Here is a 55,755-nt window from a genome sequence, read left to right as displayed (position 1 = left end):
GTTCGGCGGCGATGGCGCGAGCTTCGCAGTCTCGCCGGACGATCTCGATCGCGCCCGCGGGGCATTGGCGGCAACGGCCACCTGGGTGAAGCACGATCTCGATCTCGCGATGCGCGTGGCCCTGGTGCCGATCAAAGACATCCGCGCGCAGGGGCTGGATGTGCGCGTGGCGCGCTTTGGTCCATCGAAGAATGTGTCCTATGCGATGTTTTCCGGTGGCGGATTGGGCTGGGCAGAGGCCGCGATGAAGCGCGGCGAATTCGCGGTGACGCCGGCACCTGTCGGAACCTATCCCGATCTCTCCGGGCTCTCATGTCGCTTCGAGGAAATTCCATCGGCACATGGTTTGATTCTGTCGGTGTTGGTGACGGCTGCAGCGGGAGCCGACCCATCCGCATTTCGTCGCGTTATCGAAGACATCATCGCACTGGTCGAACGCAGTCCTAATGCGGGCCGTCCCGTGCCTGCCGGCGGCCCAGCGCTGAGGTGGCCGCCTGCGGGTCTCGGCTACGAAATCCGAGCTGGCCGCGGCGCGAAATCGCTGTCGCGCTTTCGTATCTGGGTGACGACGCGAACGCTGTTCGTTTTTGTGTTGATGCGTTTTGGCATTAGCGTCGGCGGCTTCGTGCCGAAGACCTATGTGCAGCAGTTGGTCGAGAACTCGGATTTCCGCAAATATGACGACAGCCTGCGCATGATTCTGGATTGCACGCCCGATCTCGAACGCGCGCTGGAGCAGCGTCTTGTTGCGGCGGGCTCGGAAGGAACGGTGCGCTATGGTCTGCACCGCCAGGATGCTGCGATGATGACGTGTTTCACACCGTCAGCCATCCGCAGCGATCACGTACATTTCATTGACGGCGCGCGCGGTGGCTATGCCTCGGCGGCCACCGCATTGAAGGCTATGTCAGTTTGAAAGAGATCGCCTGATCAGCGGCCGACGCGGGTCCAGTTTTCGCCGCCGCAGAATGCGCCGACGCAGCCTTCGACCTTCAGCGTGTTAGGGCCGACCAGCGCCACGTTGCTGGTATAGATCTTCCCGTCATCGGCATTGTAGATCCGGCCCGACCACGTGTTCGCTCCGGTTGGGCGCATATCGTAGAACAAGTGAATGCCGATCATCGAGCGCTTGGCTAGCGAGGGATCGGGATTCTTGTCGTCGATCGGCGGCTTGCCGGTCTGCGGATCGATCTTGTCGCGCAGCGAGACGACGGTGCCGCACAGGATGGTGCCGCATTTGCTGACCCGCACCTGCGCATCGCCGGCCTGGGTCTGCCAGACACCCGTTGCTTCGCCGCCCGATTGGGCTTGCGCAGCGGAGCCTGCGAACACTGCACCCAGCAATGCGATCATAACAGTGAATCTGGCGGCCATGCGTGTCTCCTCGGATCAGGCGGTCTGCATAACAAGAAATGGGATTTGTGCAATGCCGCGGCGATGCGTTTGAGACTACTCAGCGTCTCAAATGATCATGATCGATTCGATTTGACGCAGCTTGCTCAGGTCAACCGGTGGCGGTCACCACGGCAGCCCGCACAGGTCCATCTCGCCTTCATGCGGCGCTCGCTTCAGGTAGGACACCAGCGGGGTCATGACATCGAAGCGTACCCGCTCGCCGTGCTGTTCGGCATAGACCTCGCCGATGAACGGCTTCCAGTTGCGGCGGGTGTAGAAATCCAGATTGTGCGGTTCGCAGAACAGCAGCGCAAAATCGGTGGCGCGTTCGTCTTTCAGCGTATGGAGTGCGGCGGTGAGCGCCAGACTGGCCAGACCGCGACGACGATAGTCGGGATGCGTCACAACGCCGCCGATGCCGCCAATCCGCGTCTTGCGATCCTTCCATATGCCTTCGCGCCGATACAGGCCGACATGGCAGACCGGCTGTCCGTCGTCCTCCACGATGACCCGCAATTCGGGATAGGCGAAGACCACGTGTCCCCAGGGCAGTTTCTCGACCGCCTCGCGCGGCCAAACCAGGTCGAACAGCGGTTTGACACTCGGCCATGAGGCATCGCCGGTCACAATCTCGATTTCGATGCTCATTTCGGTCGCCACCTCTGCGCTTTGTGCAGCCCTTATAGGTCGGTCCGAGGGTAGTAAACCTGTCGAATCCAGTGCTTATCTGAGAATAATATTCTAGGTATCAAGGAAACGTTGGAATGACTGAGGCGGAGCTCTCCAAATACCAGCGCTGGGCGATTTTGGCCGGCGCGGCGACGCTGCTCAGCCTGGCCATGGGCATGCGCCAGAGCTTCGGCCTGTTTCAACCCTCGATTCTGCGCGACACCGCCATCACCACGGCTGATTTCTCCCTGGCCACCGCTTTGCAGAACGTGATCTGGGGCATCTCGCAGCCCTTCATCGGTGCTATCGCCGATCGTTTCGGCACCCGTCACGTCATGATCACCGGCGTTTTGATTTATGCCGCCGGTCTCGTCCTGATGATGGTCGCGACCACGCCGTTGGTGTTCACGCTTGGCGCCGGCCTTTGCGTCGGCCTCGCGCTGTCCTGCACGGCATCGAGCATGACCATGACGGTAGCTTCGCGCAGCGTCTCCGCCGCCAAGCGCAGCGTCACCATGGGCGCGGTGTCGGCTGCAGGTTCGCTCGGTCTCGTCATCGCGTCGCCGCTGGCGCAGACGCTGATCTCGACGGCGGGCTGGCAAGTGGCGCTGATCGGCTTTCTCGGCCTCGCTGCGGTGATGCTCCCCGCTGCGCTGTTTGCTGGCCAGTCTGACAAGATCGAACGCGCACCGGCGGATGAGCTGCAGCAATCTTTGGGAGAAGTGGTGCAGTCCGCACTCGGTCATTCCGGTTATATCGTGCTGGCGTTGTCGTTCTTTGTCTGCGGCCTGCAGCTAGTATTCATCACCACGCATCTGCCGAATTATCTGGCGATCTGCGGCCTCGACGCGTCGCTTGGCGCCACCGCGCTGGCAATAGTCGGTCTGTTCAATGTGTTTGGCTCCTATGCCTTTGGCTGGCTTGGCGGCCGTTATCCGAAGCAGATTTTGCTCGGCGGAATTTACATCGTTCGCTCGTTGGCGCTCGCCACTTATTTCTATTTTCCGGCGACGCCGACCACGACCATGGTCTTCGCAGCCGTGCTGGGGTCGCTCTGGCTCGGCGTGGTCCCGCTGGTGAACGGCCTCGTCGCGCAGCTGTTCGGGTTGCGCTTCATGGCGACACTCACGGGCATCGCCTTCCTCAGCCATCAGGCAGGATCTTTCCTGGGCGCCTGGGGCGGCGGCATGATCTTCTCTCATCTCGGCAATTACGATCGTGCCTGGCAATTCGCCGTCGTGATCGGGATGATCGCCGGATGCTTCCAGATGCTGATGAATGTGAAGCCGCCAGTGCGGCGCGATGCCGTCTCCGCCGCAATGCCGAGCGCGGCCTGATCGCGAAGCGATCGGGGATCGCAAAGATGGGAGTGTCGGAGCCGGGCGGAACCTTCTATAAGGGTTCCCGTTAAGCCAACTCTCCCATTATTGCGGATCTTGACCCATGACCTTCACGCTTCCCAATCTGCCTTACGCCTATGACGCGCTCGCGCCGCATATGTCGAAGGAAACGCTGGAATTCCATCACGATAAGCACCATCAGGCTTACGTGACCAACGGCAATAACCTGCTGAAGGGCACCGAATTCGAAGGCAAATCGCTTGAAGAAATCGTGAAGGGCTCGTTCGGCAAGAATGCCGCGCTCTTCAACAATGCCGGCCAGCACTACAACCATCTCCACTTCTGGAACTGGATGAAGCCGAACGGCGGTGGCGACAAGCTACCCGGCCGTCTGGAGAAGAAGATCACCGAGGATCTCGGCGGTCTCGAGAAGTTCAAGACCGACTTCGCCGCTGCAGGCGTTGGCCAGTTCGGCTCCGGCTGGGCCTGGCTCTCGGTCAAGAACGGCAAGCTGGAAATCTCCAAGACCGCGAACGGCGAAAGCCCGTTGGTCCATGGCGCGACCCCGATCCTCGGCGTCGACGTCTGGGAGCACTCCTACTACATCGACTATCGCAACCGTCGTCCCGACTATCTCAAGGCGTTCGTCGATCATCTCGTGAACTGGGAATATGTCGACGAGCAGTTCGGCAAGGCGGTCTGATCGCTTTCGATCTGCGTTTAATGACGCGCGGGAAGGGCGGTGGCGCAAGCTGCCGCCTTTTTTCGTTGTCGTGACGTTTTCGTGTCTTGGTTGACCTGCTGCGACTTGCCGCCGCAGGCACGCTGCGGCAAAACGGAATGACGTGAGCCACTAAGCGCAGCGGGTATTAGATGAATTATGTTTTGGTTTTTGTCGGCGGCGGCCTTGGCGCCACCTTGCGCCATGTCATCAACATGACCTGCGCTCGCTGCATGGGAGCGGCGTTCCCGTGGGGCACCTTCATCATCAACATCACTGGCTCCACGGTGATGGGCCTGATCGCCGGCTATCTCGCTTACAAGGGTGAGGCCTCGCAGCCCTGGCGCCTGTTCCTGATGACCGGCATCCTCGGCGGCTACACGACCTTTTCGGCCTTTTCACTGGATACGGCAGTGCTCTATGAGCGCGGCGAATTGGGCCTTGCCCTGGCCTATGTGCTGGGCTCAGTGGTGCTGTCGATTGCCGGGCTCTTTGCCGGCCTGGCGCTGGTCCGCCATTTCGCCTGATCCGCTCCGGGCTTGCGGTATGTTATAATATAACATAAATGACAGTGAGGCGTTTTGGCGCCGGGTTTCCACTGGCTCAGGCCCTATTTCATGGCGCATTCCCATTCCCACGGTCATGACCACTCCCATGGTCACGCGCACGGCCACGGTCATGCCCACAGCCATGGCCCGGCAAGCCCGCATCCGGCCCAGCCCGCGCCCTGGTCGATCCTGCGCATGACGTTGCCCGCACGGCTGGGGGCTGCGCTGGCGGTCTCCGCAGCGCTCTGGGCGGTGGTTCTGCTGGCGATGAGGCCATCATGACGGCACAGCTCGCTTTCCAGAACGTCACACTGGGCTATGACCGGCATCCGGCGGTGCATCACCTCAATGGCGAGATCGCCGCTGGCAGTTTGCTCGCGGTGGTCGGGCCGAACGGCGCCGGCAAATCCACGCTGTTTCGCGGCATCGTCGGCATCCTGAAGCCGCTGACGGGCGCGATCACACTTGGCGGCCTGAAGGCGCGCGACATCGCTTACCTGCCGCAGAGCGTCGATATCGACCGCACATTCCCTATTTCGGTGTTCGACTTCGTCGGCACAGGGCTTTGGCGCGCGACCGGGATATTCGGCGGCCTTGGCAAGACCGCGCGTGCGCAAATAGGACAGGCGCTCGCCTCTGTCGGCCTCAATGGTTTCGAGAATCGCAATATCGGCACGCTGTCGGGCGGCCAGATGCAGCGGATGCTGTTTGCGCGGGTGTTGTTGCAGGACGCACGCGTTATCGTGCTCGACGAGCCGTTCAATGCGATCGATACCAAGACGTCGGCGGACCTGATTGCGCTGGTGCGTCACTGGCATGCCGAGAAGCGCACGGTGCTGGCGGCGCTGCACGATATGGAGATGGTGCGCGCGCATTTCCCGGAGACGCTGCTGCTGGCGCGCGGCTCCGTGGCCTGGGGATCGACCCAGCAGGTGCTGACGGCGGATAACCTGCTGGAGGCGCGGCGCATGTGCGAAGCCTTCGACGATGGCGCCGGCACCTGTGTTGTCGACGCCGCACACTCGTGGGCGGCCTGATCGACATGCTCTACGATGCGCTGATCGCGCCTTTCCTCGAATTCGAATTCATGCGCCGCGCGCTGGCCGGCGTGGTTGCGCTCGCGCTCGGCGGCGCGCCGATCGGCGTGTTCCTGATGCTGCGGCGGATGAGCCTTGTGGGCGATGCCATGGCGCATGCGATTCTGCCGGGGGCGGCGATCGGCTTCCTGTTCTCGGGGCTAAATCTGTTTGCGATGACGTTTGGCGGCCTGATTGCAGGCTTTTCCGTCGCTTTGCTGGCAGGGCTGGTGTCGCGCGTGACCGTTATCAAGGAAGACGCATCGCTTGCCGCGTTCTATCTCGTATCACTCGCAGTCGGCGTCACCATCGTTTCGATGCGCGGCACCAATATCGATCTGCTGCATGTGCTGTTTGGCAATATTCTCGCACTCGACGATCAGACGCTGCTGGTGATCGCGTTCAACGCGACGATCACGTTGGTTGTGATGGCGGTGATCTATCGGCCACTGGTGATCGAATGCGTCGATCCGGTGTTTCTGCGCACCGTCTCGCGCGCCGGTGCACCCGCGCATCTGGCGTTTCTCGCGCTGGTCGTCGTTAATCTCGTCAACGGCTTTCACGCGCTCGGTACGCTGCTCGCGGTGGGGCTGATGATCCTGCCGGCGGGCATCGCGCGGTTCTGGTCGCGCGATATCACGGGGATGATGATGATCTCCGTCGCGAGCGCGATGGTCTCCGGTTACTTCGGTCTGGTGCTGTCGTTCCAGACCAAGGTGCCGTCCGGTCCCGCGATCATTCTGGTCGCCGCGGTGCTCTACGTATTTTCGGTTTTGTTCGGCAATGTCAGTGGCTTGGTGAGGCAGTTATTCCCCGGCCGGCATCTTGAGGCGTAGGTGTGTCAGTCATGCGGAAATCCAGCATATTCGTGCTTTCTGCTATCATGTCGCTCGTCGCTGCGATCGTCCCGGCGCGTGCGCAGGACAAGATCGATGTCGTCGCGAGTTTCTCCATCCTGGGTGACTTCGTGCGCAATGTCGGTGGCGAGCGAGTCGCTGTCACGACCCTGGTCGGCCCGAATGGCGATGCGCATGTCTACACACCGACGCCGCGTGACGCGAAAAAGATCGCCGATGCGAAGCTCGTGGTGGTCAACGGCCTCGGCTTCGAGGGCTGGTTGCCGCGGCTGGTGAAATCATCCGGCGGCAAGGCTGTCATCGTCACCGCGACACAGGGCATCGCACCGCGCAAGCTCGACTCGCACGAGGATCCGCACGCCTGGCAATCGGTGGCCAATGCCAGGATCTATGTCGCAAACATTCGCGATGCGCTGGCCAAGGCCGATCCTGCCGGTGCCGACACCTACAAGGCGAACGCCGAGGCCTATCTCGCGAAGCTGACGGCCCTCGACAGTGATGTGAAGGCAGCCATCGCTACCATTCCCACGGTACACCGCAAGGTGATCTCGACCCATGACGCCTTCGGCTATTTCGCGGCGGCCTATGGCATCGAATTTATTGCGCCGCAGGGCGTTTCGACGGATTCGGAGCCCAGCGCCAAGGATATCGCGGTCATCATCACCCAGCTCAAGATCTCGAAAATTCCGGCGGTTTTTCTGGAAAACATCGCCGATCCCCGGCTGATGCGCCGGATCGCCGCCGAGACCGGGGCAAAAATCGGCGGAACGCTGTATTCGGACAGTCTGACGGCCGAAAACGGCGATGCACCCACTTACATTGATATGGTCAGGCACAATATAAAGGCGCTGACGAGCGCGCTGACCAGTTAGCGCAGGGGCACCCCTGCTGCCGGCGCTGCACAAGACCCCGCCGGAGAGATCATGTCTGAAGCGACTGCCAACAAAATTCCCGTGACCGTGCTGACCGGCTATCTCGGCGCCGGCAAGACCACGCTGTTGAACCGCATCCTGTCGGAAAACCACGGCAAGAAATACGCTGTGATCGTCAACGAGTTCGGCGAGATCGGTATCGACAACGATCTCATCATCGGCGCGGATGAAGAAGTTTTCGAGATGAACAACGGCTGCGTCTGCTGCACTGTCCGCGGCGACCTCGTGCGTATTCTCGACGGCCTGATGAAGCGCAAGGGCAAATTCGACGCCATCATCGTCGAGACCACGGGTCTCGCGGATCCGGCCCCGGTCGCGCAGACCTTCTTCGTCGACGAGGACGTGCAGGCCCATGCGCGGCTCGATGCCGTCGTGACCGTGGCCGATGCCAAGTGGCTGAGCGATCGCCTCAAGGACGCGCCGGAAGCCAAGAACCAGATCGCTTTCGCCGATGTCATCGTGCTCAACAAGATCGATCTCGTGTCGAAGCCTGAGCTCGCCGAAGTCGAGGCGCGCATTCGCGCCATCAACCCCTACGCCAAGCTGCACAAGACCGAACGCGCGCAGGTGAAGCTGTCCGATGTGCTGGAGCGTGGCGCCTTCGATCTCGATCGCATTCTGGAGATCGAGCCGGAATTCCTCAATGCGGACGACGGTCACGATCATCATGACCACGATCACGGCCATCATCACCATCATGATCATGGCCACGGTGGTTTGAAGCACTATCACGACGAGGACATGCACTCGATGTCGCTGCGCACCGACAAGGCGCTCGATGCGTCGACCTTCATGCCCTGGCTGCAGGACCTGATGGCCAAGGAGGGCGGCAAGATTTTGCGCTCCAAGGGCATCCTGTCGTTCTCCGGCGATGACGAGCGCTATGTCTTCCAGGGCGTGCACATGATGCTCGAAGGCGATCATCAGCGGCCGTGGAAGGACGGCGAGAAGCGCGAAAGCCGTCTTGTCTTTATCGGTCGCGATCTGCCCGAGCAGCTGATCCGCGACGGCTTCGAACGCTGCATCCCCGCCTGATGATGTCCGATTTCAATCCGCTGCAGGAGCAGGAATCCATCGTTTCGGTCACCGACCGTGTGTTGCCGGTGGCCATCGGTGCGTCGGTCACATCAGTGCATTTTCTCGGCGACAAGGCAGCCTTTGTCGGCGCCGAAGAGAAAGTCACGCTGGTCGATCCGGCAGGCGCGATGTCGCCGGTCGAGGTCGCGTTCGGTGGCATCCTGTGCTCGACCTCCGACGGCAAGCGCATCGTGATGGGCTGCGACGACGGCAAGGTCGTCGTGCTCGACCGCGACGGCACAGTCTCGACCTTTGCGACCGACGCCAAGAGGCGCTGGATCGACAGTGTAGCTTTGCATCCCGACGGCGCTGTTGCGTGGTCGGCGGGCAAGACGGCCTTCGTGCAGGCGCCGAAGGGCGAAGTGAAATTCTTCGAGGTGCCATCGACCGTCGGCGGCCTTGCATTCGCGCCCAAAGGGCTGCGGCTCGCGATAGCCCACTACAACGGCGTGACGCTGTGGTTTCCCAACATGGCCGGCAATGCCGAAGTGCTGGAATGGGCCGGTTCGCATCTCGGCGTGACCTTCAGCCCGGACAACAAGTTTCTGGTCACCGCGATGCATGAGCCGGCGCTGCATGGCTGGCGTCTCGTGGACGGCAAGCACATGCGCATGACCGGCTATCCCGCACGCGTGCGCTCGATTTCCTGGAGCGCCGGCGGCAAGGGTCTCGCGACCTCGGGCGCCGATACGGTCATCATCTGGCCGTTTGCCAGCAAGGACGGCCCGATGGGCAAGGAGCCGGCGATGCTGGCGCCGCTCAAGGCCAAGGTCACCATGGTGGCCTGTCATCCCAAGCAGGACATCCTGGCCGCCGGTTACAGTGACGGCACCATCCTGATGGTCCGCATGACCGACGGCGCGGAAATTCTGGTACGCGCCAACAAGGGGCAGCCCGTCAGCGCGCTGGCCTGGAATGCCAAGGGTACGCTGCTGGCCTTCGCCGATCAGGACGGCGACGCGGGATTGCTGGAGCTGTAGTTCTTTCACCTCCCCTGTGGGGAGAGAGAGTCACGACGGTCGGTGCGAGGCGGCATTGTCATCCGCCCGTCACTTCCTGTACGCATGCAGACATCATGCGATTTTTGGCAACATTCCAGACCTACGACTTCCTCGACACGCTGCTCAGCCTGGCCACGGCCTTTGTGCTGGGCACGCTGATCGGTGCTGAGCGACAATATCGCCAGCGCACCGCGGGCCTGCGCACCAATGTGCTGGTGGCGCTCGGGGCGGCCGCTTTCGTCGATCTGGCAATGCAGCTGCACGGTGCCGATGGCGCGGTGCGCGTGATCGCCTATGTCGTCTCCGGCATCGGCTTTCTCGGCGCGGGCGTCATCATGAAGGAAGGCACCAATGTGCGCGGCCTCAATACGGCGGCGACGCTATGGAGTTCGGCCGCGGTGGGCTCCTGCGCCGGCGCGGACATGATCGCACAGGCTATCGCGCTTACATTTTTCGTGCTGGCCGGCAATACGTTGCTGCGGCCGCTGGTCAATGCGATCAACCGGGCGCCGCTGGACGCGAAGTCGTCGGAAGTGACCTATTACGTGCGGCTCACGGTCTCGCCCGAGGTGGTACCGGAGATGCGCGAGCGCCTGCAGGAGGCGCTGGAAGCCGCAAAATATCCGGTCGGCGATGTCGATGTGATCGAGCAGAGCGACACCCAGCAGGAGATCGTCGCCACGCTGGTCTCGACGGCCGTCGATCCCAAGGAGCTGGATGCCGTGGCCGCCCGGCTCGAGGCGTATGCCGGCGTGCGCAACGCCACATGGGACGTCAGCACCAAGGACTAGTCGTCCAAAAGAAGTCCAGTCCAGGGCGCCATCGGCGATCTGCGACTTTCCGGCTCGGGAACTTTGGCGGCCGGCTCCCGTTGTCACCGCACATTAACTGCGGTGGATGCCATGATCTCGACGACCCAGACGCGCGTGTTCCGGACTAATTTGGCGATCGCGATCTTGGCGACGGCTGCAGGATTGGGCGCATCGACGTCGGCAATGGCACGGCTCACGCTGACGCCACCATCCGCTCGATTTGCCCAGGCGACGCCGCCACTGCAGTCAACGCCGGGTGCCGAAAACAAGCCGTCGGCCCCCGCAGAACCCGCGACCACTGGCCAGCGCCCGCAGGAAACGCCGCCGCAGCCGGCGCGTCCGGATGCAGAAGCACGCGATGCCGGCGCCAAGCCGGCGCTGCCACCAGCGCCGGCTGAGAAGACCGCGCCGCCGATCACCACGAAATAGCGGAGCTTTCGAGGTCGCTGTCAAAGTCCCTCATGGTGAGGAGGCGCGTTTGCGCCGTCTCGAACCATGAGGCCGGGTTCTCCCAGTGTGCCGCCATCCTTCGAGACGCGCGCGAAGAGCGCGCTCCTCAGGATGAGGACGGTGTTTGTTGACGCTGCCCGCACAATAGTCTCGCCAGTTTCATCGACCGCCTTCATACTCCCTGCCAACAGTTTCATAGGGGGCACCATGAAGATCGAAGATATCAGGCGTAACGCCTATTCGATGCCGCTGACCAATCCGTCATTCCCGCGCGGGCCCTACAAATTCTACGACCGCGAATATTTCATCATCAGCTATCGCACCGACATGGACGCGCTGCAGGCTGTGGTGCCGGAGCCGCTGGAGATCGTCGACAACATCGTCAAATACGAATTCATCCGCATGCCCGATTCCACCGGCTTCGGCGACTATACCGAGACCGGGCAGGCGATTCCGGTCCGCCTCAACGGCGTCGAGGGCGTCTATATCCATTCGATGTATCTCGACGACGATGCGCCGATTGCCGGTGGCCGCGAGCTCTGGGGCTTCCCGAAGAAGCGCGCGACCCCGAAGATCGTGGTGGAGAGCGACGTGCTGGTCGGCACGCTGCATTACGGCTCCGTGCTCTGCGCTTCAGGCACTATGGGCTACAAGCACCGGCCGGTGGATCATGACACGGTGATGCATGCGCTGACGGTGCCGAACTTTATTCTGAAGATCATCCCGCAGGTCGATGGCACGCCGCGCATCTGCGAGCTGGTGCGCTATCACCTGGAAGAGATCAATCTCAAGGAAGCCTGGACCGGGCCTGCGGCACTCGGACTGTTCCCGCATGCGCTGGCGGATGTGGCGCGTTTGCCGGTGAAGGAGGTCGTGTCGGCATTGCACTTCAAGTGCGACCTGACGCTGGGATTGGGCGAAGTGGCGTTTGATTATCTGGCGAAATAGGAAGCGGGCGCCTCTGCCCGACCCTCATGGTGAGGAGGCGTTCTTGCGCCGTCTCGAACCATGAGGCCGAGGTGTCGAAGTGTGCGGCCATCCTTCGAGACGGCGCTGAAGAAGCGCCTCCTCAGGATGAGGGCTGAGCATGTGGTGGTTTCCGTAAGTGAGGTAACTTGCGTCGAGCAAGTTGCTTCAATATCGCGAAGTCGCCACGGATTAGCGCTTCCTTCTTCGCCCTGCTCCAGCGCTTGAGTTTACGCTCATTCTCGATCGCGTCGGTGATGCGCTCAAACCATTGCGAATACAACAGTTCGACAGGTCTGCGTGTAGACGTATAGCCGGGAAAGGTACCGGCGTTGTGCTGGGCTATTCTGATGTCGAGCGAGGTGCGTGTGATGCCGATGTAATAACTACCGTCGGCACACCTCACGATATAGAGAAACGCACCGTCCAGCATGGATCGGCTCCATTCTCTGAGAAATTGAAAGTTCCAATCTCAAGAATGGAGCAGTCGTTCGCACTGTCAAGTTGCTCTGCAGCCCAACCCTCATGGTGAGGAGGCGCTTCTTCAGCGCCGTCTCGAACCATGAGGGCACGGAGCCGAAGCCCGCGGCCATCCTTCGAGACGCAAATGGCGGCTGCGAGATGCAGCCGCCATTTGCTCCTCAGGATGAGGGCGGAGTGTTCGCTACCGCACCAGCACGTTTTTGAACTGCCACGGGTCGCTCGTGTCGATATCTTCCGGGAACAGGCCCGGACGGCCTTCGAGCGGCGTCCAGTCGGTGTAGTAGCCTTTCACCGGGCCGAGATAGGGTGTCTGGATCTCCAGCAGACGCTCGAAGTCGATCTCGTCGGCTTCGACGATGCCTTCGGTCGGGTGCTCCAGCGCCCACACCATGCCGCCGAGCACGGCCGAGGTTACCTGCAGGCCGGTGGCGTTCTGATAGGGCGCGAGTTCACGCGTCTCCTCGATGGAGAGCTGCGAGCCGAACCAGTAGGCATTGTTGTCGTGGCCGTAGAGCAGCACACCGAGTTCGTCGATACCGTCGACGATTTCGTTTTCGTCGAGGATGTGGTGCTTCGTCTGCATCTTGCCGGAGCCGAACATCTCGTGCAGCGACAGCACCGCATCGTCCGCCGGGTGATAGGCATAGTGGCAGGTCGGCCGGAACACCGCGGTGCCCGACGCGTCACGCACCGTGAAATAATCGGAGATCGAGATCGACTCGTTGTGGGTGACGAGGAAGCCGTATTGCGCGCCGCGCGTCGGGCACCAGGTGCGCACGCGCGTATTGGCGCCGGGCTGCATCAGGTAGATCGCAGCGCCGCAGCCGGCCTCATGGGTGTGTGCATTCTCCGGCATCCACTTTTCATGGGTGCCCCAGCCGAGTTCGGACGGCTGCACGCCTTCCGAGAGGAAGCCTTCGACCGACCAGGTGTTGACGAACACCTCCGGCGGCTTCGGCGACTTGGAGCGTTGCGTGTCGCGCTCGGCGATGTGGACGCCCTTGATACCGGCCTGCCGCATCAGGTCCGCCCATTCGGCCTTGGTCTTCGGCTGGGGGGCATTGAGCTTCAGGTCGGAAGCGACATTCAGCAGCGCCTGCTTGACGAAGAAGGAGACCATGCCGGGATTTGCGCCGCAGCAGGAGACCGCCGTGGTCGAGCCGGGCTTGCGGGCCTTCTTGGCGGCCAGCGTCGTTTCGCGCAAAGCGTAGTTGGAGCGCGCTTCGGCGCCCTTCGAGGCGTCGAAATAGAAGCCGAGCCAAGGCTCGTTGACCGTGTCGATGTAGAGCGCGCCGAGCTCGTTGCAGAGCTCCATGATATCGACCGAGCCGGTATCGACCGACAGGTTGACGCAAAAACCCTGGCCGCCGCCCTCAGTGAGGAGCGGCGTCAGCAGTTCGCGATAATTCTCCCTGGTCAGCCCCTGCTGGATGAAGCGCAGACCATGCTTGTCGCACAGCGCCTTGCGGCCCTCATCCTTGGGGTCGAGCACGGTGATGCGCGACTTGTCGTAGTCGAGATGCCGCTCGATCATCGGCACCATGCCCTTGCCGATCGAGCCGAAGCCGACGATCACGATGGGGCCGGTGATCTTCGCGTAGATCGGCGAGGCGGGGGATGAGGACATCAGCTTCTAACTCCAGACAGGATCAAGATGAACGCGCTGCGTCGTGCGCGGTTGGGAAAGGACAGTGACGATGTGACATCAGAATGAAATTTCGGGAATGAAATCTCGATGCCGGTATTAAATGCAGCTCAGCGGCGTATGCCGACCGAGAGAACGGTCAGCGAACGTGGTTCCCCCGAGGGCGTCTCGAATGTAATGGACTGCCCCGCAGAAAGGCCGATAAGCGCGGCTCCGATCGGGGTCAATACCGAAATTCGCCCGGCGTCCACGTCGGCGGAGGTCGGATAGACCAGTGTGACGTGCTTTTCCTGTCCGCTGATATCGTCGCGGAACGTCACATCGGACTCCATGCCGACGATTCCGGGCAATGGATGAGTGTCGGGCACGATCGTCGCGCGCTCAACTTCGTCGGCCAGAAAGTCGGCGGTCACGGGGTGCTTCTCTGCAGCGGCCTCGGCCAGTACGCTGAGACGCTCACCGTCGCTGCGGCGGAGTGTGATGGGCGGCAGCTCAGTGCGAAGGGAATGGATCATGGGTTTCACAGCCAAATGACGCCCGGCGCGCAAAGCGCCCGAGCATGCCAAGAATGATGAGGATGTTGAAATCGAACAAGCCCGGACGGCACGCGCGCGTGCGCCCGGGTCACATTCCTGCTTGAAGGTGACCGGCGCGGAGCAGTAAGCGGTTGCGGGGCAGGTTCGTCATGATGGCCGAAACCTATGTATCCTGCAGTGAAAGTCAACCGGCGATGGCGCCGTTGCTAGCAGCGACGTCAAACGGGTGTGTCTGACGCGCGGTTGACGATCAGCTGCGCCGCTTGGCGGTGACTTCGATTTCGACTTTCATCTCGGGCTTGTAGAGCCCGGAGACCACGAGGAGCGTGGCAGCGGGCCTGATCTCGCCGAGATGGGCACCGGTCACCGCAAACACCTTGTCGGCGTCGCTGGCGTCCGTGATGTAGTAGATCGCACGCACGATATCGGCCATGGCAAAGCCGGCCTCCTTCAGCGCGGCTTCAATGGTCTTGAAGCAGTTCTGTGTCTGTGCCGTGATATCTGCCGGCAAGATCATGGTGGTGTAATCGTAGCCGGTGGTTCCGGACACGAAGCAGAAATCGCCGTCGACCACGGCGCGGCTATAGCCAGCGGTCTTTTCGAACGGCGATCCGGTGGAAATCAGTTTGCGCGTCATACCGGGCTCTCCTGCGGAGGTGAGCTCCGCAATGCCGTGTCTTGGTGGTCAAATCAAGCCGCGTGGGCCAGATCGGCAGGCTCAGCAGCCTTGCGGACCCATTTACCGCTTCCGAAGATGATGCCGCGGGCGCCATCCAGCGCTCCGGGCTTCAGTTCAAGGCCGAGCAGGCGATCGCGCTCGAACGGCCCGGGCAGCGCCAGATCGGTCATTTTCCGGGGCATGAAGCCGAAGCGGGCGTAATAAGGTGCATCGCCGAGCAGCACGATGGCGCCATGGCCGCGCGCCGAGGCCTCGGCGATCGCGTGATTCATCAACGCGGCGCCAAGGCCAAGGTCGCGGGCACCCGGATCGACCGCCAGGGGGCCGAGCATCAACGCAGCTCGGCCCCCGGCGTCGACATGCCAAAGCCTGATCGTGCCGACCAGCCTGCCTTGCACCACCGCCGAGAAGGCCAGGCCTTCGGCGGGCAGTCGTCCGTCACGCAGTCGCTGGCAGGTGCGGGCATGGCGCGAAGCGCCGAAGCACACATCCAGCAGAGATTCACGGGCGGCGACGTCGGAGCCACGTTCCGCACGGATCTCGTACGAAGGGGCTGCGATGGGCAAAGCAACAGTGTTGTTGGTGGCGGTCTCGTGCAGATCGGTCATGGCATGTCGGTCCCCACTCCGTTTTTCACACGGAGTGTTGTCATCCAGAATTGGAAGGTGACGGGATGAGAGCCGGCGGGCCGGCTCTCCGATTAGTCATATCCGGGGTGGACGCCGGATATAGTGAGCGAACTTAAATTTGCAACGCTCAGATATGGAAGGTGCGCAGCGGCGGGAAGCCGTTGAACGCCACTGCCGAGTAGGTCGACGTATAGGCGCCGGTGCCTTCGATCAGCAGCTTGTCGCCGATCTCGAGAGTCACGGGCAGCGGATACGGCAGCTTCTCATACATCACGTCGGCCGAATCGCAGGTCGGGCCGGCGAGCACGCAGGGCGTCATCTCGGCGCCGTCATGCGGCGTCTTGATGGCGTAGCGGATCGACTCGTCCATGGTCTCGGCGAGACCGCCGAACTTGCCAATGTCCAGGTACACCCAGCGCACGTCGTCCTCGTCGCTCTTCTTCGAGATCAGAACGACTTCGGCTTCGATGATACCGGCATTGCCGACCATGCCGCGCCCCGGCTCGATGATGGTCTCCGGAATCGCGTTGCCGAAGTGCTTGCGCAGCGCACGGAAGATCGAACGGCCGTACTGCACGACCGCCGGGACTTCCTTGAGGTACTTGGTCGGGAAGCCACCGCCCATATTGACCATGGACAGGTTGATCCCGCGCTCGGCGCAGTCACGGAACACCGACGAGGCCATCGCCAGCGCACGGTCCCATGCCTTCACCTTGCGCTGCTGCGAGCCGACATGGAACGAGATGCCATAGGGCTCCAGGCCAAGACGCTTGGCGAGGTCCAGCACGTCGACAGCCATTTCCGGATCGCAGCCGAACTTGCGCGACAGCGGCCACTCGGCGCCGGCGCAATCGTAGAGAATGCGGCAGAACACGCGGGCGCCAGGAGCTGCACGCGCGATCTTCTCGACCTCAGCGGCGCAGTCGACCGAGAACAGGCCGATGCCGAGCGCGTGAGCGCGCGCGATATCGCGTTCCTTCTTGATGGTGTTGCCGAAGGAGATGCGGTCCGGCGTGGCGCCAGCGTCGAGCGCCATCTGGATTTCCTGCACCGACGCACAGTCGAAGCACGAGCCCATCGAGGCCAGCAGCGACAGCACTTCCGGCGCCGGATTTGCCTTCACCGCGTAGAACACGCGGCTATCAGGCAAAGCCTTCGCAAAGCTCTGGAAGTTGTCGCGCACGACTTCGAGGTCGACGACGAGGCACGGCTCGACATCGGTGCCCTCGTTGCGGCGGGCGCGGAGGAATTCCTGAATACGTTCGGTCATAGCACTCTCCCAAACGGCCCCGCGAAAGGGTCACGTTCAAAAAATGATGACGGTTCAGCGCTTTCGGACCCAGGCACGCGATGGAGGCGTGACAAAGCCAAAAGTACAGACCGTAAGTGCTGCCGTGGATTGGTTGGGGGTGACCCTACCGCACACCTGGCAATGAAGGACAAGCCTCTTCGGTATTCGCGCTGGCTGTTGGAAAGCCAGCAGAGACCAAAAAAGCCCGCTCCGTCGTTGCTTTAAGTCGCGTCCCCCGTTGAGAACGAGGTGCGCCGGTTCGCCTCCGGCTGCCAGTCACGGTTGCAAAGAACAAAGTCACCTTCAACGGCATCTCTGGAGAGAGATGCTGGCCTTTCGCAAAACTCCGCGAACGACCCTCGGCTTCTTCATCCCTTGGCGGCTGTCCGGCCTCTTGTCCGGATACCTACCGACTGACACACGACCACAGGCACGTGCGAAATTGGGCAAGACCGGAAATAGGTTCTTTGACCCTGCTACGCAACAATTTTTTTGGGCTGTGGGGCATTTTATTCAACGCCATCGCGCAGCGTTGCAAACGAGACGCACTCAGCGCGCTCAACATGAACGGATGTTAAGTTCGGTTAAGGAATTGGAGTGGTGTGAGGCTGGTGTGGAGTGCTGAACTACACCAGCGTCATGGTTCTGTAGTCGTCCTCTCGTGCGGCTGTCATCTCGCTCTCGGTTGTTGTTCTCCGCGAAAGCGGAGAATCCCATAAACGCTGTAATCAGCGACGAATCGCGAACCGCGCCGGTTACTGGGGCGCCCAATTCAAGCGCGCAATTGCGCGCCTGGCTGGGCGATGACAGTCGAGTGTGAGAAGCCGGAGAGTGGAGTTGCGCGGGCGCAGAGCGATCAGCCGCGGCGGGTGAACGGCTCGATCCGTGCGGCGGTGCGCAGGAAGGCGACCATGATGGCGACGCCGCACAGGAACAGGCAAACCTGGAGGATGTGTTCGCCGGTGGTGGAGAGGCCGAACAGGATCGACAGCGCCCAGCCGCCCGCGAAGGCGGCGCCGAACACTTCCGCGCCGATCAGGATCGCCGCCGAGATGACGGTGATGACGCTGGGCCAGTAGATGCGGCGAGGGGCGGTGGAGGTGGTCATAATCTCAAGGTCCTGTTTCGGGCCGCAATCTCTCCGAAAAAGCCTGCTGCGGCAAGCACTAAAGGGCCCAAAAAAGCCCCATCGCGTGGTATAGATCGACGCATTCTATGGGCTTCAAAGCAGGATTTCTTATGTCAGAAACGTCGGTCTCGCCGGTTGCGTCGAAAGGTCTCGAAAATCCGCTTCTGAAAGCCTGGCAGACCCCGTTCGAGACCCCGCCGTTCGACGAGATCAAGCCCGAGCACTTCATGCCGGCCTTCGAACAGGCGTTTTTCGACCATTCGGCCGAGATTGCCGCGATCGTGAACGATCCGGCCGCGCCTGACTTCGCCAATACGATCACGGCGCTGGAGCGCTCCGGCAAGTTGCTCAGCCGTGTGGCATCGGTGTTCTACGATCTGGTGTCGGCGCATTCCAATCCGGCGATCCTGGAGATCGACAAGGACGTGTCGTCGCGGATGGCGCGGCACTGGAATCCGATCATGATGAATGCCGTGTTGTTCGGCCGCATCGTGGCGCTGCATGACAAACGCGCCGAGCTCGGCCTCACCACCGAACAGATGCGTCTCCTGGAGCGGACCTATACCCGCTTCCACCGCTCCGGCGCCGGCCTCGACGAGACCGCCAAGGCGCGGATGGCCGAGATCAACGAGCGCCTGGCGCATCTCGGCACCAGTTTCAGCCATCATCTGCTCGGCGACGAGCAGGAGTGGTTCATGGAGCTGGGCGAGGGCGACCTCGATGGGCTCGCCGAGAGCTTCGTCGCCTCTGCCAGGGCCTCGGCTGATGAGCGCGGCATGACTGGCAAGGCGATCATCACCACGTCGCGGTCCTCGATGGAGCCGTTCCTGAAAAGCGCGGCGCGGCGCGACCTGCGCGAGAAGGCCTACAAGGCCTTCATCCAGCGCGGCAACAATGGCAACGCCAATGACAATAACGAGACGATCGTCGAAATCCTGAAGCTGCGCGAGGAGACCGCGAAAATCCTGGGCTTCCCGACCTTCGCGGCCTACCGGCTGGAGGATTCCATGGCCAAGACGCCGGAGGCCGTGCGCGGTCTGCTGGAGCGCGTCTGGAAGCCAGCCCGCGCCCGCGCGCTGGCCGATCGCGATGCGCTGCAGGAGCTGATTGCGGAGGAGGGTGGCAACTTTAAGCTCGCTGCCTGGGATTGGCGCTATTACGCCGAGAAGCTGCGCCAGCGCCGCGCCAATTTCGATGATGCGGCGATCAAGCCTTATCTGACCCTCGACAATATGATCGCGGCGCAATTCGACACCGCGACGCGCTTGTTCGGCATCACCTTCGCCGAGCGCAAGGACGTGCCGGTCTGGCATCCCGACGTCCGCGTCTGGGAGGTCAAGGATGCCAAGGGGGCGCTCAAGGCGATCTTCTATGGCGACTACTTCGCCCGCCCGTCGAAGCGCTCCGGCGCCTGGATGACCTCGCTGCGCGACCAGCAGAAGCTCGACGGCGACGTGGCGCCGCTGGTGCTGAACATCTGCAATTTCGCCAAGGGCACCGACGGCCAGCCATCGCTGCTGTCGCCGGACGATGCGCGCACGCTGTTCCACGAATTCGGCCACGGCCTGCACGGGATGCTGTCCAACGTCACCTATCCCTCGCTGTCGGGGACGTCGGTGTTCACCGACTTCGTCGAACTACCGTCGCAACTCTATGAACACTGGCAGGAGCAGCCGCAGGTGCTGCAGACTTTTGCCAAGCACTACCAGACCGGCGAGCCGCTGCCCGACGATCTGCTGAAGCGGTTCATCGCTGCCCGCAAGTTCAACCAGGGCTTTGCCACGGTAGAATTCGTATCCTCGGCGCTGATCGATCTCGAATTCCACACCCAGCCGGCCTCGGCCTCCGCCGATGTCGCGGCCTTCGAGAAGAAGGAGCTGGAGAAGATCGGCATGCCCGAGGAAATCGCGCTGCGACACCGGCCGACGCAATTCGGGCACATCTTCTCCGGCGATCACTATGCGTCTGGCTACTACAGCTACATGTGGTCCGAAGTGATGGATGCGGACGCCTTCGGCGCCTTCGAGGAAGCCGGCAACATCTTCGATCCCGCAGTGGCCAAGCGGCTGCATGACGACATCTATTCGTCGGGCGGTTCGGTCGATCCCGAAGCAGCCTATATCGCGTTCCGCGGCCGTGCCCCCGCGCCGGATGCGCTGCTGCGGCGGCGCGGGTTGTTGGAAGAGCCTGAGGCGGCGTGAGGTGATACTTCTGATGAACCGCTTTTTGGGTCTGATCGCGATCGTTGTTGCGCTGGCTGGCGGCATCACCGCCGCCTCGGCCCACCCGCATGTCTTCGTCACGGCATCCAGCGAACTGATCTACGCGCCGGACGGCACCATCACCGGCGTGCGCCATGCCTGGGTATTCGACGACATGTTCTCGACCTATGCGCTGCAGGGCATCGAGAGCAAGACCAAGGGCGTCTATACCCGCGAGGAGCTGGCGCCGCTGGCACAGACCAATGTGGAGTCGCTGAAGGAATTCGCCTTCTTCACCTTCGCCAAGGTGGAGGGCAAGAAGCAGCGCTTCAACGATCCCGTCGACTATTATCTGGAGAAGCGTGACGCCGCGCTGGTGCTGCACTTCACGCTGCCGTTCAAGACGCCGTTCAAGGCCAAGAAGATGGAACTCGAAATCTTCGATCCGAGCTTCTTCGTCGATTTCGGTCTGGAGAAGAAAGACCCCATCAAGCTGGCCGGCGCGCCGGCCTCCTGCACGATGGCGATCCAGCGCCCGTCGGACGGCGCCGCCAAGGCGCAGACCATGAACGAAGACACTTTCATGAATGGCGAGAACAGCAATTACGGCGCCATGTTCGCTAACAAGATCACGGTCGATTGCCCATGAGTGTAACTTCATCGACAGGTCTCTCCCCGCGTCATGCCCGGGCTTGTCCCGGGCATCCACGCCTAGACACCGGCATCCGGAAGACGTGGATGGCCGGAACAAGCCCGGCCATGACGAGCGGATGGAGTGTCGTTCTTGTTTGTGCGGTAGTGCTGGTCGTCGCCGCCATGACCGACGCTTCGCTGCATCACGCTCTCGCGCAGAATCCGTTCGGTGCGCCGAAGGGCGTGCCGGACTCGCAGGTCGGCGGCATCATCGGCTGGTTGCTCACCAAGCAGTCCGAATTCTACCGGGCGATGTCGGCGACCATCCGTGCCGCAAAGTCCGACGGCAGCGCCGTGTGGACGCTGCTGGCGATTTCCTTTGCTTACGGCATCTTCCACGCCGCCGGCCCAGGGCACGGCAAAGCGGTGATCTCGTCCTATCTGGTCGCCAATGAAGAGACCGCCAAGCGCGGTATCATATTGTCCTTCGTCTCGGCGCTGATGCAGGCGCTGGTGGCGGTGTTGATCGTGGGCATTGGCGCATGGCTGCTGAATGTCACGGCGAAGACCATGTGCAGCACCGAGCGCTGGGTGGAAATTGCGAGCTACGGCCTAATCGCGGCATTCGGCGCGCGGCTGGTCTGGAGCAAGGGGCGCGGCTTTGTCCGCGCCTTGCGACCGTCGCTGCCGGCCGCCGGCCCGCAGCTCGCGATGGCGCATGCTAGTGCGTCCGCGCATTCCCACGATCATGGCCATGACCACCATCACCACGAGCACGCTCACGGCCACGCGCATGCTCATGCGCACGCGCATTCGGCTCATGCCGAGGCGACGGCTTCAGCACATGCGCATCATGACGACAGTCATCATGATCACGTTCATGACGAGCATTGCGGCCATTCCCACGGTCCGACGCCTGATCAGCTCGCAGGCCCCGGTGGCTGGGCGCGCGGACTGTCGGCGGTGTTCACGGTGGGCATCCGGCCGTGTTCCGGCGCGATCCTCGTGCTGGTCTTCGCGCTGGCGCAGGGCATGTTCTGGGCCGGCATCGCTGCGACTTTCGTGATGGGCCTGGGAACCGCGATCACCGTGGCAACCATTGCCGTCATCGCCGTTTCCGCCAAGGGCCTCGCCCGCCGTCTGGCTGGTGGGCGCGACGGCAGCGGCGCGCTGGTGATGCGGGGGATCGAGTTCGGCGCGGCGGCGCTGGTGATGCTGTTCGGCGTTGGCCTGCTGCTGGGCTATGTCGCGGCCGAACGCGTCACCTGTTTCTGATCGCTGTCCTGCCCTGATGGACAGTCCGTCGTCTTGACAAGGTCCAGCCAAAGCGCGAAGCCACCGGCATCATGACAAATGTCGTTTCCCTCGAGCAGCCACTGGCCTCCACCCTGGAGATACCGGAACGCGTCGGCGTCTTGCTGGTCAATCTCGGAACTCCCGACACGGCGGATACCCGCGGCGTGCGCGTCTATCTCAGAGAGTTCCTGTCCGATCCGCGCGTGATCGAGAACCAGGGCCTGCTGTGGAAGCTGATCCTCAATGGCATCATCCTGACCACGCGGCCGCGCCGCAAGGCCAAGGACTATCTGAAGATCTGGAACACGGAGAAGAACGAGTCTCCGCTGAAGACGATCACGCGTGCGCAGTCCGACAAGCTCGCAGCCTCGCTCGATAGTCATACACATCTCGTGGTGGACTGGGCGATGCGCTACGGCAATCCCTCCATCCGCTCCCGCATTGCCGAGCTGACTGCAAAGGGCTGCGACCGCATTCTGGTGGTGCCGCTCTATCCGCAATATTCGGCGGCGACCTCCGCGACCGTTTGCGACGAAGTGTTCCGCGTGCTCGGCACCATGCGGGCGCAGCCGACGCTGCGGGTCACACCGCCTTATTATGATGAGCCGGATTATATCGGCGCGCTGGCGACCTCGATCGAGAAGCATCTGGCGACGCTGTCATTCGTGCCGGAAATGATCGTGGCGTCGTTCCACGGCATGCCGCAGAAATACATCGACAAGGGCGACCCTTATCAGGCGCAATGCGTGGCCACGACCGAAGCGCTGCGCAAACGGCTTGGGCCGGATGCGCCGAAGCTGCTGCTGACCTTCCAGTCCCGTTTCGGCTTCGATGCCTGGCTTCAGCCCTATACGGACAAGACCATCGAGCAGCTCGCTAAGGACGGCGTGCGTCGCATTGCCGTCGTAATGCCTGGCTTCTCGGCCGACTGCCTGGAGACGCTGGAAGAAATCGCGCAGGAGAATTGCGAGATCTTCATGCACAATGGCGGCGAGCAATTCTCTGCGATCCCCTGCCTCAACGACAGCGACGAGGGCATGGACACGATCCGCCAGCTTGTGCTGCGCGAGCTGCAGGGCTGGATCTAAGGGCGCTCCAACCCATCCACGTCATTGCGAGCGCAGCGAAGCAATCCAGAAGCCACAAGCGAAGACTGGATTGCTTCGTCGCAAGGGCTCCTCGCAATGACGGCTGAGAGGTCCGTGGCTCGTGATCACGTCGGCGCTCTCGCTTTTCCCGATTTCGAACCTTAAAATCCTCCACGCCGACAAAACAACGAGGCGCCATATGTTGCGCGTCCATTTTGCCGCAGGGAGACTTTGATGTCCGGTTACGACATTTTCGCCATCGCCGTTGTACTGCTGATCATCTTCACGCTGTTTGCCGGCGTGAAGACCGTGCCGCAGGGCTATGACTGGACCATCGAACGCTTCGGCAAATTCACCCGCACGCTGTCGCCAGGCCTCAACCTCATCATCCCTTATTTCGACCGCGTCGGTCGCAAGATGAACATGATGGAGCAGGTGATCAGCATCCCCGAGCAGGAAGTGATCACCAAGGACAACGCCACCGTCACCGTGGACGGCGTCGCGTTCTTCCAGGTGTTCGACGCGGCCAAGGCAAGCTACGAAGTGTCCGACCTCAATCAGGCGATCATCGTGCTGACCATGACCAACATCCGTTCGGTAATGGGCTCGATGGATCTCGATCAGGTGCTGTCGCATCGTGACGAGATCAATGAGCGGCTGCTGCGCGTCGTCGATGCCGCGGTGTCGCCATGGGGCCTCAAGGTCAACCGCATCGAGATCAAGGACATCGTGCCGCCGGCCGATCTGGTCGAGGCTATGGGCCGGCAGATGAAGGCCGAGCGTGTCAAGCGCGCCGATATTCTGCAGGCTGAGGGTCAGCGCCAGTCGGAAATTCTCCGTGCCGAAGGTGCCAAGCAGGGCCAGATCCTGCAGGCCGAAGGTCGCCGCGAGGCTGCGTTCCGTGACGCCGAGGCACGCGAGCGTTCCGCAGAGGCCGAAGCCAACGCAACGCGGGTGGTGTCGGAGGCGATTTCGAAGGGTGACGTTGCGGCGCTGAACTACTTCATCGCCGACAAATACATCAAGGCGTTCGGCCAGCTTGCGGAATCGCCGAACCAGAAGGTCATCATGCTGCCGGTGGAAGCCATGAGCATGCTGGGCTCGCTGGCCGGTATCGGCGAGATCGCCAAGGCGACCTTCGGCGAGAACTCGACCTCGGCCCAGGCTGCCGCGCGCCGCAGCGGATCAGTGCCGCCGGCGGGTACAACGCCGCCGCGCAGCTAGGGATTTCGCAATGGCCGAAATGTTCGTCACTTTGGGCAGCTGGAACTGGCTGATCTTTGGCGTGCTGCTGATGGCGCTGGAGCTGCTGGCGCCCGGCGTCTTCATGTTCTGGCTCGGGCTGTCCGCATTCCTCGTCGGCGTGCTGTCCTTCATCGTCACGCCGTCCTGGCAAGTGCAGATCCTGCTGTTCGGATTGTTCGCGCTGGCAGCCGTCCCGCTGTGGCGACGGATTGCGCGCCAGAAGCCCGGCGCCAATCCGAATCCGTTCCTCAACAAGCGCTCCGATGCGCTGGTCGGGCGTGTCTGCACGCTGGATCGACCGATCATCGACGGCGAGGGCATCGTGCGCATTGACGACACGGTCTGGCGCGTCAGTGGCCCGGATACGCCGGCAGGCACCAAGGTGAAGATTGTGAAGGCGGACGGAGCGAGCCTGACGGTGGATGTGGCTTGATCAGTCGGCGGCAAGCGATTTGCTCCACCGCTCCGCAAAATGATGCAGTGGCAGGAAGGTGTCCTGCAACTCCCGGCCCGTATCCGTCAGCCCATAGCCGTCGGGCCGCAGCGCGATCAGACCCGCGTCTCTGAGATCGCTCAGGCGTGCCTGCAGAACGGTAGGGGACGCGTCGTCGCAAGCCTCGCGCAGCGCTCGTGAGGTCAGGGAGTGCTCACGCAACTCCCAAAGAATGCGCAGCGTCCAGCGCCGGCCTAGCAGGTCGAGCAGCGCCATGATCGGTCGGCCGGTCGTCGAGCCGCGCACGGCGCGTCTGGGCTGCTTGGAAACGGACTTTGCCATCACATTCTCTCTTGCAGGTCGCTACAGAATATGTAGCATATCGCTACGATTATAGTAGCGCAGGAGTTGGGCATGTCACGCATCGCGCCGCTGCAGCCGCCTTATGCTTCCGATATTCAGACGCAATTCGATGCGATCATGCGCGGGGCGCCGCCGCTGATGCTGTTTCGCGTGATCGCCGGTCATCCGAGGGCATGGAGCAAATTTCGCGCAGCTGGCCTGCTTGATCGCGGACCGCTGTCGCTGCGGGAGCGCGAGATTGTCATAGATCGCACCTGCGCACTGACCGGATGCGAATATGAATGGGGCGTCCATGTCGCGACCTTTGCAGACGCGGCGAAACTGACGGAAGCTGAGGTGAAGGCGACCGTTGACGGTGACTCACAGGCGACATGCTGGTCGTCAGCGGAACAAGCTCTGATCGCGGCAGTCGATGCGCTGCATCACCGCGCCACGCTCAGCGATGAGGAGTTCAAGACGCTGGCCGCTCACTACGATGACGCGAAAATCTTCGAGATCATCCTGCTGTGTGGATTCTATCGTACGGTGTCGTACATCGCGAACGGCTTGGCATTGCCACTCGAAGCGAATGCGGCAAGGTTCCTGCGAACTGCCAGCTAACGTGGCTTACGCCACGCCCGCCCGTAGCAGATCGTGCAGATGCACGATGCCGACGGGCTTTCTGGCGTCCGTCACCAGCAGCGCGGTGATCTTCGACGAGTTGAGGATTTCCAGCGCCTCGCCGGCGAGCAGGTCGCGGCTGATGGTCTTGGGATTCTTGGTCATGACTTCATCGACCGAGACCGTCATCAGGTCGGCGCGCATGTGACGGCGGAGATCGCCGTCGGTGACGATGCCGACCACATGGCCGTTGCCATCGGTGATGCCGACGCAGCCAAATCCCTTCGAGGACATTTCCACCAGCGCATCGGACATCTTGGTGCCGAGCGGCTTGAGCGGCACGGCGTCGCCTGAATGCATGAGGTCGCGGGTGTATTTCAGCATTGCGCCGAGCTTGCCTCCGGGGTGCAGCACGCTGAAATCCACCGACGTAAAGCCACGGCCTTCCAGCAGCGCGATCGCCAGCGCATCGCCCATCGCCAGCATCATCAGCGACGATGTCGTGGGCGCGAGATTATGCGGGCAGGCCTCGCGCGCCTTCGGCAGCGTCAGCGCGACATCGGCGGCCTCGGCCAGCGTCGAGGTGGCTTCGGAGGTGATCGCGATCACGCCGATCCTGAAACGCTTGGCATAGGTGATGAGGTTCTTCATTTCCGGCTGCTCGCCGGACCACGACAGCGCCATGATGACGTCGTCGGGCGTGATCATGCCGAGATCGCCATGGCTGGCTTCGGCGGCATGGACGAAGAAGGCAGGTGTTCCGGTCGAGGCGAAGGTCGCGGCGATCTTGCGGCCAATATGGCCGGACTTGCCGAGGCCGGTGATGATCAGGCGGCCCTTCGCCTTGAGGATCAGGTCGGCGGCGGCGACGAAGGCCGGGCCAAGGTCGGATTGCAGCGCGGTGGCCAGCGCGGTGACGCCGCTGGCTTCGGCCTCCAGCGTACGCAGCGCAGAGGCAATCGCTTCAATGGCCTGATCGCTCATCGCTGCCGTCGTTTTCGTCGGAAGGCCGGGTGTCTTGGAGAGGGGCATCAATCGCATCCTGGGGCCGTAAATTGTCCGGCTGTGTCGCCGTCCTCTTAGCACGGCTGGGCCTGCCTGGCGAAACCCCGCCGATGCGATCTCAACGGGCCATTAACCATAAGCGTTTTAACTCCCTTAACCATGAGTTGTCGCGCGCGCCTCCGGCGTCGCTCTTGGTGGATTTTGTAAGATTTTGATAGTGTTGGAGTTTTTCTGATCGTGAGGATGGGTCGAGTACGCGACCGCCGCAACCGCGCCTGGGCCAACGGCGCGGTTTCGGCATGTCTGTGCCTGAGCCTCCTCATGCCATCTCCGGCATTCTCGCAAGCATTGACGTCAGACCTGCTGGCGCCGGTCCCGGGCGGCTTCGTGTCACCGCAGAACCTGCCGACACGCCGGACGACGGATGCGCCGCTCCAGCCAAATGGAACGCTGCAGACCAGCCAGCTATCGCCGGATCGCATCCCGCAGTCGATCATCACGCCGCCGATGCCCGCCGCATCGGGCGCCGCCGGCACCGGATTCGATGCGCTCAACCGCAAGCGCAAGCAGATCAAATATTATCCGGGCGCGAAGAAGCCGAAGCCGCCAGTGGGGCCTGGCAGCCCGCCGCCGCCGCTGGTGCCCGAAACGCGGCCGTCACCGCCATCGGCCAAGGCCGCCAAGCCTCCCGTCGCCCCATCGGTTGCCGGCACGGTGGTAGGTCAGCCGCCGCGCCGGCGATTGCCGATTGATCCCGATCCTTATGCCCCGACCGGCGTGCGCGTCGGCAGCTTTCTCGTGAAGTCAGCCGTGGAAATCTATGGCGGTTTCGACAACAATCCGGCGCGTTTCGTGCAGCCGAAGGGGTCGTCGTTCTACAAGGTCGCGCCGGAGCTGCTGGCCGCAACCGACTGGACGCGGCACTCGATCATCGTGGATCTGCGCGGATCCTTCACCGGCTATGAGAAACAGTTTCCCGCAGCGCCATTCCAGACTTCGCCGGCACCCGAAAATGTCGATCGCGCCGAATTCAACGGCAAGATCGCCGGTCGTCTCGATGTCGCCCGCGACCTGCGCGTTAACAGCGAAATGCGTATGCGGGTCGGCGCGGATAATCCGGGCAGCCCGAACATTCAGGCCGGCTTGAAGGAGTTCCCGCTGTTCACGACGACTGGTGGGTCGCTCGGGGTCGAGAAGGACTTCAACCGCCTTCAGATCAAGGTCGATGGTCTCGTCGATCGCACCGTCTATCAGGATTCGAAACTGACCGACGGCACCCAGACCAACAACAATGACCGTAATTTCAATCAGTATGGCGGCGTCGGCCGCGCCACCTATGAAGTGCTGCCGGGTCTGAAGCCGTTCGCCGAAGTCCAGGGCGATGTCCGTGTGCACGACGATCGGGCGGATCGCTTCGGCTATCTCCGCGATTCCAGCGGCGGCTATATCAAGGCCGGCACGACGTTTGAATTCACGCGTCTGCTGACGGGCGAAGCCTCAATCGGTTATGCAGCGCGCAGCTATACGGATACGCGGCTGGAGGTTCTCAAGGGCCTGCTGACGTCAGCGTCGCTGATCTGGACGGCCACACCGCTGACGACCGCGAAATTCGTTTCGACCACGTCGATCGACGAGACCACCGTTCCCGGCGTTCCCGGCATTCTCACGCGCACCTATACGGTCGAGGTCAATCACGACTTCCGGCGCTGGCTGACGGCCACGGGCAAGTTCACTTACGTGACGCAGGATTATCAGGAAAACTTCCGCTTCGATAAGATCTACTCGCTGCAGGGTGATCTCGTTTACAAGCTGAACCGTGAAATCCAGCTCAAGGCTCAGGTGCGCCGCGATATCCTGGATTCAAACATCCTTGGCGCGAGCACGGCCTCGACCGTGGTGATGCTGGGCGTGAGACTGCAGCGATAGCGGTCAAAAATCGCTGGGCGCCACGTCGCTCGTCCTAATTCCACTTCCGCATGAACTTGGCCGTCTTCCGGCGAAATTTTACACCGGAGCCATCGGGCAATCGGATGGCGATGAAGCCGGCTGCGATACAGGCCTCGCGCTGCGGCATGTGCTCATCGGGCGCGCGCTCGGTCTCCCACCACGAGGCCCGGTGCGACGCGCGCGGCAGCGCGTCGTCGATGATCTCCTCGATCGCATCCATGCTCAGCACGAATTCGTCCTTGGTCTGGCTGGCCAGGTAGGCGCGGAGCAGGTCGTAGTCAGGCACGGAATTGTCCTCGGTATAATCTCGCAAACGTCATACGCGCCCGCGCGATCAGGCGCTACAGCGCGATTTCGGTAAATCGACATCGGAAGTGCGTCATCCGAGCATTTTCCGCAACCGTTCGTTAACGCCGTGTGGAACCCAAAGCCGGTACTTAAGCGCTCGGCAAGCATTCGCGTGCGATCCGTGGGGTACGGAGCACATGATGAAGTCGGGGAATGCAAGCACGGGAATTCGACGCTGGCCGTTATCGGCCAAGCTGTTGATTCTGTCGTCGCTGGTCACGATCATTGGCTTTTCGGCCGTTTGCGGCACTGTGATGCTCGATATGCGCCGCGGCGAGGAAGCGCTCGCGCGACAGACTGCCGAGAACCTCGCCACCTCCATCGATTCTGATATAGGTCGAACTGTTGAACAATACGATCTGTCGTTGCGCGCTGTCATTTCCGGCATCAATACGCCCGAGATCGACAAGCTGAGCAAGGAAATGCGCCAGCTGATCCTGTTCGACAATGCGGCATCAGCGCGCCAGTTCGCATCCATCCAGGTGTTCGATGCGCATGGCGATCTTATCATCGATGCGGCATCGCTCGATCCTGCCAAGCAGAGCAGTGCCGACGAAGAGTTCTTCAAGGTACACAAGTTCGACGGCGAGCGCGGGCTCTATGTCAGCAAACCGATGCTGCACCGGGGCGCGTATTCCGTCGTGCTGAGCCGCCGCATCACCGACGTCGATGGCAATTTTGCCGGCGTCGTCGCGGGTGCCATCCGGTTCGCCTACTTTCATGATCTGTTCGGCCGCTTGCGGCTGAACAAGGACGACAACATCACAGTGATCCGCCGCGACGGCGTCGTCATCATGCGTACGCCGTTCGATCTCGACGTGGTCGGCAGGGATCTGAGCAAGACCCCCGGCGTGATGCGGGCGCTGAGCCGGTCCAACGGGTCGTATTCGGGCGTCGGTGTCGTTGACCAGATCGAGCGCCTCTATGTGTGGCGCGACAGCGGTCGGCCGTTGCTCGTGATCGTCGGCCGGCCGTGGGCCGGCATCTACAGTCTGTGGTATCAGCAGGCGATCAAGATCGGCGGCATCATGCTGGCGCTGATTATCTTCATCACCGCGGTGACACTGTTCCTGGCGCGCGAAATAGGCCGCCGCGCGCACGCAGAGCACAAGCTTGAAGAACTGGCCACGACCGATGGCCTCACTGGGCTGCGCAATCGCCGCAAATTCGATGCGGCGATGGAGCTGGAATGGCGTCGCGCCATCAGGCATTCACGGCCGATGGCACTGCTGTTGATCGACGCCGACCATTTCAAGGTTTTCAACGACAGCTTCGGTCATCAATCCGGAGACACTGCCCTGATCGCGATCGCGAATTGCATCGCAGGAGCGGCGAAGCGGGCCGGCGACTGTGCCGCGCGCTATGGCGGGGAAGAGTTCGCCGTGCTGCTGCCCGGTGCGACCGTGCAGGATGCCTATGAGGTTGCCGAAACCATTCGACGTCGCGTCGAACAGGTGCCGGCCGATCCTGCGATGCTCACGGTCAGCATCGGCGTCGCCAGCGTGAAGCCGCTGGTGACGATGGAGTGGACGGGACTGGTCGAAGCTGCCGACAAGGCGCTCTATGCGGCGAAGGCCGCAGGCCGCAACCAGTGTGTCATCGCAGGCGATGCGCACCAGGCGATTGCAGCCTAGCGCTTACTCTCCGAGGTAACGCAGCATTTCGGCGCGCAGACCTTCGCGCAGATCGGGGCGTTGCAGGCCGAACGCGATATTGGCGCGCAGGAAGCCGGACTTCGAACCGCAATCGTGCCGCTCGCCTTCGAATTCCACGCCGTAGAACGACTGGCTCTTGGCGAGGCCGATCATCGCATCGGTGAGCTGGATTTCGCCACCTGCGCCGCGCTCCTGGGTCTCCAAAATTTTGAATATCTCCGGCTGCAGGATGTAGCGGCCGGTAATCGAAAGGTTGGACGGCGCGGTGCCCTTCGGGGGTTTCTCGACCATGCCGTCGATGGTGAAAGCGGCTTCGTGAGTTGGGTGGCGCTCGCCGACACCGCAGATGCCGTATTGATGCGTCATGTCCATCGGGACTTCCTCGACGGCAACGAGGTTGGACTTTTCGCCAAGCGCTCCCGCGATATCGACCATCTGCTTCAGGCAGCCCGGGGAATTCAGCACCAGTTCGTCCGGCAGCACCACGGCGAAGGGCTCATTGCCGACGATATCGCGGGCACACCACACAGCATGGCCAAGCCCGAGCGGCGCCTGCTGGCGCGTGAAGCTCATGGCGCCGGCGGCAGGCTGGGACAGCGCCAGCTGTTCGATCTCGGCAGACTTGTTGCGGCTCTTGAGTGTCTCGTCGAGCTCGAACATGCGGTCGAAGTGATCTTCGATGATGCCCTTGTTGCGGCCGGTAACGAAGATGAAATGCTCGATGCCGGCCTCGCGGGCTTCGTCGACCACATATTGGATCAACGGCCGATCGACGATGGTCAGCATTTCCTTCGGCATCGCCTTGGTGGCGGGAAGGACGCGGGTGCCGAGGCCGGCGACCGGAAAAACGGCTTTGCGAATTTTCATCAGGGGACTTTGCAATGACCTTGGAGGGGAACGACGCAGGCAGGCCAACGAAGATTGCGCCTGCTGGTTCCGTTTGCAACCGGGAACAAAGGCGGATGTGTGGTGCCGGGCTACATGTCTGCAATTATCCTTTCTGCCGCGCGGCACGTTCGCCCAGCCAGGCAAAACTGGAATAGTGTTAAGCTGATGGAAACCCTCGCCGGGCCTCCTGTCATGCCACAGTCATGACCAAATTCCGGTCAGATTCCCGAGATGGATAGTGATGAAATCTGCGACGAAGATGGCGCGTAGCCTGACATGCGGTGTAGCTGCGCTCGGCGCAGTTTTGCTTACGGCAGCCCTGCCCGTGGCGGCGCAGGCGCAGAGCAAGAGCGGCCCTTTCAGCCTGTTCGACAATATCTTTAGCGGATCGTCGCAGACCCAGGACCCGCCGCCACAGGCGGCACTGCCCGGCGCGCCCGGAGCGCAGCCCTGGAGCGGCGAGAACGGCGCATCCGGCCATCCGCTGATGACTGCACAGGCAATCCGCGAGGCCGCTGGTAATTTCGACAACTGCATTGCCGGACTGTGGCCTGATGCCGCACGCCGCGGCATCTCGCAGGACAGCTATCAGCGTTTCACCGCCGGGCTGACGCCGGATCTGCGAATCATGGACCTGATGGATTCGCAGCCGGAATTCACCAAGGCGATCTGGGACTATCTCGACATCCTGGTGAACGACAACCGGATGGCCAAGGGCCGTGAGGTGCTGGCGCAGTACAAGACGATCTTCGATGCGGCCGAGAAGGCTTACGGCGTCGATCGCTACATCGTCGCGTCGATCTGGGGCATCGAGTCGAACTACTCGACGATGATCGGCGATCGCAGTGTGCTGCGCTCGACGGCGACGCTAGCCTGCGTCGGCCGCCGCCAGGCCTATTTCAAGGACGAGTTTCTGGTTGCTCTGGAAATCCTGCATCGCGGCGATCTGAGGCCTGAACAGATGCGCGGCTCTTGGGCCGGCGCATTCGGCCCGACCCAGTTCATGCCGACCGCGTTCAAACGCTTTGCGGTGGACGGCGACGGCGATGGTCGCCGTGACGTGGTGGACAACCCGACCGATCTGATTTTCTCGACCGCCAACAACCTGAAAAAGGATGGCTGGCAGAGCGGTCAGACCTGGGGCTACGAAGTCGTGGTTCCACAGGGCTTCAACTACATGCTGGCCGACAAGGCCAAGGCGATGACGCTGCCGCAATGGGAGCAGCTTGGCCTCAAGCGGGCGAACAACCAGCCGTTCCCGCGCATGACAGAAAAGGCCTATCTACTCGCGCCCGCCGGTTCGCAGGGGCCGGGCTTCCTGATGCTGACGAATTTCCGCGTCATCATGAAATACAATCCGGCCGAGGCCTATGCGATGGCCATCGGCCATTTTGCCGATCGGTTGCGCGGCGGTCCGCCTTTCGTGCAGCCATGGCCGCGTCAGGAGCGCGTGCTATCCCGCGCAGAACGGCTTGAGCTGCAGCAGCTGCTGACGCAGCGCGGCTTCTACAAGGGCACGCCGGACGGCCAGTTCGGCGGCCAGACCCGTGAAGCCTTGCGCAATTTCCAGGCCTCCGTCGGCGCGCCTGCTGATGGGTTTGCATCATCGGAGATGCTGGATCGGCTCCGGGTGAGATAAGCGCCCTGCGCAGAGGGCCATAGCGCATAACATTATACCGCAGTGCAGCATGCGTGTTAGGCTGCTCCCCTTGATGCATTCTTGGGGACTATCGATGTTGAACAGGCGCACGCTGCTGGCCGGGTTGTCGGCAAGCCTTCTTCCATTTCAGGCTAAAGCGGCGTGGCCGGAACGGTCCATCACCCTGCTGCACGGTTTCGCGCCGGGCGGCGGCACCGACGCAACCTCGCGTGTGCTCGCCGAAGGTCTGTCGAAAATTCTCGGCCAGACCGTGGTGGTCGAAACCAAGCCCGGCGCCGGCACGACGCTCGCCGGGGCGCAGCTCGCCCGCTCGGCGCCCGACGGCTACACGATCTCGCTGATCACCGCGACCTATGGCGCGTCGTCGGCCTTCTACAAGAGCCTGCCTTACAAGCCGGTCGATGACCTCAAGGGTATCTGCCAGGTCTCCGAAGCGCCCTACATGTTCTCGTGTAATGCGGACGCGCCCTTCAAGAATCTCGCCGAGTTGATCGCTTCTGCAAAGAAGCAGCCGGACAAGCCGCTCACTTACGGCACGCCCGGTGTCGGCTCGGGCCCGCATCTGATCGTCGAGCAGATCGGGCAGTTGGCCGGCGTGAAGTTTCAGCACATTCCGTTTCGCGGCGGCGCTCAGGCCGTTGTCGAAGTCCTCGCGGGGCGCATCGACTTCATGGTCGATCCGCCGATCTCGATGATCGAGCAGATCAAGGCCGGCAAGTTCCGCGCACTCGCGGTGACGACGGCTGAACGCTTCCCGTCTTTCCCCGATATTCCCACCGTGGCCGAAGCGGGCTTTCCCGGTTACGCCGCGCCGGGCTGGTACAGCCTCGTTGGCCCGGTCGGCCTTCCCGACGACGTCGTGGCAAAGTTGAACGCTGCGACGGTCACACTGCTCAAGGATGAGAGCGTGAAGGAGCGGCTGCTGTCGCTCGGTAGCCAGGCTAAGGCCTCGCAGCCGAAGGAGGTCATCGATCTCCTCGCCTCCGACGTGAAGCGCTGGAGCGAGGTGCTGGAGAAGGCAAAGATCGAGCGGATCTAGAACGCACACGGGCGTGCCGCATCGTGCGGCGCGCCTGTCTTTGAACGGCAGGTTATTCCGCCGCCTGCTGCGCCACCGTCGGCGCATTGCCGGCGACTGTGGCCCGGCGCATGTCGCGCGGCTGCGACTGGTCGTAGCGGCGGACGCGATGCATGGTCTGGCGATTGTCCCACATCACGAGATCATGCAGCGTCCATTTGTGGACATGGACGAATTGCGGCTGCGTGGCGTGCTCGTTGAGATCGCGTAACAATACGCGGGCTTCGGGCACCGACATGCCCTGGATCGCGCCGGCATGCGACGACAGATACAGCGACTTCCGGCCATGCACCGGATGGGTGCGCACCAGCCGTTGCAGCACCGGCTTGAACATCTCTTTTTCTTCGTCGGTGTAGTCGAGAAAGCCGAGCGCGCCGCGCGACGTCATCAGCGAGTGTTCGCAGATCATGTCCTCGATCTCGGCCTTGGCATCACCGTCGAGCGCATCATAGGCCGCGCGCATGTCGGCGAATTCGGTATTGCCACCCTTCGGGTTGACCACGCGCGCCGACAGTAGCGAGAATTTTGCGGGGATAGGCCGGAAGGAACTGTCGGAGTGCCACAGGCAGTTGCCGAGATTGAACAGGTGTGCCCGGCTGTCTTTCGGCAGCGGCTTGCCGTCCTTGCCGAGATTGGATACGTCGGCGAGACCCGATGTCAGCCGGTAGTCTTCCTTCTTGGTGACGGAGCCGCCTTTTCGATTCTCGCGCTCACCGAAATTCTGTGCGAAAGCGAGTTGCTGTTCGTCGGTGATATCCTGCTTGGGGAATATCAGAACAGCGTAGTTATCCATGCCGCGCTCGATGGCAGCGGCGTCATCGGGGCTGATGGGCTTGGTCAGATCGACGCCGGTCACTTCGCCGACGAACAAGGGATGTAGTTTGCGGATCGTCACGGGCATTGCAGATTTCCTCCGTGTGGAATGGTTGACCCATTCGATTGCGGCTTCCGATCATGCTAGGCCGCTTGAGAAAAATGCTACGCCCGTGCGGACTGATGTCAATCGGCGCGAATGCAGTTACGCATTGCGTGCCATGAGGCCGCCGTCGACTGGGATCACCGCGCCTGTGATATAGGACGCGGCAGGCAGGCACAGGCTTAGCGTCATATGCGCGACTTCTTCCGGCTCTCCGTAGCGGCGCAGAACGGTGCGGCGCTTGGCGAAGATCACCTTGTGTTCTTCGCTGATGGGTTCGGTGATCCCCGTCGTGATCGGGCCGGGACAGATGCAATTCACTGTGATGCCGTCGCGGCCGAGTTCCACCGCGAGCGAGCGCGTGAGGCCGGTAACGCCGGCCTTCGCCGCGGAATAGGGACTGTGCAGTGCGGTGGCGCCGAGCGCTTCGGTGGACGCGATGTTGACGATCCGCGGCGAGGGCGATTTGCGCAGGTGCGGCAGCGCGGCGCGGACGATGCGCTGGTGCGAGGTCAGCATCACCGCGATGGCGCGATCCCACGCGGCGTCATAGCCGTCCTGGTCGATCGCGGTGGAAACTGAGATGCCGGCATTGTTGACGATGATATCGAGACTCCCGAAATGCGCGGCGACGTCGCTGACCACTGTGCGGATGCGATCGGGATCGGCAACGTCGAGCGTCCATGCGTGTGCGCTGCCGCCGCCTGATGTGATCGCATCCGACACTGCGGCAATCCCGTCCGCCGAAATATCCGTGACGGCAACATTGGCGCCTTCGTCGCCGAACACGCGCGCCGTCGCGCGGCCCATGCCGCTTGCAGCGCCGGTGACGAGAACTGTGAGGCCGCGCACCGAGCGGCTGAGTTGTTTGAAATCCGACAAGGCATCCTCCGAATTTTGCGCCTTCATGATGAGGCTTGATTGAAGGCTTGCACCGATCGCGGGCGCGGTCAAACATGCGTCGATAAAATCAAGAAGGATAATCAGGGATGAACGAACTCGATTTCAGCGGCCAACAGGTGCTTATCGTCGGCGGATCCAGCGGCATCGGCAACGGCATGGCGCAGGCGTTTCGTGCGCGCGGCGCACGCGTGCATGTGTGCGGTACGCGCGCCAAGGCCAGCGACTACACGATCGATGAAGGTTCCGATCTCGACGGCCTCGGCTACAGCCAGCTCGATGTTGGCAGCGCGTCGGCCATCGAGGCCTTCGATCCGAAGCTCGATCGGGTCGATGTGCTGATCCTTGCGCAGGGTGCTGTGATCTATCGCCGCGGCGAGTTCGAGATGGATGGCTTCCGCAAGGTGATGGAAGTCAATCTGATCAGCCTGATGGGCTGCGCGACGAAGTTTCATGCGCAGCTCAAGGCCAGCAAGGGCCGATTGATCATTGTCAGTTCCACCGCGGCCTATCATGCCACCAAGGGCAATCCCTCTTACAATGCGTCGAAGACCGGCGCGGTCGGCCTCACGCGCACATTGGCGCAGGCGTGGTCGGAAGACGGCATCCGTGTCAACGGTATCGCGCCGGGGCTCGTTGACACCAAGATGACAAAGGTCACGACAGCGAATCCGAAGCGGCTGGAAGGCGCGATTGCCAGGATCCCGCTGCAGCGCCTCGGCACGCCTGCCGATATGGCCGGCGCCGCATTGTTCCTTGCGTCGCCGCTGTCATCCTATGTTTGCGGTCATACGCTGGTCGTCGATGGCGGTTTGATCCTTTAAATTGACGGCGCCTGCATCGCGGCGGAACCAGTACTGGCTTCAGGCATTACACCGGCGAGAATTTCCTCACGGAGTAATGGACATGGACAAGGACCGTATTGCGGGCGCAGCCAAGGATGCAGCTGGCAAGGTTGAAGGTGTGATCGGCCGAGCCACGGGCGATGAGCGGACTGAAGCCTCGGGCCGCGCGCGCGAAGCGACGGGCACCGTGCAGAACCTGTACGGCCAAGCCAAGGACGCCGTGCGTGACGCATCGGACGCCGCCACCAGCTATGCCAAGGATGCACTCGACAGCGACGTCTATCGCGACGGCACGCAGGCGATCACCGACAAGGTCCGCGACAATCCGCTGGGCTCGCTGCTGATCGCAGGCGGTATCGGCTTTGCGCTGGCGATGCTGATGACGCGTCCGCCGCGCCGTCGTCCGAACCGTTTCGGTTATTGATAGCAGATCGCGGCTGACATAACGGACGCTGCAGAAGCGTCAGCAGTCGCATCTGAGAAAACGTCCAAGAAAATATCCAGAAGCGAAAATCCCTCAGCCCGCAAAGGCTGAGGGATTTTTTTGACTCTGAAATTTCGCGTCGGAATTTTTCGCGCGATTAGCGCGTGAAGAAACCGGAGGGGGCGGAGGCGGCGGGGCCGACATTGGCGGGCGGGCGCGGGCCGGGTGCCTGGGCCGGGCGGGGGCGCTGGGGCGCCTGCTGGACGGGCGCGCGGCGCGGCGTATCGTCGAAGCCAAAGAAACTACCGAAGGATGACGGCGCTTCGGTGGCGATGACGGGCTTCGGCTTTTTCTTCGGTGCGGCCGGCGCTGCCATCACCGGAACGATGCCATCCGGTCCTGTCGTCGCAGCGCCGCTCGTGCCTGAGGTAGCAGGTGTGGCCGCCGCGACGGGAACATCGCCCTTGGCCTGTTCGCGGCCGATCTCGCGGCGCGGCCAGGCGAAGTCATCGGCGCGGCCGGCCGGTGCGGCGAGTGGCTCGCCTTTGACCAATACACGCGCGACCAGTGCATCGACACTCACCGGCTTCACGCCGGGGCCGCCGAGCAGTTGATCGGTGCCGACCGAGGAGGCGACCAATGGCACGATGGGGCCGGCCAGCGGACGCGGCGCTGGCGCGCCAGGCACGGCATTGAGGTCCGGCGTCGCAGGCTCGCTCGGCAGCGCGATCGGCGCGGAGCGGCCGGAGAGCAAACGGGTGATTTCGCGCTCGACGTAATGCGCCATCTTGCGGGCGCCGGCCTTGGTGAAATAGACGCCGTCGGCCGCACGCAGCCGGCGGATCTGGCCTTCGAAATCCGGGCCCTGCTGCAGGAAGCGGCCGGCTTCGTCGACAAAGCCGTCCCAGATATCGACGTAGGTGATGCCGGCCTTGGTCGCGGCGTCGCGATAGAGATTGTCGAGATAGAGCATGTCGGCGGTCGCCTTGGTGCCGCGCACTGCCGGCAGGCCGACCCACAGCACGGGTACGCCCTTCGCCTTCACGACATTGATCATCTCCTCGATCTTCTTCGAGTAGAGTTCGCCCCAGCGCTCGTCGCGGAAATCGACCATGCCGCCGGTGCGCGCGCCGCGCTCGGTCACGATCGAACCGGGATCGGGAATATCTGCATCGTCAGCTTCCGGCTCCGCCGGCTTGTCGCCGGGCTTCACTTCCGCGGCGCTGTCTTTCTTTTCGTCCTTCTTGGCGCCCTTCTTCTCGGCCGCCTTGTCGGGCTCGCGGATTGCGACGCGGTCATTGAGGCCGAGCATGACGACGATCGCATCGGGCTTCTCGGTGGCAAGAATGCCCTTGGCCGCCGCGGCCCAATCGGCGGGATCGCCCTTCGGCTGATAGCGCAGCAGGCCGGAGACGGTCTTGTGCTTGCGGATCACGCCCATGTCGGGCTGTTCGGCATAGGCGTCCTCGAGGCCGTAAGCGAGCCAGTCGGCCATGCTGTCGCCGAGCACCAGCACGTTGCGCTCGGCCGGTGCGTCGCGTTTTTCCGGCGATGGTGCGCGTGAATAGTCCTCGCGCGGAGCGGCCCGCTTCGGCGCCTGTTGTTGTTGGAACGGCGCGAAAAACGGGCTGTCATTGCCGCCGCCGAACCAGCCGAAGCCGCCACCGCCGCCTTGAGGCACATTGCGCTGCGGACGTGGAGGAGGTTGCTGCGGACCGCCGAAACCGAAGAACTGCGCGGAGGCCGGCGCCACGATGCCGATCAGGAGGCCCAGCGCCACGGCGAGCACCATCAGCGTGCCCTTTTCGGCACGCCAGTGATCGATCCGCCATCTCGGCAAGTTGGGCTTCTGTGACATGCGCCTCGACCGCAATCGCAGGGTCCGCAGACCCGGGTTCCCGCTCGACATACTACCGGATTCGGGCCGCAAGCGGGCAGCCGCGATCCCGCCATCAAGCGCCGCCCGGCGTTAACGTCAAGCAAATCCCGGAACTTTTAGCGGCAGGGTGAACAGCGAGGCCGCAGCCAAGGCCTGTGCCGAACAAAGCGGCAATCCCGGAGTTGTCGTGACAAATCAGGGAGGTTTGCCATGAAGTCACTGCTGCTCGCCGTTGCGCTCGTTTTCGCGCTGCCCTCATGGGCTTCCGCAGATACCCCGGGCAAGGACTGGATGACCGCACAGCAGGTCACCGAGAAGCTGCGCAGCTTGGGCTACACGGAGATCAGAGAGCTTGAGGCCGACGACGGCCATTGGGAAGCCGATGTCGTGAAGGACGGCCGGACCTTCGAGGTCCATGTCGATCCGCATAGCGGCGCGCTCACCAAGAACGAGCCCAAGCACTGACGCCGGCAGGCTAGTCTATTTCCATAGTCCCAAAGACTGCCATTTGGCGGGCGGAATGACCGTTCCCGTCTTGTAGGTGAAATCCAGCACCGTCTTGTGGTCCGGCGTCGCCTTGCAGGTGAAGGCGACCTGCATCCATTTGCCGCCCGCGCGATAGGCGCCGCCCTTGGCGATCATCGTATTGCCGAGATGTTGCGGCGGCATCAGCGCGTCGGATTTGGCGCGCTCGACGCGCGGGCCGCCCTTGCTGATCCGGCGCATCGCCTCGAAGTCGCAGACCTGTTCCAGCCGGGTCTTGGGATCGAGCTTGCCGAGGGCCGCCATGAAGCGGGCATCGCTGGCATGGGCCTGCGGGACAAGCGCCACAAGGCCGAGCGGAATAAGCAGGAATTTCATGCGGGAAGGGACAACACGTTTGGAAGGATGAACCGGCGGGATGACATCCGCTTAGCGTGTCCGGAGGTTGCTGGCTACCCACTCTGGGATGCGCAGCGCGCCCGGTCGCGCTGTGCGAGTCCCGGTCATGAATGGGGTCGACGCGCGCACGCGCCGTCTGTCCCGCGCCGCCGCGCAAGTTGGCCTTCCGGTGGTCCCCTTTGATGTGGAGGATAGAGCGCCGAAAGGCGCAACTTTGTCGTCAGTGGCGCGTCCCGTTGGTTGCCTGCGACAGCGACCTTCGGTGCGCGCACGCCTTTCGGCGCTCCATCGCGACTTTTTTGTTCCCGGGGCCGTGCTTCCGGGTACTGGGTACGGGCATCGTGCCCGTCATCCGGCCGGCTTTCGCCAGCCTTCACCCGCACCCGTCCAGCCGCAAGCGGCAGAGCCCCGTAGTGGGCCCGGACGGCTACCCAGGACCTCCCGAGTCCGTGCTTGCGAGGCACGTCCGCGGGCGCCGCACCCTGTCCCACCTCCAAAGACGCCCTCGAGAAGCGCCCTCGTTGGACAGAGTGATAGGAATGTCAGCCTTTATAGGAATATGTCAATATCGAAATATGTCGTTAAAGTCATAGCCGCCATGAGTAAGAATGGCGAAGGTCCCTTGTCCCTCAAGCGTGGCGTACCCGCTCGTTATGCAAGAGCGGGAAAAGGGCATTGCTGCTCCGCGGAGTTCTTGCTTTGAAACGCATCTTGATCGTCGGCTGTCCAGGCGCGGGAAAGAGTACGGCAGCTCGTGCGCTGTCTGAAATCACTGGCCTGCCAGTCATTCATCTCGACCGTCATTATTGGCAGCCTGGTTGGCGCATGCCGGATAGCGACGTCTGGCGCACGACAGTCGAGGCGTTGGCGGCTGAACCGTACTGGGTCATGGATGGAAATTACAGTGGCACGCTTGTGTCGCGGCTGGCGCGGGCCGATACGCTGATCCATCTGGATTATTCAACCGGTCTTTGCCTGTGGCGCGTTTTACGTCGAGCGACTTTGGGCTGGGGACGGGTGCGTGCGGATACGGGGCCGGGATGCCCAGAGCGTTTCAATGCAGAGTTTCTGCGTTTTGTCGTCAACTACAGACGCGACCAGCGTGCGCGTGACATGGAGCGCATGGCGGACTTTGCCGGCGAGGTGCACCGGTTTACGAGGCCGGCGGAGTTGACGGCGTTCATTGCTGCTCAGCGCTCGGCATGATCTGCTGGTTTCTCTTAGCTTCATTAACCCGTACGCTTGGTCATCGAAGTCGATGGCGGACAGCATAATTTCGATGAGGCGGCGCGTCGGGATGAAGCGCGGGATGCGTTCTTGCGCGGCGAGGGATTTCGCGTGATGCGGTTCTGGAATTTCGAGGTGGATCGGAATCTGGATGGCGTGATGGAGTCGATAATCGGAGCTCTGGGCTACCCCCACCCGGCTGGCCTTACGGCCGTCCACCCTCCCCACAAGGGGGAGGGATAAGAAAGGAGCCTCGACACTTTCGCGTCGAGGCTCTTGAAGCTCAGAGTTAGATCACTCGCGGCCCTCACCTCGGCAGCGTCGTCGTTCCCATCAGCGCCTGATCGATGGCGCGGGCGCACAACCGGCCCTCACGGATCGCCCAGACCACCAGCGACTGGCCGCGGCGCATGTCGCCGGCGGAGAACACCTTGGGCAGGGAGGTAGCGAAATCCGTCGTCGGGGCGCGGACGTTGCCGCGCTGGTCGAGATCGACGCCGAGGGTCTTCAGCATGCCTTCGTGGACGGGATGGACGAAGCCCATCGCCAGCAGAACGAGGTCGGCCTGCAACGAAAATTCCGAGCCGGGGATCGGCTTGAACTTGTCGTCGACCTGCACGCAGTTCAGCTTGGTGACCTTGCCGTCTACGCCTTCGAAGCTTTGCGTCAGCACGGCGAATTCGCGCTTGGCGCCTTCGGCTTGGCTCGACGAGGTCCGCATCTTCAGCGGCCAGTTCGGCCAGGTCAGGCCCTTGTTCTCCTGCTCGGGCGGCGCCGGCATGATTTCGAGCTGGGTCACCGACAGCGCGCCCTGACGCAGCGAGGTGCCGATGCAGTCGGAGCCGGTGTCGCCGCCGCCGATGACGACGACATGCTTGCCGCCGGCCAGGATCTCCTTGACGTCGCCGAGCGGCTCGTTGCCGACGCGGCGGTTCTGCTGCGGCAGGAAGTCCATCGCGAAATGGATGCCGTCGAATTCGCGGCCGGGGATCGGCAGGTCGCGGCCGTGCTCGGCGCCGCCGGTCAGCGCGATGGCTTCATATTCCTTGAGCAATTCGGCGGGGTCGATGGCGCCGGGTGATGTGCCGCCGACAGCCTTGCCGTAATGGAAGGTGACGCCTTCGCCTTCCATCTGCGCGACGCGGCGATCGATGATGTGCTTTTCCATCTTGAAGTCGGGAATGCCATAGCGCATCAACCCGCCGGCCTTGGCGAGTTTCTCATAGACATGGACGTCGTGGCCGGCGCGCGCGAGCTGCTGTGCGCAGGCCATGCCGGCGGGACCGGCACCGATCACGGCGACCTTGCGGCCGGTCTTCACGGCGGAGACCTGCGGCTTCAGCCAGCCATTGTCCCATGCCTTGTCGACGATGGCGCATTCGATGGTCTTGATGGTGACCGGGTTGTCATCGATGTTCAGCGTGCAAGAGGCTTCGCACGGTGCCGGACAGATGCGGCCGGTGAATTCCGGGAAGTTGTTGGTCGAGTGCAGGTTGCGCGAGGCTTCTTCCCAGTTGCCGGTATAGACGAGGTCGTTCCAGTCCGGGATCTGGTTGTTGACCGGGCAGCCGGGCGTGCCGGGCTGAACCGAGCCGGTGCCGTGGCAATAGGGAATGCCGCAATTCATGCAGCGCGCGGCCTGATCGCGGGTGTCTTTCTCGCTGAGCGGAATGACGAACTCGTTATAGCCCTTCAGGCGCTCGGCAACCGGCGCATACTTGCGGTCGTGACGATCGATTTCCAGAAAACCCGTGATCTTGCCCATTACAACTGACGCCTCTGAACTCTTAAGTTCCAAATTCCGTCCTCATCCTGAGGAGCGGCCACTTGGCCGCGTCTCGAAGGATGCGTGATTTGTCCCTCATGGTTCGAGACGGCGCTGCGCGCCTCCTCACCATGAGGGCCTTTTCCTTACGCGCCGATCGCGATCTGCGGTTCGGCCTCGGCGCTTTTCGCTTTCAACTCGCGCAGCGCGCGGCGGTACTCGACCGGCATCACCTTGCGGAATTTCGGCAGCCAGGTTTTCCAGTCCGCGAGGATCATCGCAGCCTTGGCGGAGCCGGCATATTTCGCGTGACGTGTGATCAGCACATGCAGGCGCTCGATGTCGCTATCGAGCAAGTTGGCGAATACGTCCACCTTGCCATGGGCTTCGAGATCGCCGGAGTGGTGATAGGTGTTCTCGGCGATCATCTCTTCCGAGAGAACCGGTTCGAGTTCGACCATCGCCATGTTGCACAGCTTCGGGAAGTCGCCGGTTTCGTCGAGCACGTAAGCCACGCCGCCGGACATGCCGGCCGCGAAGTTACGGCCGGTCTTGCCCAGCACCACGACGATGCCGCCGGTCATGTATTCGCAGCAGTGATCGCCGGCGCCTTCGACGACGGCCACGGCACCCGAGTTACGCACGGCGAAACGCTCGCCGGCGACGCCGCGGAAATAGCACTCGCCCTCGATCGCGCCATACATCACGGTGTTGCCGACGATGATCGACTCTTCCGGAACGATGGCGGAATGCGCCGGCGGACGCACGATGATCTTGCCGCCCGAGAGGCCCTTGCCGACATAGTCGTTGCCTTCGCCTTCGAGATCGAAGGTGATGCCCTTGCACAGCCAGGCGCCGAAGGCCTGACCGGCGGTGCCCTTCAGCGACACCTTGATGGTGTCGTCGGGCAGGCCGGCATGGCCATAGATCTTGGCCACCGAGCCCGCCAGCATGGCGCCGGCAGAACGGTTGGTGCTGTTGATCTTGGTGTCGATCTTCACCGGCGCGCCGCGATCGAGCGCGGGCTGCGCATGCTTTATCAACTCGCGATCGAGCACAGCTTCCAGGTGATGGTCCTGATCCTCGGTGTGATAGATCTTCTGGCCGGGCAGTTCGGGCTGGCGCACGAACAGCTTGGAGAAGTCGAGACCCTTGGCCTTCCAGTGCGACACCAGGGCCGACTGGTCGAGCATCTGCACCTGGCCGACCATCTCGTCGAAGTTGCGATAGCCGAGCTGGGCCATGATCTCGCGGACTTCCTCGGCGACGAAGAAGAAGTAGTTGATGACGTGCTCGGGCTGGCCGGTGAAGCGCTTGCGCAGCACCGGATCCTGGGTGGCGACGCCAACCGGGCAGGTGTTGAGATGGCACTTGCGCATCATGATGCAGCCGGCAGCAATCAAGGGCGCGGTGGCGAAGCCGAATTCGTCGGCGCCGAGGAGCGCGCCGATGACGACGTCACGGCCGGTGCGGAAGCCGCCGTCGACCTGGACGATGATGCGGCTACGCAGCCGTTCGCGCACCAGGGTCTGATGGGTTTCGGCAAGACCGATTTCCCATGGCGAACCCGCATGCTTGATCGAGGTCAGCGGCGATGCGCCGGTGCCGCCTTCGAAGCCGGCGATGGTCACGTGGTCCGCGCGCGCCTTGGCGACGCCCGCGGCGACCGTGCCGACGCCGATTTCCGACACCAGCTTGACCGAGACCTGGCCCGTCGGATTGACGTTCTTGAGGTCGTAGATCAGCTGCGCGATATCTTCGATCGAATAGATGTCGTGATGCGGCGGCGGCGAGATGAGACCGACGCCCGGGGTCGAGTGGCGCACGGCGGCAATCGTCGCGTCGACCTTGTGGCCGGGCAACTGACCGCCTTCGCCGGGCTTCGCGCCCTGCGCCATCTTGATCTGCATCATGTCGGAATTGACGAGATATTCCGTGGTGACGCCGAAACGGCCGGACGCGACCTGCTTGATCGCCGAACGCATGCTGTCGCCATTCGGCATCGGCTTGTAGCGATCCGACTCCTCGCCGCCTTCACCGGTGTTCGACTTGCCGCCGATCCGGTTCATGGCGATGGCCAGCGTGGTATGCGCCTCGCGCGATATCGAGCCGTAGGACATGGCGCCGGTGGCGAAGCGCTTGACGATGTCCGCGGCGGATTCGACTTCGTCGAGCGGCACAGGCTTGCGCTTCTCGTCTTCAGCCGTCTTGATCTTGAACAGGCCGCGCAGCGTCAGCAGACGCTCGGACTGTTCGTTGAGGATCTTGGCGAAGGCCCTGTAGCGGTCCTGCGAGTTGCCGCGCACGGCATGCTGCAGCAGCGACACCGACTCGGCGTTCCAGGCGTGATCCTCACCACGGCTTCGATAGGCGTATTCACCGCCGACATCGAGGGCGGTCTTGTAGATCTGGATTTCGCCGAACGCCTCGTTGTGGCGACGCACGGTTTCCTCGGCGATTTCGGCGAGGCCGACGCCTTCGATCTTGGTGTGGGTGCCTGTGAAGTACTTGGTCACGAATTCCTGACGCAGGCCGACGGCGTCGAAGATCTGCGCGCCGCAATAGGACTGGTAGGTCGAGATGCCCATCTTCGACATGACCTTGAGCAGGCCCTTGCCGATCGACTTGATGAAGCGCTTGACGATTTCATAGTCGTCGAGCTGCACCGGCAGCCGGTCCTTCATGGCGATGATGGATTCGAACGCCAGATACGGGTTGATCGCTTCGGCGCCATAGCCGGCGAGGCAGGCGAAGTGATGCACTTCGCGCGGTTCGCCGGATTCGACGACCAAGCCCACCGAGGTGCGCAGGCCAGTGCGGATCAGGTGGTGATGCACGGAGGCGCAGGCCAGCAGCGACGGGATCGGAATGCGATCCGAGCCGGCCATGCGGTCGGACAGGATGATGATGTTGACGCCTTCGCGCACTGCGGCTTCGGCGCGGGCGCACAGTTCATCGAGCACCTGCTCCATGCCTGCCGCGCCGAAACCGGCATGGAAGGTGGTGTCGAGGGTGCGCGAGACGAAATGCGACTCGGCAACGTCGGTGATCGAGCGGATCTTTTCGAGATCCTGGTCGGTCAGGATCGGCTGACGAACTTCAAGGCGCTTGGTGGTGGCGACGCCCTGCAGGTCGAACAGGTTCGGCCGCGGTCCGATGATCGAGACGAGGCTCATGACGAGCTCTTCGCGGATCGGATCGATCGGCGGGTTGGTGACCTGCGCGAAGTTCTGCTTGAAGTAGGTGAACAGCGGCTTCGGCTTGCTCGACAGCGCCGAGATCGGCGTGTCGGTGCCCATGGAGCCCGACGCTTCCTCGCCCTGCGACGCCATCGGCGTCAGCAGGATGGTGACGTCTTCCTGGGTGTAGCCAAAGGCCTGCTGGCGATCGAGCAGCGGCAGGTTGGAACGCTGGCCCTTGGCCGCCGCGTCCGGAAGCTCTTCCAGAACGATCTGGGTGTGTTCAAGCCACTCGCTATAGGGATGACTTGCAGCCAGCGTCGCCTTGATCTCGTCGTCAGGGATCAGACGGCCCTGGACGAGGTCGACCAGCAGCATCTTGCCGGGCTGCAGGCGCCACTTCGTGATGATGTCTTCTTCCGGAATCGCCAGCACGCCCATTTCGGACGCCATCACGATGCGGTCGTCCTTGGTGACGAGATAACGTGCGGGGCGCAGACCGTTACGGTCCAGCGTCGCGCCGATCTGGCGACCGTCGGTGAAGGCCAGCGCAGCAGGGCCGTCCCACGGCTCCATCATTGCGGCGTGATATTCGTAGAAGGCGCGGCGCTGCTCATCCATCAGGGGATTGCCAGCCCAGGCTTCCGGAATCATCATCATCACGGCGTGGGGCAGCGAGTAGCCACCCTGTACCAGGAATTCGAGCGCGTTGTCGAAACAGGCGGTGTCCGACTGGCCTTCATAGGAGATCGGCCACAGACGGCTGATGTCCTTGCCATAAAGTTCGGACTCGATGGACGCCTGACGCGCCGCCATCCAGTTGACGTTGCCGCGCAGCGTGTTGATTTCGCCGTTATGCGCGACCATGCGGTACGGATGCGCCAGCGACCAGGTCGGGAAGGTGTTGGTCGAGAAGCGCTGATGCACCAGTGCCAGCGCGCTCTCGAAATCCTCTTCGTGCAGGTCGGCATAGTAGCTGCCGAGCTGGTCGGCGAGGAACATGCCCTTGTAGATGATCGTGCGGCACGACATCGAGCACGGATAGTAGCCCGCGAGGCCGCGCTCGCGGCGCTGATAGATCGCCTGCGAGATCGACTTGCGGAGAATGTAGAGACGGCGCTCGAACTCGTCCTCGTCGGCGATCTTGGCTTTGCCGATGCCGATGAAGACCTGCATGTTGGCAGGCTCGGTCGGCTTCACGCTTTCGCCGAGCGACGCATTGTCGGTCGGGACGTCGCGCCAGCCGAGCAGCTTCAGGCCTTCGGCCTTGATCTGGTCGCCGATGATGCCCTGAATGACTTTCCGCCACGCGGTATCACGCGGCATGAACAGCGCGCCGATGGCGTATTTGCCAAGCTCCGGCAGGCTGAAGCCGAGTTCCGCCGTCTTGCGGACGAAGAACTTATGCGGGATCTGCACCAGAATACCGGCGCCGTCGCCAAAGCGCGGATCTGCGCCGGTGGCGCCGCGGTGTTCGAGGTTGCAGAGGATGCTGATCGCGTCAGACACGATCTGATGCGACTTGCGGCCCTTGATGTTGGCGATGAAGCCGACGCCACAGGCGTCCTTTTCCTGCGACGGGTCATAGAGGCCCAGCGCCGGCGGACGGTAGGTATGGAGTTCCGGTTTGATGACGGTATCTTTCACGTTAGCCGATTTGATAGCCGGGGCCGCCGAATGCGTGCCGGTTTCGATCAATTGGCGCTCGTGCTCTGATCCGCTCATCTTCGTCCTCTCAACCCCCGTCGGGGTTCTGCCACCCTTGTCGGCGCACCTTTGACGCTCGCGGAACCCGTTCGGGCTACCGCTCGCGCGTCTTGCGAGCCTCGTTTTCAGAATTCAGACTGGTGGTGCCCATCGTCCCCGGCGGCCACCCCATATCTCGCCTTAAAGGCATTTCGTCTCAGCAGGCGTGTTTTTTAGTCGCGACGCCTGCTTATGTTGCAAACCCTGTGCCGGATTTGCCACCAAAAATTGCGACAGTGATGCTGTCCTAACCAAGACTTTGCCAAATTTTTATCTAGCACACAAGCGCGCTTGAGTCCGTCGTCGCATAGCAACAACGCATGCCAAATTGTCCAAGCTGGCGTGGACACATTCAGCCCGGAGGTGCCGCGTTCCGGCCAAAGGCTGGCCCAAGGGCTGCCGGATTCAGCGGTGAGGTTGCGCACTGTCCGTTAACGCCTGTGGCAGCGGTGGTTGCTGCAGCGGGACGGATGAGAGCGAGAGGTTCAGGGAGCTGAACACACTCCGGGCGCGGGGGCGTCGAAGGAGCATGCAATGAAGGTACTTGTGGGATGTCTGGCCTCGGCCGGTCTGTTGCTGGCGAGTGGCGCTGTACAGGCGCAGGCGCTGCCGCCGATGCGCGGCGACGTTGCCGCTGTGGCGCAGGTATCCGATGTCGGCGGTCCCTATGCGGCCATGCCGCCCGTGGAATATGCGGAGCCGCGCCCCTACGGCGTGTTGCGCCGCGGCTATGATCTGGCGGTGCCGCTGCGCGAGGTCTATTCGATCCTGCGCGAGGCCGGCTTCTCTGCCCTCGGCATGCCGCAGCAACGCGGCCTCATCTACACGGTCTCGGCGATCGACCTCGACGGCGAGGACGGCCGGTTGGTGATCGATGCGCGGAGCGGACGGATTCTGCGCTTCATTCCCGCCTATCGCATGGGCGACCGGATGAGTGAGGAAATCGACACGCGCTACGGCCCGCAAGGCGCAGTGCCGACCCTGCCGCAATATCGCCGCCCGCCGTTTACGGCCGGAACGGCAACGCCCGCGCCGAAGGTTGCCAGCCGCACGACGAGCGTGCCGCTGCCGAAGCGGCCACCGGTGCGCGCGGTTGCGGCGCCGGCTAAGCCTGTTACGCCAGCCGAGACCAAGCCGGTCGCAGTCAAACCACCTGAAACGCCGCCCGCCGCTGCGCCCGTGCAGCAATCGGCCGTGACGGAGCAGAAACCGGCCGAGACGAAGGCGCCGGAAACGACCGGGGCTGCTCCGGCAACACCGGCCGCGCCCGAGAAGAAGGACGCTGTTGCTCCGACAGTCGCTGCGCCGGCGACAGAAGCAAAGCCTGCGACACCGCCGGCTGCGGAAACGCCGCCGCCCGCTCAGGGGCTGGAATAGTCCGGGCCTCCAGCACTTCTCTTGGAGAGGAATCAAGAAAAACGCCCCGGATCGCTCCGGGGCGTTTCGTTCTACAACTACACTTACTTCAGTTCACATGCTTCAGTACAAAGTCGCGGTTACGCGGCGACTTTCTCGGCCGAGCCGTCGACCACCTGCGGCGCGCTCACCGCGCTGGTGGAAATCGGAATGCTGCGCGGCTTCTTGGCTTCCGGGATCTCACGGACGAGGTCCACATGAAGCAGGCCGTTCTCGAGCGAGGCGTTCTTCACCTGTACGAAATCGGCAAGCTGGAAGGCGCGTTCGAAGGCGCGCGCGGCTATGCCGCGATAGAGCACGTCGGCCTTGCTGCCATTCTCGTTGGCAGCCTTCTCGCCCTTGATCGTCAGCGTGTTTTCCTTCGCGACGATGGAAAGCTCGTTCTGCGCAAAGCCGGAAACGGCGACGCTGATACGGTATTCGTTCTCGCCTGTGCGCTCGATATTGTAGGGCGGATAGCCCGGCGCTGCGTCACCTGTGCTCTGATCAAGCAGATTAAACAGGCGGTCAAAACCGACGGTGGAACGATAAAACGGGGTGAGATCATAGCTACGCATAGAATAGTCCTCCATTGAGCGACTGTTGCAATAACCCGCCCGCCATAAGGGCCGGGCTTTCGTGTCATGCAGCCTAGAGAGGCCTGCATGAAGCTGATATGGGAGGGGTCTGGCGGCTCGCAAGGGGGGCCGAAAGATTCGCGCCGACTTGTCTCCCGCCCTTGAAATCCTGCCCTTGAAATCCTGCGTTTTTCGCCTAACCGGTCCCCCGCCATGACGCTCGTCTCCATTCCCGCCAACCCCGTTCCCGAGGGGGCCGTGTCCGGCACCATCAAGACGCCGGACGGCGCTGAGCTACGTTTTGCGCGCTGGGCGCCGACGACCGGGCGCAAGGGCACGGTCTGCGTGTTCAGCGGGCGCGGCGAATATATCGAGAAGTATTTCGAGACCGTGCGCGACCTGCGCGACCGCGGCTTTGCAGTGGCCATGATCGACTGGCGCGGGCAGGGCCATTCGTCGCGGCAGTTGCGGGATGGCCGCAAGGGCTATGTGCGCAGCTTCTCGGATTTCGAGATCGACGTCGAAAGTTTCGTGCAGCAGGTGGTGATGCCGGATTGCCCGCCGCCTTACTTCGCGCTAGCGCATTCGATGGGTGGTGCGGTGATGCTGCGTGTGGCGCATTCCGGCAAGCGCTGGTTCGATCGCATGGTGTTGTCGGCGCCGATGATCGATCTGCCGGGCCGCTCGACCTCACTGCCGGCGCGGCTGCTGTTGCGTGTCATGCGCTGGACCGGGCAGGGCGGCAACTACATTCCCGGCGGCAATGGCGAACTGGTCGGGACCTCGTCATTCCCCAATAACAAGCTGACCAGCGATCCGGTGCGCTATGCGCGCAACGCGGCGATCCTCGAAGAGGACGCGACGCTCGGCATCGGCTCGCCGACGGTGGCCTGGGCCGATACGGCGATCCGTGGGATGCATGGCTTTCGCGAGGCCAGCTATCCCGTGAAGATCCGTCAGCCGATCCTGATGCTGGCGGCCAGCAACGATCAGGTGGTGTCGACGCCGGCCATCGAGGAATTCGCCTATCACCTGCGTGCCGGCTCGCATCTGGTGATCGCCGGCTCCCGTCACGAGATCCTGCAGGAACAGGATCGCTACCGGCAGCAATTCTGGGCGGCATTCGACGCATTCGTGCCGGGCACGCCGCTGTTTAAGTAACGGACACATCCTATGCTGGGTATTCACGGCCTCTGGCTCTTCATCCTGTCCGGCATCCTGCTCAACATCACGCCGGGGCCGGACACGGCTTATATCGTCGGGCGCAGCGTGCAGATGGGCTGGCGTGGCGGTGTCGCGGCCGCGCTGGGGATCAGTGCGGGATGCCTCGTCCATGTGTTCGCCGCGGCGGTCGGATTGTCGGCGCTGCTGGCGGCCTCGTCCTATGCCTTCACAGCGGTGAAATGGATCGGTGCGGCCTATCTGCTTTACACCGGCGTGCAGATGCTGCGTGCGCGGGCATCGACAGTTGCAACGAACGACGCTGCGGAAAAGCCGCTGCTGTCGCTTCGGCAGGTGTTCTGGCAGGGCGCCTTCACCAACGCGCTGAACCCGAAGGTGGCGCTGTTCTTTCTCGCCTTCCTGCCGCAATTCGTCGACGTGGATGCGCCCAGCAAGGCGTTGGCTTTCATCGTACTTGGGCTGATCTTCATCAGCACGGGCACGATCTGGGGGCTCGGCACGGCCATTGTCGCGGCCAAAGCCGCCAGCCGCGTCCGGCGATCCAGTCAGGCAATGATGTGGATCAACCGCGCCCTCGGCGGCGTCTTCATCTATCTCGGCATCCGCGTGGCGATGCTGGAGACGCGTTAGTTACTTCAGAATTTCCCACGTCTCGACGCCGGCCAGATAGACGCCGAGCAGCATCATCGCGATCAGGAACCAGCGGCGGAATTGGTCGGGATGCATCCGCATACGCACCATCTGGCCGATGAACATGCCGGCAAAGGCCATCACCATGGCAACGAGGCCCGACAGCGCTATGGAGGCATTCAGCAGACCGGCGCTGGAGAGGTTGAAGGCCTGTGCGAGAGTACAGACGGTGAAATAGACACCGAGCGCCTGGATCAGCTCGTCCTTTTCCATGCCAATCGACTGCATGAAGGGCATCGACGGGATCACCTGCACGCCGGTGGCGGCAGCGACGACACCGGTGACAAGGCCGACGACGCCGCCGACCCACCCTTCGTTCTGTTTTGCGACGCTTAGCTGGAATTTCACGAGGCTGATGGCACCATAGATCACCAGCAGGATGCCGAGCACGACGGTGCCGTAGCGCGCATAGGGGCCGGTCATCAGCCCGCCGCTGCTCCAGATACCGAAAGCGGTGCCGAGCATCAGCGGCCACAGCCGGCGGATGATGTCGCGCAAATAGCCGCCGACGAAAGTCTGCCAGATATTGGTGACGATCGCGGGGGCGATGACGATGGCCAGCGCCTGCACCGGCGGCATGGCGACGGCGAGCAGGCCCATCGAAACGGTCGGGAGGCCGAGGCCGATGACCCCTTTGACGAAGCCGGCGAGCGCGAAGACTGCAGCGATCAGAATGAGTGAGGAATCGAACATGATGCAGGCACATTGACCGATCGGCTGGACAGGCACAATCTGGAGGTTACGGAGAAAGCCTTCGTCTTTAACGAAGGCTGGCGCGGAGAACACCATGCATGCCGACCTTGTCGATCTCAGGCTGTTCGTCGCGGTGGCCGAGGCGCGCAGTATCACCGCGGGTGCTGCCGCTGCCAATCTGGCGCTGGCTTCGGCTAGTGCGAGAATCAAGAGGCTGGAGGCGACGATCGGCGTGCCATTGCTGAAACGGGGCCGGCGCGGCGTTACGCTGACGGCGGCTGGCGAGAGCCTGCTCGGCCATGCCCGCATCGTAATGCAGAATGTCGAGACCATGCGCGGCGACATGGCGGCCTATGCCAATGGCATGAAGGCCAGTGTGTCGATGCTGGCCAATACGGTGGGCTTGTCCGAACATCTGCCGAAGGCGCTCGCGAGTTTCCTGCGCGAGCACCCCAATGTCAGCCTCGAGGTCGAGGAGCGCGAGAGCGCCGATATCGCCCAGGCGATCGCCGCCGGCATCGCCGATTTCGGCTTCGCTGCCGAGCATACGCTGCCGGACAGTCTGGAACGCTTCACCTTCAACGAAGACCGGCTGATGCTGGTGACGGCGCCGCGCAGCGATCTCGCCGGCCGGCGACATATCGATTTCCATGAGATCATCGACCGCGACTTCATCGGCCTCACCAACGCGACCGCGCTGCAGAACCACATCGGCAAATATGCGGCGAAGCTGGGCGCGCGACTGCGCTACCGAGCGCAGATGCGGGATTTCGATGCGATGTGTCAGATGGCGGCGGCGGGGGTCGGCATTGCGATTGTGCCGGAAGTCGCCGCACGGCGCTGCGCGCGGTCAACGGCGCTGGCGCTGATCCGCATTCGCGATCCCTGGGCGAACCGCAGACTGGCGATCTGCTTTCGCAGCCTGAAGACGTTATCCCGTCCCGCGCAGCAGATGATCGAGCATCTGCGGGCTGCAGCGCGGGCGTAGCAGTTCCCGATCAGGCGTTGAGGATCTTCAGCGCCGCCTCATGCACGCGCGGGTCGCCGGCGGCGACGATGCGGCCACCGTTCTGCGCGGGCTTGCCCTCCCACGTTGTCACCACGCCGCCGGCGCCGGTGATGATCGGGATCAGGGCTGCGATATCGTAGGGCTTCAGCTCGGTCTCGATGACGAGGTCGAGATGGCCAGCGGCGAGCATGCAATAGGAATAGCAATCGCCGCCGTAGCGCGTCAGCCGCACGCCTTTTTCGACGTCGTGAAATTTTGCGCGATCGGCGTCGCCCATCAGCCGCGGGCTGGTGGTGAACAGCGTGGCGTCCTTCAGCGATGCGCAGCGGCGCACGGCAAGCTTGCGGGTGGTGTTGTTGGGGCCCTGGTAGCGCGCCGAGCCGCTGTCGCCGCTGAAGCGCTCGCCGATATAGGGCTGGTGCATCATGCCATAGACCGGTGTGCCCCGATGCAGCAGCGCGATCAGCGTGCCCCAGATCGGGAAGCCGGAGATGAAGGATTTGGTGCCGTCGATCGGGTCGAGCACCCAGACATATTCGGCGTCTTCGCGTTCGGTACCGAATTCCTCGCCAACAATGCCGTGCTGGGGGAAGTTGGCCTTGATCAGCCGGCGCATCACCGCCTCGGCGGCGCGGTCGGCTTCCGTGACCGGGTCGAAATCGGTGCTGTTCTTGTTGTCGATACTCAGCGAGGTGCGAAAGAACGGCAGGATGGTCTCGCCCGACGAGGTCGCAAGACGACCAATGAAGGCGTTGAAGTCGATGACCGTCACGGAGAGGTCCTTTGTTGCGGCTGCTGGATGGGGACGTGTCGCTTCCTATACAGCGCAGGGCAACGACTCGCATCTGCGGTGATCGAAATCTCTCTGCGATTCCCCTAAGCCACAGCACTGAATCGGATTGCGATTTCCCTAAGATTCCTGATGCCCGGCATCAGAAATTGGTCAATGGAATGAATATATGATCATTTCTTAAATAGGTCAAAGCTACTGTCATTTCTATATCGCATTGATTTTCCTTATAGAAATTATGACGCCTATGCCTGAACGGTGCGATCACCATGCGAAATTTGCATGGAAATTTGCCCGAAAACTCTTGCACTTGGTGCGTCGCGGCTGCATATTGTTGCGGTGCGGTAGCGCTTGCGCTATCGCTGCCCTCCTTGGGCGTTTCCTCCCTAGACTTGGGCCGCTTGCTATCGCAAGCGGCCCTTTTTTCTTGTCGGAGGAGTTTTGCATCACGGCGTGCCGACGTGGCTGCCGGCGATTGTCTTTATGTCGCCTGGCCTGTTCGTCGCCTGGCACCCCGACAGCCTCGGGCCCATTGCGACGTCAGTCATCAAGCAAGACTTATTCGGCTGAGAACCTCAAGCCGGTGTCCACGTCGTGGCGGTTACTTCAGCGACCCGTTGATCTCGGTGAACTTGCCGTTGAGGTTGGTGCCGAGGCCGTTGACGACGGCGATGATGGCCAGCGAGATGCCGGCGGCGATTAGCCCGTATTCGATCGCAGTCGCTCCCGATTCGTCCGACCAGAATTTCTTGATCATGTTCTTCATGTTCTCTCCTGCCATTTTACGCGGTTCCAATCCGCGGAACCACGCTGGTGGGGATAACCTAAAGTTGCATTAATCCCGGTGGTAAAACTCTGCCCCATCTCTAAATCCAGCGAAAATTGACAATTTGTCGCACGAAATAAGCGCTGCCGTGACCCGGCGGTCACGGTTCCAAATACCCCACCTGATTGAGTGAAGGTTCGAACCCCGGCGAGC

At 62.5% G+C, this 55,755-nt stretch carries 56 protein-coding genes (1 of these 56 running past the window's edge); 33 read left to right on the top strand and 23 right to left on the bottom strand.

From position 1 onward, the window contains the following. Positions 1-916 carry the 3' portion of a DUF3095 domain-containing protein gene (locus tag AB8B02_RS21270; protein WP_439065091.1) on the top strand. Its footprint begins 236 nt before the window's first position, so 916 of the gene's 1,152 nt are visible here — the last part of the coding sequence; its start codon lies beyond the left edge, outside the window; the stop codon is at positions 914-916. 14 nt (positions 917-930) lie between these two features. Here the strand turns inward: AB8B02_RS21270 and AB8B02_RS21265 are convergent, their stop codons facing one another. Continuing rightward, positions 931-1,374: a DUF2147 domain-containing protein gene (locus AB8B02_RS21265; RefSeq protein WP_231079111.1), complete on the bottom strand. Its 444-nt coding sequence runs from the start codon at positions 1,372-1,374 to the stop codon at positions 931-933. 144 nt (positions 1,375-1,518) lie between these two features. After that, the gene (locus AB8B02_RS21260; RefSeq protein ID WP_093757224.1) at positions 1,519-2,043 is read right to left on the bottom strand and encodes a GNAT family N-acetyltransferase; all 525 of its coding nucleotides are present in this window, start codon (positions 2,041-2,043) and stop codon (positions 1,519-1,521) included. A 116-nt stretch (positions 2,044-2,159) separates the two neighbouring features. Between AB8B02_RS21260 and AB8B02_RS21255 the strand changes: the two genes are divergently transcribed. The 12 genes from AB8B02_RS21255 (at position 2,160) to AB8B02_RS21200 (ending at position 11,826) form a co-directional block, all read left to right on the top strand. Next, positions 2,160-3,401, top strand: coding sequence for an MFS transporter (locus tag AB8B02_RS21255; protein WP_093757223.1), 1,242 nt, complete (start codon positions 2,160-2,162; stop codon positions 3,399-3,401). 106 nt (positions 3,402-3,507) lie between these two features. Continuing rightward, complete coding sequence (locus AB8B02_RS21250) at positions 3,508-4,107, top strand: superoxide dismutase (protein WP_093757222.1); 600 nt, start codon at positions 3,508-3,510, stop codon at positions 4,105-4,107. 170 nt (positions 4,108-4,277) lie between these two features. Beyond that, positions 4,278-4,652: a fluoride efflux transporter CrcB gene (gene crcB / locus AB8B02_RS21245; protein WP_089265774.1), complete on the top strand. Its 375-nt coding sequence runs from the start codon at positions 4,278-4,280 to the stop codon at positions 4,650-4,652. Between the two features lie 90 nt (positions 4,653-4,742). After that, on the top strand, positions 4,743-4,955 hold the full coding sequence (locus tag AB8B02_RS21240) for a hypothetical protein (protein WP_439065090.1): 213 nt from the start codon (positions 4,743-4,745) through the stop codon (positions 4,953-4,955). Continuing rightward, positions 4,952-5,710, top strand: coding sequence for a metal ABC transporter ATP-binding protein (locus AB8B02_RS21235; RefSeq protein WP_439065089.1), 759 nt, complete (start codon positions 4,952-4,954; stop codon positions 5,708-5,710). Before AB8B02_RS21240 ends, AB8B02_RS21235 begins: the two co-directional genes overlap by 4 nt. Positions 5,711-5,715: 5 nt before the next feature. Continuing rightward, on the top strand, positions 5,716-6,585 hold the full coding sequence (locus tag AB8B02_RS21230; RefSeq protein WP_089265777.1) for a metal ABC transporter permease: 870 nt from the start codon (positions 5,716-5,718) through the stop codon (positions 6,583-6,585). A 47-nt stretch (positions 6,586-6,632) separates the two neighbouring features. Beyond that, positions 6,633-7,478 carry a metal ABC transporter substrate-binding protein gene (locus AB8B02_RS21225; RefSeq protein WP_439065910.1) on the top strand — a complete coding sequence of 282 codons (846 nt, stop codon included), beginning with the start codon at positions 6,633-6,635 and terminating at the stop codon, positions 7,476-7,478. Positions 7,479-7,529: 51 nt separating this feature from the next. After that, a complete protein-coding gene (locus tag AB8B02_RS21220; RefSeq protein WP_184512079.1) occupies positions 7,530-8,573 on the top strand; it encodes a CobW family GTP-binding protein in 1,044 nt (347 codons plus the stop codon). Further along, the gene (locus AB8B02_RS21215; protein ID WP_420878672.1) at positions 8,573-9,595 is read left to right on the top strand and encodes a WD40 repeat domain-containing protein; all 1,023 of its coding nucleotides are present in this window, start codon (positions 8,573-8,575) and stop codon (positions 9,593-9,595) included. The genes AB8B02_RS21220 and AB8B02_RS21215 overlap by 1 nt, the downstream gene beginning before the upstream one ends. A gap of 95 nt (positions 9,596-9,690) precedes the next feature. Continuing rightward, entirely contained in the window at positions 9,691-10,407 is a 717-nt protein-coding gene (locus AB8B02_RS21210; protein ID WP_089265780.1) for an MgtC/SapB family protein, read from the top strand. A 111-nt stretch (positions 10,408-10,518) separates the two neighbouring features. Continuing rightward, the gene (locus tag AB8B02_RS21205) at positions 10,519-10,857 is read left to right on the top strand and encodes a hypothetical protein (RefSeq protein WP_439065088.1); all 339 of its coding nucleotides are present in this window, start codon (positions 10,519-10,521) and stop codon (positions 10,855-10,857) included. A 228-nt stretch (positions 10,858-11,085) separates the two neighbouring features. Further along, positions 11,086-11,826: an acetoacetate decarboxylase gene (locus tag AB8B02_RS21200; protein WP_439065087.1), complete on the top strand. Its 741-nt coding sequence runs from the start codon at positions 11,086-11,088 to the stop codon at positions 11,824-11,826. Positions 11,827-11,947: 121 nt separating this feature from the next. Here the strand turns inward: AB8B02_RS21200 and AB8B02_RS21195 are convergent, their stop codons facing one another. The 7 genes from AB8B02_RS21195 to AB8B02_RS21165 form a co-directional block, all read right to left on the bottom strand. After that, the gene (locus AB8B02_RS21195) at positions 11,948-12,277 is read right to left on the bottom strand and encodes a GIY-YIG nuclease family protein (RefSeq protein WP_068728996.1); all 330 of its coding nucleotides are present in this window, start codon (positions 12,275-12,277) and stop codon (positions 11,948-11,950) included. A gap of 231 nt (positions 12,278-12,508) precedes the next feature. Then, complete coding sequence (locus AB8B02_RS21190; RefSeq protein ID WP_175367755.1) at positions 12,509-13,954, bottom strand: homospermidine synthase; 1,446 nt, start codon at positions 13,952-13,954, stop codon at positions 12,509-12,511. 128 nt (positions 13,955-14,082) lie between these two features. Continuing rightward, positions 14,083-14,487: a nucleoside diphosphate kinase regulator gene (gene rnk / locus AB8B02_RS21185; protein WP_439065909.1), complete on the bottom strand. Its 405-nt coding sequence runs from the start codon at positions 14,485-14,487 to the stop codon at positions 14,083-14,085. A gap of 271 nt (positions 14,488-14,758) precedes the next feature. Further along, entirely contained in the window at positions 14,759-15,145 is a 387-nt protein-coding gene (locus tag AB8B02_RS21180) for a RidA family protein (RefSeq protein WP_175367756.1), read from the bottom strand. Between the two features lie 53 nt (positions 15,146-15,198). Further along, positions 15,199-15,795, bottom strand: coding sequence for a GNAT family N-acetyltransferase (locus AB8B02_RS21175; RefSeq protein WP_439065086.1), 597 nt, complete (start codon positions 15,793-15,795; stop codon positions 15,199-15,201). 148 nt (positions 15,796-15,943) lie between these two features. Then, positions 15,944-17,086 carry a type III PLP-dependent enzyme gene (locus AB8B02_RS21170; protein ID WP_068728986.1) on the bottom strand — a complete coding sequence of 381 codons (1,143 nt, stop codon included), beginning with the start codon at positions 17,084-17,086 and terminating at the stop codon, positions 15,944-15,946. Positions 17,087-17,963: 877 nt separating this feature from the next. After that, complete coding sequence (locus AB8B02_RS21165; RefSeq protein WP_068728984.1) at positions 17,964-18,215, bottom strand: hypothetical protein; 252 nt, start codon at positions 18,213-18,215, stop codon at positions 17,964-17,966. A 131-nt stretch (positions 18,216-18,346) separates the two neighbouring features. Between AB8B02_RS21165 and AB8B02_RS21160 the strand changes: the two genes are divergently transcribed. The 6 genes from AB8B02_RS21160 (at position 18,347) to AB8B02_RS21135 (ending at position 25,132) form a co-directional block, all read left to right on the top strand. Continuing rightward, positions 18,347-20,437 (top strand): M3 family metallopeptidase, encoded by a 2,091-nt coding sequence (locus AB8B02_RS21160; RefSeq protein WP_184512073.1) that lies wholly within the window; start codon positions 18,347-18,349, stop codon positions 20,435-20,437. A 13-nt stretch (positions 20,438-20,450) separates the two neighbouring features. Continuing rightward, the gene (locus AB8B02_RS21155) at positions 20,451-21,086 is read left to right on the top strand and encodes a DUF1007 family protein (protein ID WP_231079133.1); all 636 of its coding nucleotides are present in this window, start codon (positions 20,451-20,453) and stop codon (positions 21,084-21,086) included. 89 nt (positions 21,087-21,175) lie between these two features. Beyond that, positions 21,176-22,345, top strand: coding sequence for a nickel/cobalt transporter (locus AB8B02_RS21150; RefSeq protein WP_439065085.1), 1,170 nt, complete (start codon positions 21,176-21,178; stop codon positions 22,343-22,345). Positions 22,346-22,416: 71 nt separating this feature from the next. Continuing rightward, positions 22,417-23,454: a ferrochelatase gene (gene hemH / locus AB8B02_RS21145; RefSeq protein ID WP_439065084.1), complete on the top strand. Its 1,038-nt coding sequence runs from the start codon at positions 22,417-22,419 to the stop codon at positions 23,452-23,454. A gap of 234 nt (positions 23,455-23,688) precedes the next feature. Further along, positions 23,689-24,678: an SPFH domain-containing protein gene (locus AB8B02_RS21140; protein WP_089265787.1), complete on the top strand. Its 990-nt coding sequence runs from the start codon at positions 23,689-23,691 to the stop codon at positions 24,676-24,678. Positions 24,679-24,688: 10 nt separating this feature from the next. Then, on the top strand, positions 24,689-25,132 hold the full coding sequence (locus tag AB8B02_RS21135; RefSeq protein ID WP_093757207.1) for an NfeD family protein: 444 nt from the start codon (positions 24,689-24,691) through the stop codon (positions 25,130-25,132). Here AB8B02_RS21135 and AB8B02_RS21130 read toward each other — a convergent pair whose 3' ends face one another. Next, on the bottom strand, positions 25,133-25,474 hold the full coding sequence (locus tag AB8B02_RS21130) for a winged helix-turn-helix transcriptional regulator (RefSeq protein ID WP_439065083.1): 342 nt from the start codon (positions 25,472-25,474) through the stop codon (positions 25,133-25,135). A 72-nt stretch (positions 25,475-25,546) separates the two neighbouring features. Between AB8B02_RS21130 and AB8B02_RS21125 the strand changes: the two genes are divergently transcribed. After that, positions 25,547-26,095, top strand: a complete 549-nt coding sequence (locus AB8B02_RS21125) for a carboxymuconolactone decarboxylase family protein (RefSeq protein WP_439065082.1) — start codon at positions 25,547-25,549, stop codon at positions 26,093-26,095. A 6-nt stretch (positions 26,096-26,101) separates the two neighbouring features. On the opposite strand, the gene AB8B02_RS21120 is transcribed toward AB8B02_RS21125, so the two are convergent. Then, positions 26,102-27,079, bottom strand: a complete 978-nt coding sequence (locus AB8B02_RS21120; protein WP_439065908.1) for a KpsF/GutQ family sugar-phosphate isomerase — start codon at positions 27,077-27,079, stop codon at positions 26,102-26,104. 342 nt (positions 27,080-27,421) lie between these two features. Here AB8B02_RS21120 and AB8B02_RS21115 point away from each other — a divergent pair, with 342 nt between their 5' ends. Next, the gene (locus tag AB8B02_RS21115; RefSeq protein ID WP_439065081.1) at positions 27,422-29,026 is read left to right on the top strand and encodes an outer membrane beta-barrel protein; all 1,605 of its coding nucleotides are present in this window, start codon (positions 27,422-27,424) and stop codon (positions 29,024-29,026) included. A gap of 34 nt (positions 29,027-29,060) precedes the next feature. Here the strand turns inward: AB8B02_RS21115 and AB8B02_RS21110 are convergent, their stop codons facing one another. Then, positions 29,061-29,333 (bottom strand): hypothetical protein, encoded by a 273-nt coding sequence (locus tag AB8B02_RS21110; RefSeq protein WP_089266229.1) that lies wholly within the window; start codon positions 29,331-29,333, stop codon positions 29,061-29,063. Positions 29,334-29,532: 199 nt separating this feature from the next. Between AB8B02_RS21110 and AB8B02_RS21105 the strand changes: the two genes are divergently transcribed. Continuing rightward, positions 29,533-31,029, top strand: a complete 1,497-nt coding sequence (locus AB8B02_RS21105) for a sensor domain-containing diguanylate cyclase (RefSeq protein ID WP_170849588.1) — start codon at positions 29,533-29,535, stop codon at positions 31,027-31,029. A 3-nt stretch (positions 31,030-31,032) separates the two neighbouring features. On the opposite strand, the gene AB8B02_RS21100 is transcribed toward AB8B02_RS21105, so the two are convergent. Next, positions 31,033-31,917: a UTP--glucose-1-phosphate uridylyltransferase gene (locus tag AB8B02_RS21100; RefSeq protein WP_068728967.1), complete on the bottom strand. Its 885-nt coding sequence runs from the start codon at positions 31,915-31,917 to the stop codon at positions 31,033-31,035. Between the two features lie 262 nt (positions 31,918-32,179). On the opposite strand from AB8B02_RS21100, the gene AB8B02_RS21095 reads away from it, so the two are divergent. Then, positions 32,180-33,577, top strand: coding sequence for a lytic murein transglycosylase (locus AB8B02_RS21095; RefSeq protein WP_439065080.1), 1,398 nt, complete (start codon positions 32,180-32,182; stop codon positions 33,575-33,577). Positions 33,578-33,671: 94 nt separating this feature from the next. Further along, a complete protein-coding gene (locus tag AB8B02_RS21090; protein WP_115032964.1) occupies positions 33,672-34,637 on the top strand; it encodes a Bug family tripartite tricarboxylate transporter substrate binding protein in 966 nt (321 codons plus the stop codon). A 52-nt stretch (positions 34,638-34,689) separates the two neighbouring features. Here AB8B02_RS21090 and AB8B02_RS21085 read toward each other — a convergent pair whose 3' ends face one another. Together AB8B02_RS21085 and AB8B02_RS21080 are read right to left on the bottom strand one after the other, a co-directional pair. Beyond that, the gene (locus AB8B02_RS21085; RefSeq protein ID WP_439065079.1) at positions 34,690-35,577 is read right to left on the bottom strand and encodes a TauD/TfdA dioxygenase family protein; all 888 of its coding nucleotides are present in this window, start codon (positions 35,575-35,577) and stop codon (positions 34,690-34,692) included. Positions 35,578-35,694: 117 nt separating this feature from the next. Further along, positions 35,695-36,474, bottom strand: a complete 780-nt coding sequence (locus AB8B02_RS21080; RefSeq protein WP_439065078.1) for an SDR family NAD(P)-dependent oxidoreductase — start codon at positions 36,472-36,474, stop codon at positions 35,695-35,697. Positions 36,475-36,581: 107 nt separating this feature from the next. On the opposite strand from AB8B02_RS21080, the gene AB8B02_RS21075 reads away from it, so the two are divergent. Together AB8B02_RS21075 and AB8B02_RS21070 are read left to right on the top strand one after the other, a co-directional pair. Continuing rightward, positions 36,582-37,316, top strand: coding sequence for an SDR family NAD(P)-dependent oxidoreductase (locus AB8B02_RS21075; protein ID WP_175367770.1), 735 nt, complete (start codon positions 36,582-36,584; stop codon positions 37,314-37,316). A gap of 82 nt (positions 37,317-37,398) precedes the next feature. Continuing rightward, entirely contained in the window at positions 37,399-37,761 is a 363-nt protein-coding gene (locus AB8B02_RS21070) for a CsbD family protein (RefSeq protein ID WP_089266232.1), read from the top strand. Between the two features lie 157 nt (positions 37,762-37,918). On the opposite strand, the gene AB8B02_RS21065 is transcribed toward AB8B02_RS21070, so the two are convergent. Continuing rightward, complete coding sequence (locus AB8B02_RS21065) at positions 37,919-39,619, bottom strand: SGNH/GDSL hydrolase family protein (RefSeq protein WP_439065077.1); 1,701 nt, start codon at positions 39,617-39,619, stop codon at positions 37,919-37,921. A 231-nt stretch (positions 39,620-39,850) separates the two neighbouring features. Between AB8B02_RS21065 and AB8B02_RS21060 the strand changes: the two genes are divergently transcribed. Next, on the top strand, positions 39,851-40,105 hold the full coding sequence (locus AB8B02_RS21060; RefSeq protein WP_093757199.1) for a PepSY domain-containing protein: 255 nt from the start codon (positions 39,851-39,853) through the stop codon (positions 40,103-40,105). Between the two features lie 15 nt (positions 40,106-40,120). On the opposite strand, the gene AB8B02_RS21055 is transcribed toward AB8B02_RS21060, so the two are convergent. Next, on the bottom strand, positions 40,121-40,501 hold the full coding sequence (locus AB8B02_RS21055; RefSeq protein WP_120287194.1) for a DUF930 domain-containing protein: 381 nt from the start codon (positions 40,499-40,501) through the stop codon (positions 40,121-40,123). Between the two features lie 720 nt (positions 40,502-41,221). On the opposite strand from AB8B02_RS21055, the gene AB8B02_RS21050 reads away from it, so the two are divergent. Both AB8B02_RS21050 and AB8B02_RS21045 read left to right on the top strand, forming a co-directional pair. Next, positions 41,222-41,728 carry an adenylate kinase gene (locus AB8B02_RS21050; protein ID WP_439065076.1) on the top strand — a complete coding sequence of 169 codons (507 nt, stop codon included), beginning with the start codon at positions 41,222-41,224 and terminating at the stop codon, positions 41,726-41,728. 36 nt (positions 41,729-41,764) lie between these two features. Next, positions 41,765-41,992 carry an endonuclease domain-containing protein gene (locus tag AB8B02_RS21045; protein WP_439065075.1) on the top strand — a complete coding sequence of 76 codons (228 nt, stop codon included), beginning with the start codon at positions 41,765-41,767 and terminating at the stop codon, positions 41,990-41,992. 64 nt (positions 41,993-42,056) lie between these two features. Here the strand turns inward: AB8B02_RS21045 and AB8B02_RS21040 are convergent, their stop codons facing one another. Both AB8B02_RS21040 and gltB read right to left on the bottom strand, forming a co-directional pair. After that, positions 42,057-43,514: a glutamate synthase subunit beta gene (locus AB8B02_RS21040; RefSeq protein ID WP_439065074.1), complete on the bottom strand. Its 1,458-nt coding sequence runs from the start codon at positions 43,512-43,514 to the stop codon at positions 42,057-42,059. A gap of 146 nt (positions 43,515-43,660) precedes the next feature. Continuing rightward, positions 43,661-48,418 (bottom strand): glutamate synthase large subunit, encoded by a 4,758-nt coding sequence (gene gltB / locus AB8B02_RS21035; RefSeq protein WP_439065073.1) that lies wholly within the window; start codon positions 48,416-48,418, stop codon positions 43,661-43,663. A 555-nt stretch (positions 48,419-48,973) separates the two neighbouring features. On the opposite strand from gltB, the gene AB8B02_RS21030 reads away from it, so the two are divergent. Beyond that, entirely contained in the window at positions 48,974-49,816 is an 843-nt protein-coding gene (locus AB8B02_RS21030) for a hypothetical protein (protein WP_439065072.1), read from the top strand. Positions 49,817-49,935: 119 nt separating this feature from the next. Here AB8B02_RS21030 and AB8B02_RS21025 read toward each other — a convergent pair whose 3' ends face one another. Continuing rightward, positions 49,936-50,412: an Hsp20 family protein gene (locus AB8B02_RS21025; RefSeq protein WP_439065071.1), complete on the bottom strand. Its 477-nt coding sequence runs from the start codon at positions 50,410-50,412 to the stop codon at positions 49,936-49,938. 213 nt (positions 50,413-50,625) lie between these two features. Between AB8B02_RS21025 and AB8B02_RS21020 the strand changes: the two genes are divergently transcribed. Both AB8B02_RS21020 and AB8B02_RS21015 read left to right on the top strand, forming a co-directional pair. Continuing rightward, complete coding sequence (locus tag AB8B02_RS21020; protein ID WP_120287188.1) at positions 50,626-51,573, top strand: alpha/beta fold hydrolase; 948 nt, start codon at positions 50,626-50,628, stop codon at positions 51,571-51,573. A gap of 12 nt (positions 51,574-51,585) precedes the next feature. After that, complete coding sequence (locus tag AB8B02_RS21015; protein WP_120287187.1) at positions 51,586-52,224, top strand: LysE family translocator; 639 nt, start codon at positions 51,586-51,588, stop codon at positions 52,222-52,224. On the opposite strand, the gene AB8B02_RS21010 is transcribed toward AB8B02_RS21015, so the two are convergent. Next, complete coding sequence (locus tag AB8B02_RS21010) at positions 52,225-52,977, bottom strand: sulfite exporter TauE/SafE family protein (protein WP_120288012.1); 753 nt, start codon at positions 52,975-52,977, stop codon at positions 52,225-52,227. It abuts the gene before it with no gap. Positions 52,978-53,071: 94 nt separating this feature from the next. Here AB8B02_RS21010 and AB8B02_RS21005 point away from each other — a divergent pair, with 94 nt between their 5' ends. Then, entirely contained in the window at positions 53,072-53,965 is an 894-nt protein-coding gene (locus AB8B02_RS21005) for a LysR substrate-binding domain-containing protein (RefSeq protein ID WP_439065070.1), read from the top strand. Between the two features lie 10 nt (positions 53,966-53,975). Here AB8B02_RS21005 and hisN read toward each other — a convergent pair whose 3' ends face one another. Both hisN and AB8B02_RS20995 read right to left on the bottom strand, forming a co-directional pair. After that, positions 53,976-54,758 (bottom strand): histidinol-phosphatase, encoded by a 783-nt coding sequence (gene hisN / locus AB8B02_RS21000; RefSeq protein ID WP_120287185.1) that lies wholly within the window; start codon positions 54,756-54,758, stop codon positions 53,976-53,978. Positions 54,759-55,377: 619 nt separating this feature from the next. Further along, positions 55,378-55,542 (bottom strand): Flp family type IVb pilin, encoded by a 165-nt coding sequence (locus AB8B02_RS20995; RefSeq protein WP_175367776.1) that lies wholly within the window; start codon positions 55,540-55,542, stop codon positions 55,378-55,380. Positions 55,543-55,755 lie beyond the last annotated feature (213 nt).

It is taken from the genome of Tardiphaga sp. 862_B3_N4_1 (assembly GCF_051811085.1).
GTDB classification, from domain to species: Bacteria; Pseudomonadota; Alphaproteobacteria; order Rhizobiales; family Xanthobacteraceae; genus Tardiphaga; species Tardiphaga robiniae.
The sequence above is the reverse complement of the archived record's forward strand: the minus strand, read 5'-3'. Positions and strand labels throughout refer to the sequence as shown.

Bases quoted from the DNA above. Each gene is read 5' to 3' on its own strand.
- AB8B02_RS21265 (WP_231079111.1), bottom strand. From the start codon at position 1,374: ATGGCCGCCAGATTCACTGTTATGATCGCATTGCTGGGTGCAGTGTTC.
- AB8B02_RS21260 (WP_093757224.1), bottom strand. From the start codon at position 2,043: ATGAGCATCGAAATCGAGATTGTGACCGGCGATGCCTCATGGCCGAGT.
- AB8B02_RS21255 (WP_093757223.1), top strand. From the start codon at position 2,160: ATGACTGAGGCGGAGCTCTCCAAATACCAGCGCTGGGCGATTTTGGCC.
- AB8B02_RS21250 (WP_093757222.1), top strand. From the start codon at position 3,508: ATGACCTTCACGCTTCCCAATCTGCCTTACGCCTATGACGCGCTCGCG.
- crcB (WP_089265774.1), top strand. From the start codon at position 4,278: ATGAATTATGTTTTGGTTTTTGTCGGCGGCGGCCTTGGCGCCACCTTG.
- AB8B02_RS21240 (WP_439065090.1), top strand. From the start codon at position 4,743: ATGGCGCATTCCCATTCCCACGGTCATGACCACTCCCATGGTCACGCG.
- AB8B02_RS21235 (WP_439065089.1), top strand. From the start codon at position 4,952: ATGACGGCACAGCTCGCTTTCCAGAACGTCACACTGGGCTATGACCGG.
- AB8B02_RS21230 (WP_089265777.1), top strand. From the start codon at position 5,716: ATGCTCTACGATGCGCTGATCGCGCCTTTCCTCGAATTCGAATTCATG.
- AB8B02_RS21225 (WP_439065910.1), top strand. From the start codon at position 6,633: ATGTCGCTCGTCGCTGCGATCGTCCCGGCGCGTGCGCAGGACAAGATC.
- AB8B02_RS21220 (WP_184512079.1), top strand. From the start codon at position 7,530: ATGTCTGAAGCGACTGCCAACAAAATTCCCGTGACCGTGCTGACCGGC.
- AB8B02_RS21215 (WP_420878672.1), top strand. From the start codon at position 8,573: ATGATGTCCGATTTCAATCCGCTGCAGGAGCAGGAATCCATCGTTTCG.
- AB8B02_RS21210 (WP_089265780.1), top strand. From the start codon at position 9,691: ATGCGATTTTTGGCAACATTCCAGACCTACGACTTCCTCGACACGCTG.
- AB8B02_RS21205 (WP_439065088.1), top strand. From the start codon at position 10,519: ATGATCTCGACGACCCAGACGCGCGTGTTCCGGACTAATTTGGCGATC.
- AB8B02_RS21200 (WP_439065087.1), top strand. From the start codon at position 11,086: ATGAAGATCGAAGATATCAGGCGTAACGCCTATTCGATGCCGCTGACC.
- AB8B02_RS21195 (WP_068728996.1), bottom strand. From the start codon at position 12,277: ATGCTGGACGGTGCGTTTCTCTATATCGTGAGGTGTGCCGACGGTAGT.
- AB8B02_RS21190 (WP_175367755.1), bottom strand. From the start codon at position 13,954: ATGTCCTCATCCCCCGCCTCGCCGATCTACGCGAAGATCACCGGCCCC.
- rnk (WP_439065909.1), bottom strand. From the start codon at position 14,487: ATGATCCATTCCCTTCGCACTGAGCTGCCGCCCATCACACTCCGCCGC.
- AB8B02_RS21180 (WP_175367756.1), bottom strand. From the start codon at position 15,145: ATGACGCGCAAACTGATTTCCACCGGATCGCCGTTCGAAAAGACCGCT.
- AB8B02_RS21175 (WP_439065086.1), bottom strand. From the start codon at position 15,795: ATGACCGATCTGCACGAGACCGCCACCAACAACACTGTTGCTTTGCCC.
- AB8B02_RS21170 (WP_068728986.1), bottom strand. From the start codon at position 17,086: ATGACCGAACGTATTCAGGAATTCCTCCGCGCCCGCCGCAACGAGGGC.
- AB8B02_RS21165 (WP_068728984.1), bottom strand. From the start codon at position 18,215: ATGACCACCTCCACCGCCCCTCGCCGCATCTACTGGCCCAGCGTCATC.
- AB8B02_RS21160 (WP_184512073.1), top strand. From the start codon at position 18,347: ATGTCAGAAACGTCGGTCTCGCCGGTTGCGTCGAAAGGTCTCGAAAAT.
- AB8B02_RS21155 (WP_231079133.1), top strand. From the start codon at position 20,451: ATGAACCGCTTTTTGGGTCTGATCGCGATCGTTGTTGCGCTGGCTGGC.
- AB8B02_RS21150 (WP_439065085.1), top strand. From the start codon at position 21,176: ATGGCCGGAACAAGCCCGGCCATGACGAGCGGATGGAGTGTCGTTCTT.
- hemH (WP_439065084.1), top strand. From the start codon at position 22,417: ATGACAAATGTCGTTTCCCTCGAGCAGCCACTGGCCTCCACCCTGGAG.
- AB8B02_RS21140 (WP_089265787.1), top strand. From the start codon at position 23,689: ATGTCCGGTTACGACATTTTCGCCATCGCCGTTGTACTGCTGATCATC.
- AB8B02_RS21135 (WP_093757207.1), top strand. From the start codon at position 24,689: ATGGCCGAAATGTTCGTCACTTTGGGCAGCTGGAACTGGCTGATCTTT.
- AB8B02_RS21130 (WP_439065083.1), bottom strand. From the start codon at position 25,474: ATGGCAAAGTCCGTTTCCAAGCAGCCCAGACGCGCCGTGCGCGGCTCG.
- AB8B02_RS21125 (WP_439065082.1), top strand. From the start codon at position 25,547: ATGTCACGCATCGCGCCGCTGCAGCCGCCTTATGCTTCCGATATTCAG.
- AB8B02_RS21120 (WP_439065908.1), bottom strand. From the start codon at position 27,079: ATGAGCGATCAGGCCATTGAAGCGATTGCCTCTGCGCTGCGTACGCTG.
- AB8B02_RS21115 (WP_439065081.1), top strand. From the start codon at position 27,422: ATGCCATCTCCGGCATTCTCGCAAGCATTGACGTCAGACCTGCTGGCG.
- AB8B02_RS21105 (WP_170849588.1), top strand. From the start codon at position 29,533: ATGATGAAGTCGGGGAATGCAAGCACGGGAATTCGACGCTGGCCGTTA.
- AB8B02_RS21100 (WP_068728967.1), bottom strand. From the start codon at position 31,917: ATGAAAATTCGCAAAGCCGTTTTTCCGGTCGCCGGCCTCGGCACCCGC.
- AB8B02_RS21095 (WP_439065080.1), top strand. From the start codon at position 32,180: ATGAAATCTGCGACGAAGATGGCGCGTAGCCTGACATGCGGTGTAGCT.
- AB8B02_RS21090 (WP_115032964.1), top strand. From the start codon at position 33,672: ATGTTGAACAGGCGCACGCTGCTGGCCGGGTTGTCGGCAAGCCTTCTT.
- AB8B02_RS21085 (WP_439065079.1), bottom strand. From the start codon at position 35,577: ATGCCCGTGACGATCCGCAAACTACATCCCTTGTTCGTCGGCGAAGTG.
- AB8B02_RS21075 (WP_175367770.1), top strand. From the start codon at position 36,582: ATGAACGAACTCGATTTCAGCGGCCAACAGGTGCTTATCGTCGGCGGA.
- AB8B02_RS21070 (WP_089266232.1), top strand. From the start codon at position 37,399: ATGGACAAGGACCGTATTGCGGGCGCAGCCAAGGATGCAGCTGGCAAG.
- AB8B02_RS21065 (WP_439065077.1), bottom strand. From the start codon at position 39,619: ATGTCACAGAAGCCCAACTTGCCGAGATGGCGGATCGATCACTGGCGT.
- AB8B02_RS21060 (WP_093757199.1), top strand. From the start codon at position 39,851: ATGAAGTCACTGCTGCTCGCCGTTGCGCTCGTTTTCGCGCTGCCCTCA.
- AB8B02_RS21055 (WP_120287194.1), bottom strand. From the start codon at position 40,501: ATGAAATTCCTGCTTATTCCGCTCGGCCTTGTGGCGCTTGTCCCGCAG.
- AB8B02_RS21040 (WP_439065074.1), bottom strand. From the start codon at position 43,514: ATGGGCAAGATCACGGGTTTTCTGGAAATCGATCGTCACGACCGCAAG.
- gltB (WP_439065073.1), bottom strand. From the start codon at position 48,418: ATGAGCGGATCAGAGCACGAGCGCCAATTGATCGAAACCGGCACGCAT.
- AB8B02_RS21030 (WP_439065072.1), top strand. From the start codon at position 48,974: ATGAAGGTACTTGTGGGATGTCTGGCCTCGGCCGGTCTGTTGCTGGCG.
- AB8B02_RS21025 (WP_439065071.1), bottom strand. From the start codon at position 50,412: ATGCGTAGCTATGATCTCACCCCGTTTTATCGTTCCACCGTCGGTTTT.
- AB8B02_RS21020 (WP_120287188.1), top strand. From the start codon at position 50,626: ATGACGCTCGTCTCCATTCCCGCCAACCCCGTTCCCGAGGGGGCCGTG.
- AB8B02_RS21015 (WP_120287187.1), top strand. From the start codon at position 51,586: ATGCTGGGTATTCACGGCCTCTGGCTCTTCATCCTGTCCGGCATCCTG.
- AB8B02_RS21010 (WP_120288012.1), bottom strand. From the start codon at position 52,977: ATGTTCGATTCCTCACTCATTCTGATCGCTGCAGTCTTCGCGCTCGCC.
- AB8B02_RS21005 (WP_439065070.1), top strand. From the start codon at position 53,072: ATGCATGCCGACCTTGTCGATCTCAGGCTGTTCGTCGCGGTGGCCGAG.
- AB8B02_RS20995 (WP_175367776.1), bottom strand. From the start codon at position 55,542: ATGAAGAACATGATCAAGAAATTCTGGTCGGACGAATCGGGAGCGACT.